Source organism: Pseudomonas sp. ICMP 3272 (assembly GCF_001466905.1).
Taxonomy (GTDB): Bacteria; Pseudomonadota; Gammaproteobacteria; order Pseudomonadales; family Pseudomonadaceae; genus Aquipseudomonas; species Aquipseudomonas amygdali.
Map to the genome: position 1 here is coordinate 57,672 of NZ_LKEK01000036.1, position 57,188 is coordinate 114,859.

Below are 57,188 nucleotides of genomic sequence, written 5' to 3' on the forward strand. Positions count from 1 at the left end.
ATGTGGTGTTGGTGGAGGTGTTGGTGTTGATCGACGTCTGGCTGATCGGGATGTTGTCGCCGACCTGAATCTGCGCCTGCTGGTTATTCATCACCACCAGCGACGGTGCCGACAGGACCTGGGTGCGGCCATTGGTTTCCAGCGCACGTAAGGCGACCTGCAGGTTGTTGCTGACGAAGGAATAGAAGAACGCGTCAGTAGAAGCCAGCGCAGCCCCGCCAGTACCAATCGCACCCTGGCTGCCCGCAGTGTTGGTCACGTTGCCGGTTGTGCCCGAATTCCCCGCGAGGCGTCCCAGATACCACTGCACGCCCATGTCCAGCTCACCCGTTAGCGAGACTTCCAGAATGCGCGTCTCGATTTGTACTTGCAGCGGCGGGTTGTCGAGGCGCTTGATCGCCGACTCGATTTCCTTCCACTGCGCAGGACGGGTGCGCACCAGCAACTGGTTGCTGCTCTTCTGCGCAGTGATACGCGTGCTGGCGTCCAGAGACTTGCTGTTGCCGTTCGCTCCTCCACCCTCCTGGCTGGCCGAATCCGATTCACTGCTGCTCTGATCGTCGCCCTCGGATTCGCTGTCGCCACTGTTCTGGCTGTTGTTCATGCCCTGGCTGTTACCAAAGCCGCCGCCATTACTCATGCCACCGCCGTTGCTGCCCAGCCCGTTGGAACTGCTCATGCCGCCGACACCGCTACCGCCATTGGAGTTGAGCGATGACAAAGTGGTAGTGCGCAGCCCCGGCGCAACCTTGGCTGCCGAATCTTCCTTGATGGCACCCGACCCGTAGATCTGCCGCAGGTATTTGGCCAGATCGGTGGCTTTCATGTTGCGCACGTCGTACACGTACATCTGCGGCTCGTTACCGCCGCCTTCATCGATGGTATGAATCCACTCGCCGACTTCGCGCAGGTATTCCGGCTGTGACGAAATCGCCACCACCGAGTTGGTCCGCTCGATCGGCAGGAAACGCACCATGCCCGCCAGCGGCATGCCGCTCTCCGGGCCGAACATTTTCTGCAACTCGGGCATCAGCTCGCCGACCGAGGCACGTTGCAGGCCGAATACGCCGACCGACATGCCTTTGAGCCAGTCCACATCAAAGGTGTCGATGGTGTCCTGATAGTTGGCCAGTTCTTCGGGCGTACCCGCCAGGCTCAGTACATTGCGCGCCGGATCAACCAGCAGGAATGCGTTTTCCCGAGCGAACGGCTTGAGCAGCTTCTGCATTTCGCTCGCAGAGATGTAGCGCAACGGAAACAGCCGCGCCGACATGCCCGGCGACGGTTGCGCCACCGGCATTTCCGGCACCAGCTTGCCGGCCACGGCCTGGTTCGAGGGCAGGATTACATAGCGATTGCCCTGCTTGATCATCGCGTTGTCGGTCCAGGACAGCAACGTTTCGAGAATCGATAACGCTTGCTGCTTGTTGACCGGCTTGGAGGTCGAGAAGCTGACATCGCCCTTCACACCCTGGGCAATGCTGTAATTCTCGTGCAGCAGATCGCCCATGATGCTGTTGATCACCGCCTGAATCGGCTGATTGGTGAAATTGAAGACGATGTCACCGGTTTCGGCCGGACGCGCCGCCGGAGCAGCAGCGGGCTGGCGGATGAAACGCTGGTTGCCTCTGATGATCTGGCGCTGCGGCGAGCTCGCCGGTTGCTGTGAAGGTGGCTCGACTGGCGGTCGTTCGCTGCGCGGGTCTACCGGCGGGCGTTGTGAACCGGTTCCCTGGAGCGCTTCCTGCAGCATGCCATTGTCGGGATCGAGAGTGTCGGGCTTTGACGCGCAGCCGCCTAGGGCGACGGCGGTAGCCAGGCAAAGCAAAGGTGTGCGCAAGGTAGCGATGGCAGGAACTCCAGAAAAGGTACCCATCACAGGGTGGAATCGTTGGTTAAGGTAATCGGCGGTGTACTCGACGGCGGCGGCAGACGCAACGCGGGCAGGCGCAGCATTTGCGTGCGGCCATCGAGTTGAAAGGTAGCCTGGGTAGGCTCCAGGCGGTCCAGCGTCCAGCCGTTGGGCAGGCGATCGCCCTGACGGATCTTCAACGCCGGACCGCTGGCTTGTTTAATCAGTGCGACACGTAGCGAGCCGTCCATGATCACCCCGGTCAGGGTCAGGCCGGCCAGGCTGGTGGCCTGCGCGTCGGCTTTGCGAACAGCGACATCCGGGCTGCGGTCAGGACTGAACAGCGGGGTTTTCCAGGTATTGGCCAGGCTGTCCAGTGTCGCCGACGGCGCATTTTGGGTCTGCGCCTTCTGATCGATCGGGTTGCGCGGTGCCTGCTCCGGCAGCCAGTCGGGCGAGTGCGCAGCGCCGCTGAAAATCAGGGCGATCAGCCCCGCCAGCAGCGCGGCCAGAGCCAATAGCGACCACTCCAGCGGGCGTAAGGAACCGATCATTGCTCACCCTCCCCGGCGCTGGCCGGTTGCAGGTAGCCACGCACCAGCAGGTGCACCACCAGTTTGCCGGCGGCACCGCTGGCCGGAGCATTGGCATCGCGACGCATACTCATCTCGTCAATGAACAGAAACGGGCGCTGGTACTCCAGCGCATGCAGGATGGCCGTCAGCGGTTCGATGGCGCAGTTCAGGGTCAGGCTGACCTTGACCTGCCGATACGGCTCGGCGCTGTCCTGCTCTGGCGTGATCGGCATGCGCTGGGTCAACTCGCAGCCGCCGCCGGTGCTGGCCTGGCTGCTGATCAGGTCGGCAATGCGCTGCATCAGATCCGCCGCCACAGCACTCGGGTCTTCGCCCGGCAACAGACTGGTGCTGCTGGCCGGGTCACTACGGGCCTGTTCCAATTGCTCACGCAATGAGTCGCCCTGCTGCAAAAGGCCGGCGTAACGCTGCTGTTGTTCGCGCAACTGGTCGGTCTGCTCGCTGATATCGCGCAAGGGTCCGGCGAACCAACTGTCGATCAACAGCCAGTAAGCCAGGCATAGCACCAGGGCAAGAATCATCAGGGCCGCGCCCCGCCGCTCACGGCTTGTCAGTGGACGGCGCATCGGCGTTCTCCTGATGCTGGTTCTGGTGCAAATGCGCACGCAGTGAATACTGATCCTTGCCGGTCTTGGTGTCGGGCTGGATCACGCCCTGAAACTGCGCGTTGTCCAGACTGTGACAATCCTTGACGCGGCCAATCAGGGCACTGGCCTTGGCGCTTTGCCCGGAAAACGCGACTTCGGCGCTGTCACTGATTTCCAGATGCTCGATCCAGGTGTCCGAAGGCAGGCAAGCGGTCAATTCGCTGAGCAGCGCCGACAGCGGCGGTTGCGCAGCCTTGCGACGGATCAGGTAATTGGCTGCGCCCAGCGTGTTGGTCAATTGCTGGCGCAGCTGTTGAATCTCACCCACCTGGGCCTTCTGCGCCTGGACGCTGGCCTGCATGTCATCGAGCAGGCTCTGCCGGTCATTCAGCCACAGCAGCATGGCGCTCAGCAGCAAACCGGCACACAGCCAGAGCAGCCAGCGCTGCAAACGATGACCAGAGTGCGATTGCTGCGGGCGCAGTGGCATCGGCAACAGGTCGATGCCCATGCGCTGCCCGGCAGTACCCATGTCGGCAGTTCCCATGTCAGTGACGACATCTACCGCATCGGGACGCAAACCGCGCTCGGCGCACTCGCTGAGTATCGCGTCCAGCCGCTCGCGCAATATCGCCACCAGTGTGACCTGCACAAAACTCGCGCTGCGACTGTCCTGACGGGCCACAAAATACAACTGGCCAGCGTCGAACGGGGTGAAGCGGTCCAGCTCGTAACCGACGACGGTGGACAGATTACGCGCTGCGGCAGCTGGCAGTTGCAAGGGCTGCACCAGCACCGCCGACGCCGGTAGCAACAACACACGTCGTGCCTGAGGCGAGGCATCGGGCAGCGGCTCGACCAGCGGCCAGACGTGCGCCTGCTCCAGGGTCTCGCGGCCCAGACAGCGACGCACACGCGGCGGCAGGCAGGCGCGAAGCTCCGCGACCCACCATTGCCAACCGTGTTGCGCCGGACTGCCACGCCACTGCCGGGCGACCTGTTCGCGTAACGCGTAGACAGGCGCCAGACGTGCAGAAACTGATGAATTCATTCTTGCCAACGCAACACCCTGTAGGGCTGTGCGCCTCCCTCCGATGGGCTCAATAAAACAGTGGTTTGTAACAGGGCAGTCACACCGCCCGGTCTTTCTGCGCGGCTGTCGATGGCCAGCACTTCACCTGGATCGGCCCCGACCGCGCTTTGGTTCGGCAGGTTCAAGGCCCGTCGCAGCAACGCCGAAGCGAATGCCGGGTCGGGCCGATCCAGGCCGCTCCATAATGTTATTTCCGGCAACAGCCGGGCATACAACGCCTGACTCATGCCCGGCAGCTGGCGTACTTCCTCAACCACCCGCAACGGTGACTGACCGCCGTTGCGCTGCTCTTCCAGCACCTGGGCAATACCGCTGGCCTGATTTTTAGCCGCACCGCAAGCCTGCAATAGCCGCGATATATCCGCCACCGGCGCGCTGTTGAGGTCCAGCTTGCCGCGCTCGCTCCTGATGCTGACGAGCAACTGCGTATCATCCATCCGCAACGACACCAGACGCCCATCGGCAATCCAGCGTTTGCGCTGCGCAGGATCAAGCAAACCCTGCACAGCCATATTCATGCCAGCTTCGGCGGCCATCAGTGCCTGAGTGTTCTGGCGCAACCAGAGTGCCTGCCGGCTTTCCAGTTGCACCCACCCGGCCAGCCCGCCAAGCAGCAGGCTCAACAGCGCGAGCACCCAAAGCACCACCAGCAGCGCAACACCACGCTGCTGTCGACTGACTATATTCATTCGCCGCCCGCCCCACCGGACAGGTCCAGACGCAAAGCGACTACTTCGGGGACCCACTTCACCGCCCCGCTGGTCTTCAGGTCGATCCTTACAGCACCGGGCAAACGATTCGGCCAGGGCCATTCGGCCATCCAGCCTGTCGGCTTGCCCTTGGGGGTCAGCCCCCGATAACTGAACGTCAGTGACTCGACGTTTTGCAACAACACCTGAGGCTCACCCCACGGTTTCAGGGCAATGCCATTTGCACCAGACTGGACCTGAGCAAAAGACACTTGCAAAGACCGATGGCCTTGCGGCCCCCCAAGTTCCAGGCTGTGCACCTGTATGCCACCGCCCAGCTCACCGGGCAACGTGGCCACAAAGCGCAACTGCTGCGCCGAGCCTTCAAAAAAACCGCTGTTGACGTCGTCTTCGGCAGACGTATCCAGCGGCAGGGCCTGACCGATCGAGCTACGCAAAAACGCCTGCGCGGCGCGGACTTCGTCCAGGTTCACGGTATAACGTTCAGCCTTGAGCACCGCACGGTTGGCACCCAGCAGCGCCCCCGCAACCAACACCAGCAACACGCCCAACAGACTGATCACCAACAGTACTTCCAGCAGCGTGAAACCACGCTGGGTGCGGGTCATGATCCAGCCCCGCTGACAGCGCCGCGCAGTTTAAGCGTACTGAACTGCGCCTTGCGCTGGTGCTCGCTGAGCATCAGGTCGAGGCGAAACATCCGCGCCTCACCATTGGCACCCGACAGTTGACGGATATCCAGGGTCCAGTCGATACCTGCTAGCGTTCCCTGACGCGTACCGTTTTCCAGCGGGCCGGCACTTTCCTGATCCATAATCGTGCGTGCTGCATGGCTGATCCGGTCACTGCGCGACACCTGTTGCAGGGAGCGGGCGCTCTGCCCGAACGCAACCAGCAGAACGCCGCTGCACACTGCCATAACGGTCAATGCAGCAAGCATCTCCAGCAGGGTGAACCCCGACTGCGATGTTTTCATTAAAGCGACCGTACCTGAACGCTACCGGTCAGCCAGCCAATATCAATACGCCAGCGCCGGTCGCCGTCGGCGACAACCACGTTGCCGCCACTGGAACCGCCATCCGGGTAGAACTCCACGGACGAGCCGAGATCCGAAGCGGTCTGCATGGTCACATGCAGATTTTCAGGCCAGTGCACCTCACGCTTGCCGGGTGCCTTGAACGTCGCCTTGCGCAGATTGAACTCAGTGCGTGCAGGCTGACCGGTGACAATCGCGCGCACTCTGGTTGCCCTGAGCGCCTCGACCATGTCGCCGACCGCGCGTCGCTCACTGGCGGTACTCAAACCCTGTTGCAGACCGAAACCCACCAGACCGACGGCAATGCTCATCAACACCAGCACTACCAGCATTTCCATGAGGGTAAAACCCCGGCTTGCGACAGGCGTTCTCATGCCGAACGTTACTCCCAGTTACCCAGGTCGGCGCTGTACCCTTCGCCGCCCGGCTGACCGTCCTGGCCGTAGAAAATCAGGTCGAAGCTGCCGTGCTGGCCCGGGAAGCGGTAGCCGAACGCGTGGCCGAACGGGTCTTTAAGGTCCGAAGGCTTGGCGTAAGGGCCGTTCCAGTTCGAGGCGTTACCCGGTCTCTCGGTCAATTGCTGCAAGGTCTTGGGTGGCGAACCGACGTCCAGCGCATAGCTTTCGATCTTCATGCCCAGGCTGGCCAACTGAGCCTTGCCTGCGCCGTATTTGCCCTTGTCGACGTTGCCGCCTACCTGGCGCACGACGATGGTCGCAACAATGCCCAGCAAGACGATAACCGCGAGCATTTCCAGCAAAGTGAAACCGCCCTGTCGGCGTGCGGGTTTGAAGCGTGTGCGGCTAAAAGTCATCGGAGTGGTTTCCTCTTTCATGGATTCAGATATTGCTGGTCAGGCTCATCAGCGGCAGCATGATGGCCAGCATGATCACCGCGACCATGCCCGCCATCACCACGGTCAGCGCGGGGACCAGCGCCGCCAGCATGCGGTCGATACCCCGCTTGGCTTCGACGTCGAACACATCGGCGACCTTCATCAGCATGGTGTCCAGTTCGCCAGCCTGTTCGCCGACCTCGATCATTTGCAGCGCCAGATCCGGCAGCAGCGGTTGCGCGCCGAACGCACTGGCCAGCGTGCCGCCGCCCTTGACCGACTCGGCCGCCTGCTCCACCTGCGCTTGCAAGGCGCGATTGGTGCATACCTGGCGAGCGATCACCAGCGCCTGTAACAACGCCACTCCATTGGTCAACAGCGTGCCAAGCGTTCGAGTCAGACGCGCTGCCTCGATGCGTTGCAGCAAGGGACCGATCACCCGAATGCCAAGTATGCGACGGTCGCGGCGTTCACGGCGCTGTGGGTCGCGCATGCGAATGGCCATGCCCCAGATCAGCGCGATCAGGCCCGCCAGAACAGCCAGGCCGTAGTTGCTCAAAAATTGTCCGAGGTTGAGAATGACCTCGGTGATCAACGGAATCGGCACGCCGAGATCCTTGAAGATCGGTACGAATTGCGGCACTACATAAGCCAGCAAAAGGGCCAGCGAGCCCAGTACGCCGACCACCAGAAAGGCCGGATAGATCAGCGCGTTGACGACCTCGCCACGCAGCAGTTGGCTACGTTCCAGATAATCACTCAGTTGACGCAGCGTGCTTTCCAGCGCGCCCCCCGCTTCGCCGGCGCGAACCATGCTTATATAAAGCGGCGAAAACTGTGTGCCCTCTTCTTCCAGCGCAACGGACAATGGCTTACCGGCCTTGACCTGTTCGCGGATGCGCTCGATCAATGCCTTGGTCTGCGGTTGTCCAGGCTGTTTGAGCAGAATTCCAAGAGATCGTTCCAACGGCTGCCCGGCACCGAGCAACGTTGCGAGCTGCTGCGTGAAACTGACCAGCGCTGCCCCATTGAGCAAGCCGCTGCCCAGCGCGCGGCGCAAACCGCCCATACCGGCCGCGTCAATCTGCAAGACCATCAGACCACGCTTTTGTAGCGCGGCGATTGCAGCATCCTGATCGCGGGCTTCCAGCGTGCCGTTCTGCGGCGCGCCTTGAGCATCCAGTGCACGGTACTTGAACAGGCTCATGTGCCTTCACCTCGGGTGACGCGCAGCACTTCTTCCAGCGAAGTCACCCCGGCCACGGCCTGGCGCAGCCCCTCTTCATGCAGCGTGCGCAACCCGCCGCGTCGGGCAGCTTCTTCCAGCGTCGAAGCATCGGCGTGACGCATCAACAGACTGCGCAGCTCCTCGTTCATAACCAGCAACTCGGTGATTGCACTGCGCCCCCGGTAACCGCCGCCAGGTGCATCGGCACGCGGGCGATACAGGCGAATCGGGCGTTCATCAGTGAAGCGCTCCAGCCCGTGCTCGGCAATCAACTCCGGCGGCGCATCGAAGGCTTCCCGGGTTGCCGGATCAAGACGGCGGACCAGACGCTGGGCCAGAATGCCGTTGACCGTCGAGGCGATCAGGTAGCTTTCGACGCCCATGTCCAGCAGACGGGTAATACTCGCCGCCGCACTGTTGGTGTGCAGCGTCGAGAGCACCAGGTGACCGGTCAACGAGGACTGAATGGCGATACGGCAGGTTTCCAGGTCACGCATCTCACCGATCATGATGACATCCGGGTCCTGACGCACAATGGAGCGCAGCGCCCCGGCGAAGTCCAGGCCAATGGAAGGCTTGACCTGAATCTGATTGATGCCTTCGAGCTGATACTCGACCGGGTCTTCGACGGTGATGATCTTGCGCTCGGCGGTATTGAGCCGTGAGAGCGCAGTATAAAGAGTGGTGGTCTTGCCGGAGCCGGTCGGCCCGGTGACCAGCAGAATGCCGTGTGGACGCTCGAGCACGTCGAGAAATTCATCCAGCCGTTCGCCATCGAAACCCAGGCTGGGGAAATCGAAATTGATGGTCTGCCGGTCCAGCAAACGCATGACCACCGATTCGCCGAAGCTGGTGGGCACCGTAGACACCCGCAGGTCCAGCTCCTTGCCCTGGATGCGCAGCATGATCCGGCCATCCTGCGGCAGACGACGCTCGGCGATGTCCAGCCGCGCCATGATCTTCACCCGGGAAATAACCGCCGCCGAAGAACTGGACGGTGGCGCTTCGGCTTCATGCAGTACGCCGTCGATGCGGTAGCGCACCTTTAACTGGCTCTCGAACGGCTCGATATGAATGTCCGACGCACGCTGTTCGACCGCGCGTTGCAGAATCAGGTTGACCAGACGAATGACCGGCGCTTCGGAGGCCAGATCCTTGAGGTGCTCGATGTCTTCCAGCGAGCCGCCCTCCTCATCGAGGTTCTCGATCAGGGTGCCCATCGCCGAGCGGCCCTGTCCGTAATAGCGCTCAATAAGGGTTTCGACTTCATTGCGCGGCCCGATGGACAGCCGCACCGGCACTTCGCAGGCATAAGCGATGGCCTGGAACGGGTACAGCGTACCGGGGTTGGCGCTGAGCACTTGTAGCCCTTGATCGCTCCAGCCTACAGGCACGACTTGATAGTGGCGCATGAAGCGCTCGGTCAAAGGCGGCAAGGGGTCGAGCAGCGGCGGCACAGCGTCAGCGAGCAACAGCGGCGCCTGCAAAAGTGCAGCCCATGCGCGGGCCAGTTCAAATTCTGAAACCAGACCCAGACGAGTCAACAACCCGAGCAGCTCGGTGCCTTCAGACTCCTGCTGCAAACGTTGCGCCCGTTCCAGATCGGCCATTTTCAGACCCGCGTGCTCGGTCAGCCAGGCGCAAACCTGCGCGGCATCCGGAATGAGGAGACGGGAAACATCGACGGGAACTGGCGGCATGGATGAGGGCATTTTGCTACTTCGGAGGGACATGTTACAGCACTCTCCGACTGGAAAGTGCTGTGCTCAAAGGCTTCAAACGATCAGTTTGACTGCTTTTGAGTGGTTGCGTTCTGCGGGCGACCACCTTTTGTCGTTTCGGCCTTCTGGTTTTGCGCCTTCTGCGCTGCCTTGGCGTCCTGGGTCTGGGTCATGACCGTCGAATCGCTTGCACCGGATGTTGCATCGTCATCGGTCGCTTCAGCGGCAACTACTGCACCACTAAGGGCCAGACCCAGAACAACGCCTGCACTGATTACAGAGAATTTCATCGTAGTTAACTCCACAGAAAAAAGAAGTGAATTCTGCAAAAGGCAGAAATCGGATAAAGACCGGGCAAGAAATAGCGTACAGCACGCATCGCAACTTGCGAGCTGTCTTTCTTCGTCCTGAAAAATCTTAAACCCATCGACCAGTAGGTTTAACAAGAGTTCCTAAATTGTAAAGAAAAAATACGAAATGAAAGAAAAATACGCTTTTATTTGACATTTATGCCTTGTTTTAGGGTTAATTGTAACGGTTTTTAGATTCAAAGTGCCACCATGTGATAGCAATGTGATGGCTCACGAGAAGTAGAAAAGATAATAAATAAAACATCGAAACAGTAAGTAAACAGCCATAAGTCGCTCCCCTGTTAAGAGGGGAAAAAACGCGACAGCGGGCAACTTTTGCCCGGAGAAAAGAGTAAGCCGCAAAGGCAAATGACGACGAGTTAGTCCTTCGCACGTGCGCAGGCAACCAGTTAATTGAAACGTAGTTGGAGAGCAATATGAACAAGCGAAAGATGATAGGCGCGCACTCGGCGCTGGCCTTGCTGGCATTGGCAGTATCCCAGGTGCACGCCGCTGACCCTACCGTGCAACAAGGGCGTGAAGATCGCGCCGAAAAAGCCGCACAGAAAACCCTGGCCAAAATGACCATGGAAGAAAAGCTGGCCTACATCGGCGGCACCGGCGGCTGGGACGTCAAGCCGCTGACCAACTACGGCATTCCGCAGATCCACGGCGCTGACGGCGGTGTCGGCGTGCGCTACACCAGCGAAGGCAACGATCAGGGTGTTGTTTACCCGTCCGGTCCTAACCTGGCCGCCACCTTCAACCCACGTCGTGCCATCGACCTCGGCCGCGCGCTGGGTTATGACACTGCCGTCGGCGGCTACCAGTTCATCACTGGTCCCGGCGTCAATTTGTATCGCATGCCGTACGGCGGCCGTGCGTTCGAATACCTCTCCGGTGAAGACCCGTTCCTCGGCGCCAGCCTGGCACCAGGCGTCATCAACGGTATCCAGTCTCGTGGTGTATGGGCCAACGCCAAGCACTACGCGGCCAACGATCAGGAAAGCAACCGCTTCAATCTGAACCAGACAATGCCAGAGCGCGTTCTGCGCGAAATGTCGCTGCCTGCGTTCGAATCGTCGTCGAAAAACGGCAATGTGGCGATGATGATGTGTGCCTTCCAGAAGGTGAACGGTGATTTCGCCTGCGAAAGCGACCACCTGATCGCCCAGATCCTGAAGAAGGAATGGGGCTTCAAAGGCTTCGTACAGAGCGACTACAACGCTGTCGTTCACGGTTTTAACGCTGCCCGCGCCGGTACCGATCTGGACATGATGGGCTACCAGATGAACAGCTCCGTGCTGAAGCCGCATCTGGACGCCGGCGACCTGAGCGCTGCGACCATCGACGACAAGGTCCGCCGCATCCTCAAGCAGATCTACCTGTACAAGTTCGACAGCAAGACGCCGCTGACCACGCACAACATGAACAGCTCGACCAGCAACAAGGTTGCTCTGAACGCTGCGCGTGAAGGTATCGTCCTGCTGAAAAACCAGGACAATCTGCTGCCGCTGGACAAGCAGAAAGTCAAGAAAATCGCCGTAGTCGGCACCCTGGCCAAGTACTCGCCACCGACCGGTTTCGGCAGCGCCAACGTTATGGCCAGCCATTACGTCAGCGAATTGAGCGGCCTGCAACAAATCGCGCCTAACGCCAAGGTCGACTTCATCGAAGGCCTGTCGCTGGACCCAAGCACCAGTGCCTGGACCACCACCGACGCAACGGGCAATGAAGTTCAGGGCATGAAGGTCGAGTACTTCAGCAACACCAACTGGTCTGGTGATGCAGCGGTCACCCGCACCGAGAAGCATGTTGACCTGGACTGGGCCAACGACAAAAACCTGCCGTTCGAAAGCAACACGTCGACGTCCGATCCGTACACCAGCAAAGGTTCGACTGCTGGCGAACTGAACGGCGATACATCGTCGACATCAATTCGCTACACCGGCAAGGTCACCCCGACCCAGAGCGGCGAGCAGGTGTTCAAGGTGCGTGCCGACGGCGCCGTGCGTCTGTGGGTCAACGGCAAGAAAATCATCGACAACGGTGACGGCAAGCCGCTTCCGGGCAACAGCATTCCGCCAACCATTCCAGAGTTCGCCAAGATCAATCTGGAAGCAGGCAAGTCTTACGACGTGAAGCTCGAGTACTCGCGTCGTGCCGGCTACCTGTCGACCATGGGCGGCCTGGTAGGTGTGCAGTTGAGCTCCGCTTCGCTGAACGCTCCTCAGGACCTGTCCGGTTATGACGCCGTCGTGGTTGCCGTGGGTAACAGCAACGAATACGAAGGTGAAGGTTTCGACCACAGCTTCGATCTGCCTGAGTTCCAGAACGAGCTGATCCAGAACATCGCCAAGGTCAACCCCAATACCGTGGTGACCATGTATGGCGGTACGGGTCTGAAGATGAGCGACTGGATCGAACAGGTTCCAGCAGCGCTGCACGCTTTCTACCCAGGTCAGAACGGTGGTCAGGCCCTGGCCGAGATCCTGTTCGGCAAGGTCAACCCGTCGGGCAAGTTGCCGATCAGTATCGAACGCAACATCGAAGACAACCCGGCTTACGCTTCCTTCCCGAAATTCGACAATCAGAACACTCTGACCGAAATGGATTACAAGGATGACCTGCTGCTGGGTTATCGCGGATACGAGAAGAAAGGCATCAAGCCGCTCTACCCGTTCGGCTACGGTCTGTCGTACACCACGTTCGGCTACAGCAACATCAAGGTCACGCCAGGTGTCGCGGTCGGCAATACGCCGATCAAGGTGTCCTTCGACCTGAGCAACACCGGCAAGGTCGGTGGTTCGGAAGTCGCTCAGCTGTACGTTGGCCAGCAGAACCCGAAAGTCGAGCGTCCGATCAAGGAACTCAAAGGCTACAAGAAGGTGTTCCTCAAGCCGGGTGAAAGCAAGCGTGTGACCATCGAGTTGAATGACCGCTCGCTGGCCTACTTTGACGAGAAGAGCAAGCAGTGGGTGGTCGATGCCGACACCTTCAACATCTCGCTCGGTTCGTCGTCGCAGGACATCCGCCTGAACGCCAAGCTGGTCAACTCGTTCCGTCAGGAACTGTCGACCACCACCAGCAACCCGCTGCCACGCTCCGCTCTGAACTCGGTTCTGGTCGAGAAACCACCGGTCAAGACCGGTGGTGTATTCAAGCAGACCGTCGAGTAAGCGTTAGCTGACTGAAGGGTAAACGGACAAATAAAGGCTCAGGGACGAGCCCTTACCGCTGCATCGACCTGCGCAATGTAGGTATCGAAACACTCGACCAGGTCCACCTGATCGGGAAAGCGTAACCACTGAATCTGCAAGCCATCCATCATCGCCAGAATCTGCCGGATGATCTTGTCCAGATCCACATCCGCACGCACTTCCCCGCGCTCCACCAAACCTGCAAACTGTCCCATCAAGTTCGCGTGAATACGCTCGTAGCGCGTCTGGAACCATTCAAAGGCAGGCTGGTTTTCCAGCAGACTTTCCGCATTGAGAATCGAAAAGGCACGCACCACGCCGGGCGCTGTGGCGTTGGAACGGTTGATAGCGCGCAGGCCGCCGAGCAGGCCGGTCAACGTGTTGTCTGTGCGCACCTCGGCAGCAATGCGGCTATTGACCTCATCGCGGCGGTCCAGCACGCCCATCAATAGCGAGATCTTGCTGGGAAAATGGTGCAGCAGCCCGGCGACGGAAATACCGACGATGGCCGCTACCTTAGCCACCGAAGCGCCGGTATAGCCCTCAAGGGAAAACACTTGCAAGGCCGCATCAAGCAGCTCTTTGCGGCGTTTTTCACCCTTTGGCGCGCGCCTGTGTCGGGTGACTGCCGTGCCCGTTTCCGTGGGGTCATGCAGAGTCATATCAGGCTCCTTCTTGAACAGCCGCGTACCCTAACCATTCAGGCGACTACTGGCAACGCTATTGAAGCGGATTGTTGGACAATTTCATTTTTCGCAGCCATTCAGATTCAACACAATTGCCACTGCAATCAACACCAGGCTGATCGCCAGCGACAACCACAGCAGACCGCTGTCGCCCTGCCCTTCACGCACCCACGCAAAAAACCACGGAGCGCCAGCTGACAGCAGAAAGGCAGGAGCCAGTAATCGGCCCTGCAGGTGTACGTAATGCGAATGTGCAAACAGCTCAAAGGGTAGATTCGCCCTCAGCAATGTGGCCAGCCCGTTCATCGCGCCATAACCGAACAGGAACATGCAGGCCAGCAGGGTATGGCCCTGACTGAGCAGCCCCAAGGTGAAACACAGCACCATTCCGGCAGCGACCCAGACATTCAGGCGCAGTGCAGGCATCGACTGCGCCAGCAAAGCCTGCGCCAGACGCGCGCAGGTCTGACCGATGCCCCACAGCGCTGCCAGCACGACCGGCACACCCAAACCAGCCAGCAACGCGGGTAAATGGGCAGACAGACCGGCTGACAGGAACGCGATCAGGGACATGCTCAGGGCGTAGCCGAACTGAGGTATCCAGGCCGTGGTGTCAGCGGGCGCAGGCACGGCCGGCACGGCGTTCAAGACCGGCAACCGGGAGTCCGGCAGGCCGCTGACCAATAACCCGCTGAGCAATGCCAGGCAGCCATAGAGCGCAACCGCACTACGCCAGCCCAACGCATTCAACAAGCCGTGGCCCAGCGGCCAGAACAACGCCGATGCCAGCCCGCCCAACAAGGTGATCTGCACCATCAGCGCCCGCGAGCGTGCACCGAACAGCGCTGCCAGGGCAGCAAACAGCGCATCGTAAAGTGACAAACGCATGCCGACGCCCAGCCCTGCCCAGCCAAAAAACCACGACTGAGGTGTCTCGCACACAGCCAGCATGCAGCAGCCAAGCGCGTTGAGCCCGGCCCCGTATTGCAATACCTGCCGTGCACCGAGACGCTGGAGCAAACGCGCACTAAAGATCGAAACCAGGCCCATGATCAACAGTGCGACTGACAGCCCGGAAAAGACCTGCTGGCCGCTCCAGCCCAGATCATCGGCAATCGCATTGCCGAAAGCCCCCGGCAGATAAAACGTCACACCCCAACTGATCAGTTGCGCGAGCCCCAGTTTGACTACCGCCAGCCTGGACAGATCAGCGCGGTCCACGTCAGTCAGGCCCGCTCGGAAGGTGCACTGCCCGAGCCGTCGCCGAGCATGCGCTGCATCAGCACGGTGTCCACCCAGCGACCGTGCTTGAAGCCGACTGACTCGAATACCCCGACACGGCGAAAACCCAGGCGCTCGTGCAGACGCAGCGACGCGATATTCTCGCTATTGCCGATCACCGCGACCATCTGCCGCCACCCGCCCTGCTCGCAGCGCTGTACCAGCTCGCCAAGCAATGCCAGACCGATGCCCCGCCCGCCCATACCGTCCCGTATATAAACCGAGTCTTCTACGGTAAAGCGGTAAGCAGGACGCGGACGATAGGGTGTGGCGTAGCCATAGCCGACCACCTCCCCGGCGAGCTCGGCCACCAGATATGGCAGGCCGTTGACGAGCACCTGCGCACGGCGCTGCAACAGCTCGGCGACACTCGGCGGATCGAGTTCGAAACTGGAAATGCCATGCAGCACATGGTCGGCATAAATCGCCTGTACGGCAGGCATGTCTTGATCACACGCATCACGCAGGATAAAGGTCGGGGTCATATGGGGCTCTGGGCAAATGTCGTTGGATGAGCGCAATCATGCCGCTCACCACACCGTTAAAAAAGCTATGATTTATCATTCACAGCATAAGAAATACTTTGCCATGCGCCGACTCAACCTGAATCACTTGCACACCTTCTCGCTGGTCATAGCGCACGGCAGCTTCTCCGCAGCGGCCGAGCGACTGCACCTGACCCAGCCTGCGGTAAGCCTGCAAGTTCGGCAGCTGGAAGACCAGTTGAACCTGAAATTGATCGAGCGCGTAGGCAAGCGGCTCAAGCCCACCTCGGCAGGCACTACGCTGCTGGAGCATATTGCGCGCATTGATGCGGTGGTCGAGGATGCCCTGCTGGAGTTGTCCAGTCACGCCAGCGGCGTTGCCGGGCAGGTTGCGATCGGCACTGGCGCAACCGCCTGCATTCATCTGCTGCCGCCCATGCTGCAGGCCTTGCGCCGCCGCTTTGCACAACTGGATGTGCGGGTCAGCACTGGCAACACGGACGGCATTCTCAAGGCGGTGGAGGAAAACCGTCTGGACCTCGCGCTGGTGACGCTGCCCGCCTCGGGTCGCAGCCTGCATATCACCCCGCTGCTTGAGGATGAGTTCGTGGTGATCTTCGCCAGCAGCCAGCAGTCGATTGCCGCTGAAATGACTCCGGAGCACCTCAGCGAACTACCCCTGGTGGTCTTCGAAGCAGGCAGCAGTACCCGGCTGCTGATCAATGAATGGTTCCTGCAGGCCGGAATCCGGGTAAAGCCGGTCATGGAACTGGGCAGCATCGAGGCCATCAAGGAAATGGTCGCGGCGGGCCTGGGCTACAGTATCGTTCCGCGCATGGCGGTTGCTGCGGCCCATCATCGCCGCGGCTTGCAGGTGCTGCCGCTGGTGCCAGGGTTGAGCCGCACACTGGGAATTGCGTTGCGCCAGGACAAACCGGTCAGCAAGGCATTGCGCCAGGTGCTGGATGCGCTGCACAAACTCAACGCTACACCCCCTTAAAAGTCACAAAGGCGCGCCACGATAGAAGCCTGATTGCGCCCATGCATTATAAAGAGCAGCAACGCTTGACCTGACAAATCAGGGCGACAGTTGCATCAGCAGCGAATCAAGTTGTACGATGACTGCCCACTGGTTTTAGAAAAATGATTGCTGGCCTGCTTTTACACGCCACATCACTGACAATCTGTAAAGCAACTCGGCAACCCATAAGGAGCGCCGGTCCGGATACCTTCCATACCGACCTCCAACCTCAAAACAACAGGAGATACCGATGCCTAACATTCTCGGCCAGAACTTCATCGCTGGCGGCCGCAGCGCTCTGGGCCAAAGCCTGCAAAAAAGTCTGGATGCCACAACAGGCGAAGAACTGCCTTACAGCTTCCATCAGGCTACCGACGGCGAAATCGACGCTGCCGCCCTCGCCGCCAAGGCTGCCTTTCCAGAATTCCGTCAACTGAGCCCGGCCCGCCGCGCCGATTTCCTTGACGCCATTGCCGATGAACTGGATCAGCTGGGTGATGATTTCGTCGCCATCGTCTGCCAGGAAACCGCCCTGCCCCAGGCACGTATTCAGGGTGAGCGCGGTCGTACCAGCGGCCAGATGCGCCTGTTTGCCAAGGTTCTGCGTCGCGGTGATTTCGTCGGTGCACGCATCGACCTGGCCCTGCCGGACCGCAAGCCGCTGCCACGCGTCGACCTGCGCCAGTATCGCATCGGCGTGGGCCCGGTTGCCGTGTTCGGCGCGAGCAACTTCCCGCTGGCGTTTTCCACTGCTGGCGGTGACACCGCTGCGGCACTGGCTGCCGGTTGCCCGGTGGTGTTCAAGGCGCACAGTGGCCACATGGCGACTGCCGATCTGGTGGCCAGCGCTATCATCCGCGCCGCAGAACGCACTCAAATGCCGAAAGGCGTATTCAACATGATCTTCGGCAACGGCGTTGGTGAAGGTCTGGTCAAACACCCGGCTATCCAGGCCGTCGGTTTCACCGGCTCGCTGAACGGCGGCAACGCTCTTTGCAAAATGGCCGCCGAGCGTCCACAGCCGATTCCGGTGTTTGCCGAGATGTCCAGCATCAACCCGGTAGTGTTGCTGCCAGGTGCCCTGCAGGCACGCGGCGAAACCGTGGCCAAAGAGCTTGCCGGTTCGGTGGTGATGGGTGCCGGTCAGTTCTGCACCAACCCCGGTGTGGTCATCGGCCTGCGCTCCCCGGCGTTTTCCAAGTTCGTCGAGCAACTGACCGAACAGATGGGCAGTCAGGCGCCGCAGACAATGCTCAACGCGGGTGGTCTGCGCAGCTACAGCAAAGGCGTCGAGCATTTGCTGTCGCATCCGGGCGTAACGCATCTGGCTGGCAAGCCGCAGGAAGGCAAACAGGCGCAGGCCCAGTTGTTCAAGGCTGACGTCAGTCTGCTGTTGAACGGCGACCAGTTGTTGCAGGAAGAAGTCTTCGGCCCGACCACGCTGATAATCGAGGTCGCTGACGATGCGCAGTTGAAAGACGCGCTGCAAGCCTTGCGTGGCCAGTTGACCGCGACTGTGATCGGCGAACCTGCAGACCTGAGCCAATACAATTGGCTGCAACCGATACTGGAAGAGAAAGTCGGCCGTATTCTGTTCAACGGCTACCCGACTGGTGTTGAGGTCTGTGAAGCCATGGTGCATGGCGGCCCGTACCCGGCAACCTCGGATGCACGTGGCACGTCGGTTGGCACTCTGGCCATCGACCGCTTCCTGCGCCCGGTCTGCTATCAGAACCTGGCCGACAGCCAGTTGCCGCCTGCATTGCAGAATGCCAACCCGCTGGGTCTGCGTCGCTTGGTCAACGGTGAATGGAGCGATCAGCCTCTCGTGTAACGACCATCGCTTGACTCGTAAAAAAAGCAGCGCGACCTGATGAGGGTCGCGCTTTTTTTTGAAAAATATTTCTTTTTTGTGCTTTAAATCGCTTATAGCGGACCTGTTTTCCAGCCTGGTGGCAGCACCATGGAAGTGCAAAACATGAGCTGTTCATAAAATAACCACACAGCTGTAAGCCACGTGTAACAAGGGTTTCAAAAAGTTACCCACAGACATACCCACGATTTCCGTGGACAACTTTTCATCAATTTCGGACCTTAAAAACCCTGAGCAGCGCAAGCGTAAATTTTTACAGGTTCCCCACACCTTCATGTGTGATGGCACTGGTAATGGCCATTGGGGCTCCGTGACATAACCTTATGCACGTTTGGCGGTTGATTCGGCAGGCTGTCCGGCGTGAAATAAGAGATTTATCGAGGCATTCCGATTATGCAGCAGCGTTGTAAAGTGGCCGTGCTCGGTCTGGGTGCCATGGGTGCAGCCACTGTCTATCAACTGGCGAAGGCCGGGGTCGATGTGATTGGCGTCGATCGCTACGCGCCTCCGCACACGCAGGGCTCCAGCCACGGCGATACGCGCATCACACGGCTGTCGGTTGGTGAAGGCCCGCAGTACCTGCCGCTGGTACGCAGTTCGCACAGCATCTGGCGCGAACTCGAGGCGCTGAGCGGCGAGTCACTGTTTGAGCAGTGCGGAGTGCTGGTGATGACCTCCAGCCCTGCGTACGATCCTGAAGACAGTAAAGACTTCACCCACCAGACCATCGCTTTGGCCCGCACCTATGGCGTGAAGCACGAAGTATTGTCGGCGGCGGCCATTCGCGAGCGCTTTCCCCAATTCACCCCTGTTCGGGATACCGCCATTGGCTACTTTGAACCCGAAGGCGGATTTGTCCGCCCGGAGCGCTGCATCGCGGTACAGCTGCGGCTGGCGAGGCAACACGGCGCAAGGTTGCTGACCCATGAGACGGTTACGCACTTACAGGCACAGGGTGATCAGGTGCGCATTACCACCGACAAGGGCTCGATCATCGCTGACAAAGTCGTGGTCAGTGCGGGCATGTGGTCAGCCGAATTGCTCGGCGCACCGTTCAGCGACCTGCTGCGGGTGTGTCGGCAAAAGCTGTTCTGGTTCGAATTGCAGGAGAATGCCGCTTTTGCACCACGTTCGCCGAGCTTCATTCTGACTCACGGGCCCGGGGAGGATGATGTCAACTATGGCTTCCCGCCCCTGCCCGGTGAAAAGAGTATGAAGGTCGCTACCGAGCAATACATTGAAGCATCCGCTGCCGACCAGCTGGATCGCACTGTTACGGCAAGCGAGGAGCAGGAAATGTTCCAGACCCAGGTGCAGGGCAAGATTGCGGGACTGACGCCGAACGTGGTCAAGTCTTCGGTCTGCGCCTACACCGTCACGCCGGACTGCCACTTCATCATCGATGAACACCCCCATCTGAAGAACGTGACAGTGGTTTCGGCCTGCTCCGGTCACGGCTTCAAACACTCAGCCGGGCTCGGGCTGGCCCTTGCGCAACGCTGTATTCACGGCACCAGCGATGTAGACCTTTCAGCCTTCTCGCTGGCGCGTTTCACCGCGCAGAACTGACCAACGACACTCAGCGCGCCACAACGAAGGCCTCGTCAATACGCGCCAGATCGGTGTCGCGCAACGTACCGGCGTAGTAATGCAGTTTTATCCAGGCCATCAAATAGTCATAGCGGGCTTTCGCCAGATCGCGACGGGTGCTGTAAAGCTGCTGTTCGGCGTTGAGTGCGTCCAGGCTGATGCGCTCGCCACCGAGAATGCTCTGACGTGTCGACTCGACCAGTGCCTGCGCCGAGACCAGTGCTTTCTGATAAGCGCGCAACTTGCTCACCCCTGACGCACAGGCGTTGAACTGGCGACGCAGCTCGATCAGGGTTTCGCGGGTCTTGCCCTCCAGCTCGTATTCCGCCTGCTCGCGCTTGCTGTTGGCCTGACGCACCGAGGCGCTGGTGCCGCCTCCGGCGTACAGCGGCAGACTGAGCTCGATACCTATCGTGTTGGTGTCGTAACGCTGATTGTAGGTGTTGCCGCTGTCCGATTCGTTCTGGCGGATACTCGCATAGGCATTCACCGTCGGCAGATGCCCTGCGCGGTTGCGCTCCACCTCGTATCGCGCCACTTCCAGCGACTGACGTTGCGAGGCCAGGATCGGGCTGTTGGCCATGGCCAGCGCATGCCACTCGGTAAAGCTGGAAGGTGCCAGCACCAGCGCCTGAAAGCTGTCCCTCAACGGCTCCAGCTGCGCAACATCGATACTCGGCTCGCCAAGCAACGCGGCCAGCTCGCGCAAGGCCGCATCCTGCTCATCGCTGGCTTCTATCTGCTCGGCAATCGCCAGCTCGTTGCGCGATTCCGCTTCAAGAATGTCGGTGCGGGTACCCTCGCCTTGCTGGAACATTTGCCGGTTCTGTGCAAACTGGCGTTCGAACGCCTGCTGTTTGGCGCGGGCTATATTGATCTGGTCCTGCGCGAACAGTGCCTGGGTATAAAGGGTCAGAACCCGCACCAGCAATTCCTGACTCTTGCTGCGAAAGGTCTCGTCGGCAAACAACGCCTGAGCCAGGCCTTTGCGGTAATTGGCGTAGGCCTCGTAATCGATCAGCGGCTGCTGAATCGTCAGGCTTGAACCAAAGCTGTTGTAGTGGCGATGGTCAGTGGTGTCTTCACGGCCGCCTTTGAGGGTGGCCTTGGAGTCGTTGCGCCCTTTGTTGTAGCTGTATGAAACACGCGGCAACAAGCCTGCACGACCAATCACCCGGTTTTCCAGGCCCGCATCGCGCTCCTTGAGCGCGCCCAGGTAAGTCGGGTCGTTGCGAAGCGCCAGCTCATAGACCTGAAACGGGCCCATCGCATGACTCAATGAAGCAGTGCCCAGCAGGATGGCCGTCAGCAAAGCGGCTTTCAGGGGATGACGAGACATCCTATTCCTCCGTCAACGCGGAGCCGGCACGGTCCAGCAAAGGTTTGAACAGATAATTGAGCAGCGAGCGTTCACCCGTGCGCACAAACATTTCAGCGGGCATGCCCGGCTTGATCACCAGCCCGTTGAGTTTTTCCAGTGCTGCATCGCCCACCGAAGTGCGCAGCACGTAATAGGGCTGGCCGGTTTTCTCATCCTGCATCTGGTCGGCGGAAATCAGGTTTACCTCACCGGAAACCCGCGGCGTGCGACTTTGATTGAACGCAGTGAAGAGGATATCGACCGGCAAATGGCTGGCGACCTTGTCGATCAACTGCACCGGCAGACGCCCTTCGACTTCAAGCCGTGTGCCCTGCGGTACGATTTCCAACAGGGTTTCACCGGCACGCACCACTGCGCCTTCAGTGTGCACGCCCAGGTTGACGGCGATGCCATCAGCAGGGGCAAGAATTGCACTGTGCTGCAGACTGAAACCTGCCGAAGCCAGTTGTTGCTCAAGGGTAAGCGCCTTGACCTGGGCATCGGCCCACTGGCTGCGCACTTCTTTCTGATACTCCTCGCGCTGCTGCTGAAGACGCAACCGCGACTCGACGATCCCCTGCTCTATCCGCCCGGTTTCGCCTGCGTTCTGCGCCAGGCTCTGCTGCACTTGAGAAAGCTGGCGTTGAAACTCCAGCAGACGGTTGCCCGGAATGAAACCGTTCTGCGCCAAGGGTTCCAGGTTACTCAGTTGCTTGCGTAGCGAGTCAGCCTGAGCCAGCAGGTCCGATCGAGCGCGGCGCATACCGGCGAGTTGCAGCCCGGCACCTTCGATACTCGCCTGCAAACCGGATTGCTCTCGAGCCAGCGCCTGTCGCCGACTGCTGAACAGTTGCCGCTGGCCCTCAAGCACCAGCGCCAGACGCGGGTCGGGGTTCTGCCCCTGCCCGGCGGCGATCAGTTCTGCGGGAAAGTGCACCTCATCCAGGTTGTCACGCTCGCTCTGCCAGCGAGCCAGGCTGGCCCAGGCCATTCGATACTGGGCACGCAGCGATTGCACGTCGGCCTCGACCTGAGTCTGATCAAGGCGAAACAGCGGCTCGCCCTCCTTCACGGACTGGCCTTCGCTGACGAGAATCTTGCTGACCACGCCGCCATCCAGCGACTGCACGGCCTTGCGCTTGCCCGACACCACAACGGTACCCTGCACGGCAATGCCCTGATCCAGCGGGGCAAGACTCGCCCATAGAAAGAAACTGCCCGCCCCTACCAGCATGAGAATCCAGCCAGCACGAACGAAGAACTGCACGCCGCGCTCCTTGCCCGGCACGGTGTAATGAGTGTCGATAGGGCTGCTCATACGTCGGACTGCCTGTTCTGCGTGCCGTACTGACGGCTCATGGAAAGCCCGGCAGGTGCAGGGCGAGATTGCGATTGAGGGTGCGCTTGCGGTGCTTGCGCGGACGATGCCTGCCCGGACAAAGCCTGCAACACCTGAGCCGTGGTGCCGAATGCCTGCATGCGACCTTCGCTCAGCACCAGCAGACGATCGGTCTGGTTCAACGACTGCGTACGGTGGGTGACGAGCACGACGGTACAGCCGCGGGTCTTGAGTTCAGCAATCGCCTGGGTCAAGGCCGCTTCGCCTGCGGCGTCCAGATTGGAATTGGGCTCATCAAGCACCACCAGCCGCGGATCGCCATACAGCGCTCGGGCCAACGCGACGCGCTGTTTCTGACCGCCTGACAAGCCAGCGCCATCATCGCCCAGCCGCGTGTCGTAGCCCTGCGGCAGGCGCAGAATCAATTCGTGTACGCCCGCCAGTTGCGCAGCAGCAACCACGGCGCTCGCGTCGCCCTCGCTAAAACGCGCGATGTTTTCTGCCACGGTGCCACCGAAAAGCTCGATGTCCTGCGGCAGATAACCGATATAGGGGCCCAGCGCCTCGCGGTCCCAGCGATGCATGTCGGCCCCGTCCAGACGTACCGTTCCACCCAGCACCGGCCAGACACCGACCAGCACGCGTGCCAGGGTCGATTTGCCGGAACCGGATGCTCCCAGTACACCGAGCACTTCACCAGCTTGCAGTTGAAAGCTCACTTGCTGAATCGTCGGCGATGTTTTGCCCGGAGGCGCAGCGCTGACCTGTTCCGCGCTGATCTGACCGCGCGGTGCTGGCAGTGGCATGCGCGGCGCGGGCTCGGCGTAGGTCTTGAGTAACTGGTCCAGACGCCCGTAAGCCAGGCGTGCAGAACTCCATTGCTTCCAGACTGCGATCAGTTGATCGATGGGGCTGAGGACCCTTCCCATGAGGATCGAACCGGCGATCATCATACCTGCGGTCATTTCTCCGTTTATCACCAGCAGTGCGCCCAGGCCCAGCACCAGCGACTGCAGGCAAAGGCGCAGGGCCTTGCTGATCGAACTGATCACCGCTCCAGTGTCACTGGCACGGTTTTGCAAGGCCAGAAAGCGCCCATGCACATGGAACCAGCGACGCCGCAACACTTCGAGCATGCCCATCGCCTGGATCGCCTCGGCCTGTTGCAGGTGTCGGGTTGCCAATTGCGCAGACTGCTGCGAGTACCCGCTGGCCTCGGCCAACGGTTTGCGGGTCAGCCATTCGTTGAGGCAGGCCAGTCCGACCAGCAACACCGTCCCCACGCTGGCCAGCACGCCAAGCCAAGGGTCGAAAAGGAAGATCACCGCCAGGTAGATGGGAAACCACGGGGCGTCGAAGAACGCGAACAACGCCGGCCCGGTGAGGAACTGGCGGATAAAGGTCAGGTCACCCAGCGCCTGTCCAGCCTGACGCTGTCCAGCGTGCAGGTTGCTCTCGAACGCGGCCTGATAGACGCGCAGATTGAAACGCCTCTCCAGCTCGCTGCCGATGCGGATCACCACAAAGCTGCGGACCATCTCCAGCAGGCCGATAAACGCAAAGAACCCGACCACCATCAGCGTCAGCATGGCCAGGGTAGTCTGGTTCTGCGACGTCAGTACACGGTCATAGACTTGCAACATGTAAATCGATGGGGCGAGCATCAACACGTTGATCAGCGCGGTAAAACAACCGACACCAATCAACGCGCTCTTGTAGTCAGCCAGCGCTTTATAAAGCGGCGGCCGGGCGCTTTGGGGCAACGCACTCATGGTTGTTCCTTGATGGTCTTGCTGGTGACGGAGTGACATCCCTGGGTTTTAACAAACAACTCGCGCAGGTCCATGAAACGCTTAATCGGCGAGCCGTCCAAGTACCAGCACTTCACCGCCGGGCAGACGCGCCTGATAGATCTGCTCACCCATGTTATTGAGGTGAATCAGGCGATTGCCTTCCTTGTCGGTGAATGCCAGGCCATCCGGAGTCGGAAACCAGCCAGTGGGTGCTTCGTGCAACCACTTTACTGCACAGGCGAGATCGCCCGTCAGTTTCGGTACATCCGTGTTGAGGTGCAGCTCACAGGCTTCGTCCGTGTTTCCCTGAAGCGAAAGTCGCCACTTGCCGCTGAGTTCAGCTGGGTCGGGCAGTTTCAAACTCATGGCCATACTTGCTCCAGAAATACCCACCAGCAGCGCAACAGCCACTGGCACGATTCGAACAACGTGATTGATCTTCATGATGGGGTACTTTCCAGATCATGGACGACAGCAGGGTCGTCCATGATTGTTACAGATTAAACCACGATATCAGTAGCCAACGCTTGACCAACAGTGCCCACGAGGAAGTCCCCCACACCCTGACCTGTGAAGTCGATCGCCAGGCTACCCAGATTGCTGCTCTGGTTGTAGCTGAGGATCGCTTCGCCGACATGGCCGCTGAACGCGTTGACGAACTGCAGCGCGCTCAGCGTGGAAATGGCCGATACATCGATTTTGTCCTGACCGCTGACAAAGTCACGAATCGTATCCTGCGCTGCACGGTTCGAATCGGAACTGGCACCAAACACAAAAATGTCTGCACCAGCACCACCGGTCAGACTGTCGGCACCGCCACCGCCGTAGATGATGTCGTTGCCGGCACCACCTTTGAGGTCGTTGGCAGCGGCATTGCCGATCAACAGGTCGTTGCCCGAACCGCCCACCGCGTTTTCAACCACCACGCCTTTGGCAATTGAAACGTTACCCACCATGCCACCCACGTCCGAGAACGAGGCCGCATTGAGGTTGATCTTCTGGTTCTGGGTGAAACCCGAGAAGTCGAGGGTATCCTTGCCCCCGCCGTCCCACACCGAGAACACCACCTTGGAGGAGGCAGAAGTGGCGCTGTAGAAATCACGCCCGGCGGTGGAGTTGAAACCGTAGACCGTATCACCGGCACGGGTGCTCATATTCGCGCCATAGAGCTGTTGAACAGCCGCAATATCGTCCAGCAACGGTGCCGAGGAGTACGCCGCAACGCCGCCCTTGACGAAGTTCTGGTCGGTGTTGGACTCACTCCAGTAACTCATGACGCTGTAGCCACGCGTGTCTTCTGCGTAGCTGGCATCCTTGTAGGTCGGGTTGCCTTCGCCAGCGTTGTAGTCGCCAGGGTGAGACAGGCCCAGGGTGTGGCCAATTTCATGGGTCAGGGTCTGACGACCGTAATTGCCATTGTCCGGGGTGGTGTTGACCTTGTAGCTGTTATCGACAAGGTACCAGGACTGACCGTCGGTACGGCTGTTGCCGCTGGGCAGATAGGCAAAAGCCGCTCCGCCAGCACTGCCGTTACTGTAGTTGCCAAAGGTCATGTGCCCGTCGCCGCCGGAAGCCGCCTGGGTAAAGCTGACTTTGGCAACGTCTGCCCAGGATTGCATCGACAATACGGCCTGTGCTTTCTGCTGTGCGTTGAACGCACTGAAAGTCCCCAGCGAATTGTCGAACCCGGCAGGTTTGGCGGTCAGGAAGGTGTACGTGAGGTTGATGGTGCCGTTGCCATCGCGATCAGTCCACGCAGCGTCGTCGCGAAGGATGTAATCGGCGGCCTGATCGACCGAGTACGAAGGCTTGCCATTGATCGTGAGGTTACCGCCACGGTCGTACTGGTGAGCGAACGTATTGATCTGGTCGAAAGAGGTGCTGGTAGCAGCAGAGAGTTGAATTGCAGCATTTTCTTTGACTTTCGTCATGACACTTCCTTGTTTGCTGATTAACAGGTTAGGTGCGGCTGGACTCCCCCCTGTAGCGAGAGAGTCCAGTCACTCGCCTTGTGTTGCTGTTGCGTAACGCTTTGATGCGTAACAAAGCTGACACATTTAGAAATCTTGTGTCCAGCTCTCTTCAGTGATGTCAATTGGCCCAAACGGGGAAGTGCCTACAGGCCTTGGGGAATCGTCCGATATTATTTTTTGTGATGATCAAAAGCTGATAAGTGCTTGAGCAGACGAGGACAATCTTGATAAAGATGACTGATCGGTCAGGTGTCCTACGATGCGTAATTTGACTGGACCGACAGTCTCTGGCCAATCCGGCTTGCCCTTCCCAGGCTTCCGGAAAGGCATATCGCCATCACCTGAGATCCTGACACTTCTCAAATCCCGGAAATGCAAAAGCCCCGAAAGATCGGGGCTTTTGTTTGAAGTGCAACGGCCTGAGTAGTCAGGCCGAAGTCATCAGTCGTCGCGGCTCATGATGCCGAAAATCTGCAGCAGGCTGATAAACAGGTTGTAGATCGATACATACAGGCTGACCGTCGCCATGATGTAGTTGCGTTCACCACCCTGAATGATCGCGCTGGTCTGGAACAGAATGCAGACCGACGAGAACAGCACGAAGCCTGCGCTGATCGCCAGTTGCAAACCGCTGATCTGGAAGAACATGCTGGCCACTACCGCACCAAGCAGAACGAAGAAGCCTGCGGTGATGAAGCCACCCAGGAAGCTCATGTCCTTGCGGGTGATCAACACGTAAGCCGACAGACCGCCGAAAACCAGTGCGGTCATCGCGAAAGCAGAGCTAACCACTTCAGCGCCACCGGCCATACCCAGATAACGGTTGAGGATCGGGCCAAGCAGGAAACCCATGAAACCTGTCAAGGCGAAGGTCGAAACCAGACCCCAGACCGAATCACGCAATTTGTTGGTCAGGAAAAACAGACCATAGAAGCCGATCAGTACCACGAAAATGTTCGGGTAGCCGACGCGCATCTGCTGAGCGACAAATGCCATGACACCGCTGAAAGCCAGCGTCAGAGCGAGAAGACCGTAAGTGTTGCGCAGGACACGACTAACCTCTAGCTGGTCGGCCTGCATGCCGGTTTTAAGGCTGTAATCCTGTTCGCGCATGGCGAAACTCCTTCCTGTTGAAATGTTGAGTTGCAAAGATCATAACAGAGGCGCTGCAACTGGCTAGTCACAGAGTTTGACAGCTTGTTTCATTCCGGTATTATGGCGCCCGCAACGATAGTGGAGGTATGGCCGAGTGGTTTAAGGCAGCAGTCTTGAAAACTGCCGACTGTAACAGGTCCTAGAGTTCGAATCTCTATGCCTCCGCCATATTTGGTAGCGCAAAGCCCTGATTATTCAGGGCTTTGTCGTTTCTGACCTTTATGAAAATCCCCCCTCTCCTCCCCCCTGCCAGCGGGCCCGCGCAACCTGATATATTCATGCGCACCCCGTATCAATAGACCGATGTTCGAATGCCCATCAATTTCGACCTAAACGACCTCCAGGCATTTCGTGCCGTGGTCGAGAATGGCAGCTTCCGCAAGGCCGCTGAAACCGTGCAGATCACCCAGCCTGCACTCAGCCGCCGCATAGAAAAGCTTGAGTCTGCGCTGAACGTGAAGCTGTTTGAACGCACCACCCGCAGGGTCAGCCTGACCACGGTGGGCCGTGCATTTCTGCCTCAGGTCGAGCGAATACTGGATGACCTCGACATCGCATTGATGACCATCGATGGCGTCGGTTCCACCCGGATGGGTAGCGTCACCATTGCTTTCGTGCCGTCAGCCGCCTACTACTTCATGCCGCAGGTCATCAGCGAGTTTCATAAGCTGTTTCCAAAAATCAGAATCCGGGTCATGGATGCCAGCGCCAACGAGGTCAACAGCGCGGTTGCCCTTGGCGAGGCAGATTTCGGGGTGAGTTTCAGCGGCAATCTGGCACCGGAGGTCGACTTCGAATTGCTTCTGCAGGAACGCTATGTGATGGCCTGCCGCCGGGATCACCCGCTTGCGACCTGCGCCAGCGTGAGCTGGGAGGAAATGTACCGCCACGACTACATCGCTCTGGACATAACGTCAGGTAACCGGCTGGTACTGGATCAGGCGCTGGCGCTCTCGCGCCCGCACAAGGAGAGTATCTGCGAAACGCGGCATGTCACCACCATGATCGGCCTTGTGGAGGCCGGCCTCGGCGTGGCGGCGGTACCCTCGATTGCCATGCCGATGACCGCTCACCCGTTTCTGGTGAGCGTGCCATTGGTTGCACCTGAAGTGGTTCGCAACGTAGGGCTGATCAAACGTCGCGGGAGGACATTGACGCCTGCAGCCCTTGAACTGGAACGACTGGTCAGGAAGATGCCGCTACGCTCAGCGGGGAACTGAATCCAGCCCGGTGGACTGCACCGTGGCCTGCGCTTTTGGGGACGCCAGGTAATCGAGCAATGCCTTTGCCTGCTTCGGGTGCTCGGCATTGACCGGAATGCCAGCCGCGTAGCGGGTAACCGACTGAACGTCTTCCGGGATCTTCGCCACGAACGTCACGCCGGGAACCGGCAACAGCTCGGCCACCTGTTGAAAGCCCACTTCGTAGTCGCCCTTGGCAACCACTGAAGCAACCGGGATGCGCTCGATCATCTTGCCCTTCGGCGCAAGTTCCTTCTCGATACCGAGCTTTTTGAAAAGCTCTTTTTCGATGTAGACACCACTGGCGCTGTCGGAGTAAGCCACCGACTTCGCCTTGAGCAGCGTGTCTTTCAACTCGCTGTCGGTACCGATTGCAGGCTTGGCCGCCCCCTCCTTCACCACCATACCGATCCGCGAATCGGCCAGCTCGACCCGCGATGCCGGGTCTACCTTGCCTTGCTTGATCAGATCATCCAGCGCATAGCCGACCATGATCACCACATCGGCATGCTCGCCACGAGCCAGGCGGTTTGGAATGGCCTCGGGGGCCTTGCCCATCGACGGGCCAAGGATGGTGTCCAGTGTATCCCCGGAAGACGTCGCGTATTGCGGCCCCAGCAGTTTATATGCAGCAGTAAAGCCGCCTGATGTCATGACCTTGAGCTCTTCAGCCTGAGCGGCAACGCTGACTGCCATACAGCCCAGAAAAAGCACCGCCAATTGATGTTTATGCAACAGTTTCATAGTTTTTTCCTTTATTAAACAGCCAGTTGCGGGCGAACCGAAAGGTGCCGGTAGAGCACCAGGGTCGCGCCAAGCGCGCAAGCTGCAGCGAACGTCATCCAGTAAGCAGGTGCAGCCTTGTCACCAGTCAGATGGATCAACCAGGTCGAGATTGCCGGGGTGAAACCGCCGAAAACTGCTGTCGCCAAGCTATAGGCCAGAGAAAAACCGGCCACCCGCACCTCTACCGGCATGATTTCAGTCAGTGCAGGAATCATCGCGCCGTTATACAAACCGTAGAGAAACGAGAACCACAACAGCACTTCCAGCATATGAGCAAAGCTTGGCGCCTGAGCGAGAAAGGACAGCGCCGGATAAGCGCTGATGATGGTCAGCAGGGTCATCGCTACCAGCAGCGGCTTGCGTCCGAAACGGTCGCTCAACATGCCGCCGACCGGCAGCCAGATAAAGTTGGAGACACCGACCAGCAACGTCACCAGCAGCGCATCGGAGGTACTCAGATTGAGTACGGTTTTGCCGAATGTCGGTGCATAAATGGTGATCAGGTAAAACGTGGTGGTAGTCATCGCCACCATCAGCATGCCGGCAATCACCACGCGCCAGTTTTGCAGCAGCGTCGCGAACACCTGTCGCATGGTCGGACGGTGAGCGCGCGTGGCGAACTCTTCGGTTTCCTGCAGGCTGCGGCGTAGCAGGAAAATGAACGGGATGATCAGGCAGCCGATGGCGAACGGAATTCTCCAGCCCCAGTCGGCGACAGCAGCAGGTGTCATCCATTGGTTCAAGCCGTAACCCAGCGCGGCGGCGACAACGATTGCCACCTGCTGGCTGCCTGACTGCCAACTGGTGTAGAAGCCCTTGCGGCCGGGTGTCGCCATCTCTGCCAGATACACCGACACGCCGCCCAATTCCGCGCCTGCGGAAAAGCCTTGCAGCAAGCGACCGACCAGCACCAATGCCGGTGCCCACAAGCCGATGCTCGCGTAACCGGGCACCAGGACAATCAGCAACGTGCCACTGGCCATGATCGACAGGGTCACGATCAAGCCTTTGCGCCGGCCCACGTCATCGATGTAAGCGCCCAGAATCACGGCACCCAGCGGGCGCATCAGGAAGCCCGCACCGAAGACCGCGAAGGTCATCATCAGCGAAGCAAACTCACTGCTGGCCGGGAAAAAGGCGGAGGCGATCTGGGTGGCATAAAAGCCGAACAGGAAGAAGTCGAATTGCTCGAGGAAGTTGCCTGAAGTGACGCGAAATACTGCTCCGGCCTTCGACCGGGTGTTGCCTGTTCCTGATGGGGATGAGCTGTGCATCAGTGTTCTCCAGCGATCTTATTAGAGTGTTGTAAGCGCTTATGGGAAAGGAGTCTGCCGGACACACTTCGAAACGATAAGTGCTATGTTTTCATCTATTGATGCCCTATGAACATCAATAGACACTCAGACGGTTGCGCCCTGACCCAGCGCTTGCAGGTCGAACCGCGCCAAACTCACACGTCGGCCCTTGAATTCTTTATCATTGCGGATGTTTTGTTGGCAGAGCCGATCATGAAATTCGCCATCTCACTTTTTTCCGCCGCCCATGCGCCCTCCTCGCGAAGAGCCTTGCTGTTCGCCAAAGCCGTACTCGCAGGCGGACATGAGATCGTCCGGTTGTTTTTTTATCAGGACGGCGTACACAGCGCCTCGGCCAATGTCGTGACGCCTCAGGATGAGCAGGATATGGCCCTGCAATGGCGTGACTTCATCGCCGAACACCACCTGGATGGCGTGGTGTGCATCGCCGCCGGGCTGCGTCGTGGCGTGCTTGATGCCCAAGAGGCCGAGCGTTATCAGCGGCCAGCGGCGAATCTGCGCGAGCCTTGGGAATTGTCCGGGCTGGGGCAGTTGCACGATGCCGTGCAATCGGCTGATCGTTTGATCTGCTTTGGAGGGCCGTGACATGCCCAGATCATTATTGGTAGTCAGCCGTCAGTCGCCGTGGTCCGGCCCCGGTGCCCGTGAAGCACTGGACATCGTGCTGGCGGGTGGTGCATTCGATCTGTCGGTCGGCCTGCTGTTTCTGGATGACGGGGTTTTCCAGTTGTCGCCGCAGCAACTGCCCGGTGCCCTGCAACAGAAAGACCTGACCGCAAACCTCAAGGCCCTGTCGATGTTCGGCGTTGAAGACCTTTATGCCTGCGGACAAAGCCTGACCGAGCGCGGCATCCCTGCCAGCGCATTGAGCGAAGAAATCAGTCAGTTGTACACACGCTCCGAATTGTCGGCACTCTTTGACCGCTACGACGAGGTGATTACGATCTGATGGCTACTTTGCACGTTCTCTCCCATTCGCCTTTTGCCGACACCCGACTGGACAGCTGCCTGCGCCTGCTGGGCCGTGACGACGGTGTATTGCTCTGTGGCGACGCTACTTATGCACTGACGCCGTCATGCGCACCATTGAAATCCCTACAGCCCCTGGTCGATTCATTGCAGTTGTTTGTACTTGATGAAGACATCAAGGCACGCAATCTGCCACTGCCCGTCGGAGTAAACAGCATCGACTACCCTGCCTTCGTGGAACTGTCCTTACGCTTCGACAAGGTCAATACCTGGCTATGAAACAGTTGACGATTGACGGGCACAGCATCGAACTGGACAAGGATGGTTTTCTGCAGGACCTCAACAACTGGTCGCTTGACGTCGCCCACGCCCTGTCCGCTGAGGAAGGTATCGCCCTGAGTGCCGAGCACATTGAAATCCTCCAGTTGCTGCGGGATTTCTACGCCGAGTTTCAGCTTTCGCCGGCTACTCGGCCGCTGATCAAATACACCGCACTGAAGCTGGGTACGGAAAAAGGCAACAGCATGCACCTCAACCGCCTGTTCAACGGCACTCCCGCCAAACTCGCCGCCAAGCTGGCGGGCCTGCCTAAACCGACCAATTGCATATGAACGATTACGCCGCGCTTGTTACCGAAACACCTGAAGAACATCCCTTTGCGACATTTGTGCGCATTCTGGGCAAAGGCAAACGCGGTGCGCGCAACCTGACGCGCGAAGAAGCGCGAGAGGCCATGGGCATGTTGCTCGATGAAAAAGTCGAGGACACCCAGCTCGGGGCTTTTCTGATGCTGCTGCGCCATAAGGAAGAAAGCCCTGAGGAACTGGCGGGGTTTACCGAAGCGGTGCGCGAACGCCTGAATGCGCCGGCGATTCAGGTCGATATCGACTGGCCGACCTACGCAGGGAAAAAGCGTCATCTGCCGTGGTACTTGCTGACGGCCAAGTGTCTGGCGCAAAACGGCGTGAAGATCCTTCTGCACGGCGGCGGTGCCCATACTGCGGGACGTCTGTACACCGAACAATTGCTCGACCTGCTGAATATTCCCCTGTGCCGCAACTGGTCAGCAGTCGAAACCTCGCTTGAGCAAGGCAATATAGCGTTCATTCCGCTAGGGGACTGGGCACCACAGCTACAACGCATGATTGATCTGCGCAACACGCTGGGCCTGCGCTCCCCCATTCATTCTCTGGCACGCATTCTCAACCCGCTTCAGGCCCGTTGCGGCCTGCAAAGCATCTTTCATCCGGGCTATCAGAGCGTGCATCGCGACGCCAGCAGCCTGCTGGGCGACAACGCCATTGTGGTCAAGGGAGATGGCGGCGAAATCGAGATCAACCCGGACACCGTCAGCCATTTGTACGGCACCACTGGCGGTCAGCCTTGGGACGAGGAGTGGCCAGCGCTCTCGCCGCGCCGTCACGTAAAACCGGCGACACTCGACCCGCAGCAACTGTTGGCCTTGTGGCGCGGGGAAATCGAAGACAGCTACCCGCAACTGGCGTTGATATCGACCATCGCGCTTGCCCTGCGCGGCCTGGGTGTCGCTCGCGACGAAGCGTTCGAGCAAGCCCGAGTGTTCTGGGATCGCCGCGACAAGAGCCTTTGACCTATCGGCTGTGACGATCACCAGCCCCTATAATCTTGCGCGTTTTAGGTCGAACCGATGCGCCCTGGCTGACCTCCAAGCTCTATAACCTGGAAATGGGAGTCAGACATGGGCCTTCTGGTCGAAGGACACTGGCAAGACCAGTGGTACGAAAGCAGCAAAGATGGCGCCTTTCAGCGTGAAAATGCGCAACGACGCAACTGGGTCACAGCCGACGGACAAGCGGGGCCATCTGGTGAGGGCGGTTTTGCTGCACAGGCCGGCCGCTACCACTTGTATGTCTCACTGGCATGCCCGTGGGCACACCGCACACTGATCGTACGCAAGCTCAAGGGACTGGAAAACCTGATCGGCGTTTCAGTGGTCAGTTGGCTGATGCTGGAAAATGGCTGGACTTTCGATAAGCAGAAAGGCTCCAGCGGCGATGCGCTGGATGACTTCCAGTTCTTTCACCAACGCTATACCGCCGATGACCCTCGTTATACCGGCCGCGTGACGGTTCCGGTGCTGTGGGACAAACAGCAGCAATGCATCGTCAGCAACGAGTCTGCGGAAATCATCCGCATGTTCAATGGCGCATTCGACGAACTGACCGGCAACACGCTGGACTTTTATCCGCAAGCCTTGCGGGCGAGCATCGACGAGCTCAACGAGCAGATTTATCCGAACGTCAACAACGGTGTCTACAGGGCCGGGTTCGCCACCTCACAGGGGGCTTACGAAGATGCGTTCAATGATGTGTTTGCCGAACTGGACGTGCTGGAAAACCTGCTCGGAGAAAAGCGTTACCTGACAGGGACGCACCTCACCGAAGCCGACATACGCCTGTTCACCACCATCGTGCGCTTCGATGCGGTGTATTACAGCCACTTCAAGTGCAACCTGCGGCGCATCGCGGATTACCCGAACCTTAGCAATTGGCTACGTGAGTTGTACCAATGGCCAGGTATCGCGGAGACCGTGAACTTCGAGCACATCAAGGGCCACTACTACGCGAGCCATCGCACCATCAACCCGACCGGCATCATACCCAAGGGTCCAGCGCTTGATCTGCAGGCAGGTCACGACCGGGAGCGGCTGTCCGGTGAGGGTGTCTGGAGCAATTGACAAATTGGCGAAAAAGGATGGATAGCCCGAACGGGCTATCCAATATCGGCTTCAGACCGTCGCCTGTGCCCCTTCGAACCATGCCAGCTTTTCACGCAACTTGACCACTTCGCCGATGATCACCAGCGTCGGCGCATGCACCTCATGCTCGGCGACCAGTTGCGGCAGATTGGCCAGAGTCCCGGTGAACACACGCTGATTGACCGTCGTGCCCTGCTGAACCAGCGCAGCAGGCGTGTCTGCAGAGCGACCATGCCTGATCAGTTCTTCACAGATGACCGGCAAACCGATCAGCCCCATGTAAAACACCAGCGTCTGAGCAGGCGCAACCAGGTCGGACCAAGGCAGGTCTGTGGTGCCGTTTTTCAAGTGACCGGTAATGAAACGCACAGACTGTGCGTGATCACGGTGCGTCAGCGGTATACCGGCATACGCCGCGCAACCACTGGCGGCGGTAATACCCGGAACCACCTGAAACGGAATGCCATGCGCAGCCAGCTCTTCGATTTCCTCGCCGCCACGGCCAAAGATAAACGGATCGCCGCCCTTGAGGCGCACCACTCGCTTGCCTTGCTTGGCCAGTGCAACCAGTTGCTGGTTGATCTGTTCCTGCGGAACAGCATGCTCCGCACGACGCTTGCCGACATAGACACGCTCGGCATCGCGACGGCACAGGTCCAGAATCGTAGGCGCGACAAGGCGGTCATACAGCACCACATCCGCTTGCTGCATCAGGCGCAAGGCCCGGAAAGTCAGCAAGTCAGGATCACCGGGGCCAGCACCGACCAGATACACCTCGCCGGTCTCCGGCGGTGGCTCGCCAGCGATCTTGGCGATCAGCAGACGCTCGGCCTCGGCCCCCTGCCCGGCCAGTTGGCGATCAGCAATGGCACCCTGAAAAACATCTTCCCAGAACGCTCGGCGTTGCTGCACATTCGGAAACAGACCTTTGACCTGATTGCGAAAGCGCGCAGCCAGCCCGGCGAGTTGCCCGTAGGTGGAGGGAATCCAGGTTTCCAGCTTGGCACGGATCAAACGTGCCAGCACCGGCGCGTCGCCGCCACTGGACACAGCGATCACCAATGGCGAGCGGTCGACAATGGCCGGAAAGATAACCGTACACAACGCCGGGGCGTCCACCACATTGACCGGAACGCAGCGCAGCCGGGCGTCATGGGAAACCTGGGCGTTGAGCGGCTCGTCATCCGTCGCGGCAATAATCAGCACACAACCATCAAGATCGCTTTCGCTGTAGCCGCGCAGGATCATCTCACCGCCGCTCTGGACGACCAGCTCACTCAGTTGGGCCTCGATTTCTGGCGCAACCACGCGCAGCACTGCGCCAGCGTCGGCAATCAGGCGTGATTTGCGCAAGGCAATTTCACCACCGCCGACCACCAGCACCCGGCTGCCACGCAGGTTATGGAACAGCGGCAGAAATTCCATTTAACCGATGACCTCAAGGCCGCCCATGTAAGGCTTGAGCACCTCAGGCACGCGAATCGACCCGTCCGCCTGCTGGTAGTTTTCCAGCACCGCCACCAATGTACGACCCACCGCCAGCCCCGACCCGTTGAGGGTGTGGACCAGTTCCGGCTTGCCGGTTTCCGGATTGCGCCAGCGGGCCTGCATGCGGCGCGCCTGGAAATCACCGCAGTTGGAGCACGAAGAGATTTCGCGATACTTGTCCTGGCTCGGAATCCACACTTCCAGATCGTAGGTCTTCACGGCACTGAAACCCATGTCGCCGGTGCACAGCGCCAGCGTACGGTACGGCAGTTCCAGCAATTGCAGAACGCGCTCGGCGTTGCCGGTCAGCGATTCAAGCGCAGCCATGGAGTCTTCAGGCGCAACGATCTGAACCATCTCGACCTTGTCGAACTGGTGCTGGCGGATCATGCCACGCGTGTCACGACCCGACGCACCCGCTTCGCTACGGAAGCAAGGGGTATGGGCAACAAACTTGAGAGGCAGCTGTTTGGCATCGAGAATTTCACCCGACACGATATTGGTCAGCGACACTTCCGCGGTCGGAATCAGGTACAGATCGGCTTCGCCTTCGCGGGTGATCTTGAACAGGTCTTCCTCGAACTTGGGCAACTGGCCTGTACCCTGCAACGCAGGTGCCTGCACCAGATAAGGCGTGTAGGTCTCTTCGTAGCCGTGTTCGTTGATATGCAGATTGATCATGAACTGCGCCAGCGCACGGTGCAGGCGCGCGATTGGGCCACGCAGCAACGCAAAACGCGCACCGGACAGCTTGGCAGCGGTCTCGAAGTCCAGCCAGCCGAACTTCTCGCCCAGAGCAACGTGATCCTTGACCTCGAAATCGAAGGCAGTCGGCGTACCCCAGCGACGCACTTCGACGTTGCCTTCTTCGTCAGCACCGACCGGCACCGATTCGTGAGGCAGGTTCGGAATGCTCAGCACCAGCGCATCCAGCTCGGCCTGAATGCCATCCAGCTCGACCTTGCCTTCGCTCAGCTCGTTGCCCATGCGCTCGACATCAGCCATCAACGGCGCGATGTCTTCGCCACGCTGTTTGGCCTGACCGATGGATTTGGAACGTGCATTGCGCTCGGCCTGCAGCTGTTCGGTGCGGGTCTGCACCACCTTGCGCTGGGCTTCCAGCGATTCAATGCGCGCCACATCCAGTGTGAAGCCACGGGAAGCCAGGCGATCCGCTACGTCCTGAAGTTGAGTACGTAACAGTTTGGAATCGAGCATATCGTTCTCTCGTCTATCAAAGTCTGGTCAGGGACAGGCCAACCCAGGTTGCGAGCAGCCCGCCGAATACGCTGATACCGGCATAACCAAGGGCCAGCGGTACTTGCCCGCTTTCCAGCAGGCGCAGCGTATCCAGTGAAAAGGATGAAAAGGTCGTCAGACCGCCTACAAAGCCGACAATCAAGCCGGCACGAATTTCGATGGGCACTTCCGGGCGCAGCAGAAACAAGCCATACAGTACGCCGATTATCAGGCACCCTACGATGTTGACCGCAAGCGTCGCCGCGTAAAAATAACGTGGCCAGTTGGCGCTTACCCAGGTACCAGTCGCAAAGCGCAATAATGTACCAGCGATCCCGGCAATCGACACCGCAAGAATGGTCTGAATCATCACTTTCTCCGTTGGCGGGGACTGGCATCGTCCAATGCGCTCAGATGCCTGAGCTTTTCACCGATCTTGAGTTCCAGACCGCGAGGTACAGGCTGGTAATACTGCCGTGGCTCCAGCTCGTCCGGAAAGTAGTCTTCGCCAGCCGCATAGGCTTCAGGCTCGTCATGGGCATAACGGTATTCTTCGCCATAACCGAGCTGCTTCATCAGCTTGGTCGGCGCATTGCGCAAGTGCAGCGGCACCTCCAGCGAGCCATGCTCGCCAGCTTCGCGCATTGCTGCCTTGAAGGCCATGTAGACCGCGTTGCTTTTTGGCGCACAGGCCAGATAGACGATGGCCTGTGCCACCGCCAGTTCGCCCTCGGGGCTGCCCAGACGCTCCTGAACGTCCCAGGCCGACATGCACAGCGGCAAGGCGCGCGGATCTGCATTGCCGATATCTTCACTGGCCATGCGCACCACGCGACGCGCCAGATACAGCGGATCGCAGCCGCCGTCGATCATCCGGGCAAACCAGTACAGGGCTGCGTCGGGGTCGGACCCACGTATTGACTTGTGCAAGGCCGATATCTGGTCATAGAACGCCTCACCGCCCTTGTCGAAGCGGCGTCGGCTGTCACCGAGCAGGCTCTGCAGCAGTTCGACATCGATCTCGCTGCCGTCTTCGGCAAGATCGGAGGCGTTTTCGAGCAGATTGAGCATGCGCCGACCATCGCCATCAGCGGCGGCCATGAGAATCGTGAAACCTTCATCGCTTAGGGTCAGTTGGCGCTTGCCCAGCCCGCGCTCTTCGGTCAGGGCACGATTGACCAGTTTGCGCAGCGCTGCCTCGTCCAGGCTTTTGAGCACATAGACACGGGCCCGGGACAACAAGGCATTATTGAGTTCGAACGAAGGATTTTCGGTAGTGGCGCCGATAAAAATCAGCGTGCCATCTTCGACATAAGGCAGGAACGCATCCTGTTGCGACTTGTTGAAGCGGTGCACTTCGTCGACGAACAGAATCGTGCGTTTGCCATATTGCCCGGCCTGCTGCCTGGCGACTTCCACTGCCTGACGGATTTCCTTGACCCCCGCCAGAACGGCGGAAACAGTCTCGAAATGCGCGTCCGAAACCTTGGCCAGCAGCCTCGCCAGGGTGGTCTTGCCCACACCGGGCGGGCCCCAGAAAATCATTGAATGCAGCGCGCCCTGCTCCAGCGCCTCACGCAGAGGCTTGCCGTGGGCAAGCACGTGTTCCTGACCGACGTATTCATCCAGATTGGTAGCACGCAAACGTGCAGCCAGGGGCTGAGCTATCGGTTCGCGGCTGAACAGATCCATGATCAGGAATTAACCCTTTTACTCTTGAATGACATCAGCACCCTTGGGAATCTGGAACTGAAACTTGCTGGCCGCAACAGGCTCGTTGGCCTTGACGCCGGTGAACAGGATATTGGTGCGCTGACCCACGCTATCGATCAACTGCATGTCGTTGATGATACCGTTGCGAAACGACAGGCGCAGGCTGTCGAACAGGGTGTCCTTGGTCTTGGGCTTGAGCACGAAATCGATCACGCCACCCGCCTCTTTCGCCGTGATATCGAAGCTTTCGCTGATCTTCGACACGTCACCGGACAGCAGCAAGGCTGGGGTCTGGGTCAGGCGCTGATCGAGTTTCTTGATGGTGACCTGCTCCAGATCAGGGTCCCACAACGACACTTTCTTGCCGTCGGAAACCATCAACTGCTCCTGTGGCGCATCGGTGTGCCAGTTGAACAGGCCTGGACGCTGCAACGTCATTTCGCCCGTAGTCTCTTGCAATTGCGTGCCGCCACCGTCCAGCGTCAATTGCGAGAAGCGTGCGGTCAGGGTCTGGGATTTCTCCAGCAACTGGGTCAGGCGAGCCACGTCCTTGCTGTCGGCATGGGCGGACATCACGGAGAAGGTCAGTGCGGTGGCCAACAGCATGCGGATAAGACGCATGGGATTCCTCTTTGAAGTCGATGATGATGCGGCAGCGTGCCTGGCACGCTGCCGCCGCAGTTCGGGGTGATAAAAATCAGTCGCGCACCGGTCCTGGAGCCAGAACTTCACGCGAGCCGTTGGTATTCATGGAGGTCACGACGCCAGCCATTTCCATTGCTTCGATCATGCGCGCTGCGCGGTTGTAGCCGATCTTCAGCTTGCGCTGCACGGCGGAAATCGATGCACGACGGCTTTCGAGTACAAACTTGACCGCCTCATCGTAAAGCGCGTCGCTTTCGCTGTCTTCACTGCCTTCGCCGCCACCGCCATCAAAGCCGCTGCCGGGCTCTTCCACACCGGCGAGAATATCGTCGTTGTAGTCAGGCGAACCACGCAGTTTCCAGGCCTCTACCACGCGATGCACTTCCTCGTCGGAAACAAACGCGCCGTGTACGCGAATCGGCAGGCTGGTGCCCGGCGGCATGTACAGCATGTCGCCGTGGCCCAACAGTTGTTCGGCACCGCCCTGATCGATGATGGTCCGGGAATCGATCTTGCTCGACACCTGAAACGCCATGCGCGTCGGGATGTTGGCCTTGATCAGACCGGTAATCACATCCACCGAAGGACGCTGTGTCGCGAGGATCAGGTGGATACCTGCCGCACGAGCCTTCTGGGCGATACGGGCGATCAGCTCTTCGACCTTCTTGCCGACGATCATCATCATGTCGGCGAATTCATCCACCACCACGACGATGGTCGGCAGCTTGCTCAGCAACGGCGCTTCGTCATGAATGCTTTCCCGCTTGTACAGCGGATCGGCAAGTGGCTCCCCGGCGTCCTGCGCATCCTTGACCTTCTGGTTGAAGCCCGAAAGGTTACGCACACCCATTTTCGCCATCAGCTTGTAACGGCGCTCCATCTCGGCAACGCTCCAGCGCAAGGCGTTGGCAGCGTCCTTCATGTCGGTGACGACCGGACACAACAGGTGCGGAATGCCTTCGTAGATGGACAGCTCAAGCATCTTCGGGTCGATCATGATCAGCTTGGCGTCTTCCGGGCCGGACTTGAACAGGATCGACAGGATCATGGCGTTCACACCAACCGACTTACCGGAACCGGTCGTACCGGCCACCAGCAAGTGGGGCATCTTGGCCAGGTCGGTAATCACCGGCTTGCCGCCGATGTCGTGGCCCAGCGCCAAGGTAACAGGCGACTTGGCATTATCGTATTCAGGGGTCGACAGCACCTCGGAGAAGCGCACGATCTGGCGGTCTTCGTTGGGGATCTCGATACCGACAGTGGTCTTGCCCGGGATCACCTCAACCACACGCACGCTGGTAACCGCCAGTGAGCGGGCGAGGTCCTTGGCGAGGTTGGCAATGCGACTGACCTTGACGCCAGCGGCCGGCTGAATCTCGTAACGGGTAATGACCGGACCGGGATGGATGGAGTCAACCGAGACCTCGACACCAAATTCCTTGAGTTTGATTTCCAGCAAATGACCGACCGCCGCCAAGGACTCTGGCGAATAGTTGAGCTGCTTCTTTTCTGCCGGATCAAGGATGGAGATGGGCGGCAAGGTGCCTTCGACTGCGCTGTCAACGAACAGCGGGGCCTGTTTTTCCTTCATGACCCGCTTGCTCGGTTCTGCAGGCTTTGAAGGGGCTGGCGCAATAACCGCAGGCACGTGTTTTTCGCGCTCGGTCATGTGTTTGCTCAGCGATACTTCGCGCTCCATCAGGCGCTCTTTGGCCTTGGCCTGCTCGCGACGGTCAGGTGCAACGGGCGCGACCACATCGTTGACGCGCATGTCGACCTCACGCAACTGCGCAACCATCTGCTTGCGCTCGGCACGGGCGGTCCACCAGCGGTTCGCCGCCCCCTGGAACAATTCGAACAGGTCAAGTGTGATCTTGCCGGTGACGTCCATGACCTTGAACCACGACAGGTCGGTAAACACTGTCAGACCGAATAGAAACAGGGCGATGAACAGCAAGGTGCTGCCCTGGATGTTCAGGGCTTTCTTGGCCAGATCGCCGAGCACTTCGCCCAACACACCGCCCGCCGAGCCTGGGAAGCCGGCCGAGAAGTGGAAATGAATGTGCGCCAGCGCCGCGCCCGCCAGTATCAGGAATACCAGCCCGATCAGACGCCAGGAGAAGAGCCAGCCGCTCCACTGCCAGGGTTCGTGACGATGACGAAACACCTGCCAGGCCTTGATTGCCAGCAGCAGCGGGAAGATATAGGCGAAATAGCCCAGGATCATGAACAGGATGTCGGCACAGAAGGCACCGGCACGCCCCGCAGCGTTCTGCACCTGCGCGGCGTTACTGCTGGTGTGGCTCCAGCCGGGATCACTCTGATCGTAGGTCAACAATGCCATTATCAGGTACAGGCACAGGGCGCCAAAGGCGATCAGGGCCCCTTCCTTGAGCCGGTAGTGCAATTGCTGCCGCCAAAGCGGAACAGCGCTGGGTGCTGGGGTGGATTTCTTCAAAACGCTTTAATTCCTGCGCTGTAGCGCGAACATCTCGTTGATTGACCAGAAACGGCTGTCGGACGGCGCTGAATGCTCCCGCATGAACAGGGATAGCAGACACCGGGAAGCCCGTTCGACAGACGTTTGAATGATAACGCCCAAAGCAGGCATTGTACGGCTTTACAGGCGCTTGGGTCTGTACGAAAACACGTCAGACCGACTTCAGACAGTTCCGCAATGCGGGACATGCTTTCATGTTCGCTGATGATGTTCAATTTGAGCATGCATTCCGTTTTGTGACAAAGGCTTATGACGTGTTTCTATCAACCGCCCACAACTTCAAGGGCTGCACCATCATCGCCGCGCCCTTGCCCTACCGTATGTGCCAGGTACGCGCCATAATGACAACCGCTTGTGACCACGCCTGCCGCACAGAGTTGCACTTACTGGCCGGTGCGCCCTCCCCTTCCGCAAAGTTGTGATGCCATGCTGACCTGGTTGAACCGCAACAGCCTAGATTTCCCGCCACTGGAAAAAGCCCTCCGCGAGCCTAACGGCTTGCTCGCCGCCGGTGGAGACCTGTCGGCCGATCGTCTGATCAATGCCTACCGGCACGGCTGCTTTCCATGGTTTCAGGACGGCCAGCCGATTCTCTGGTGGTCTCCCGATCCGCGTACCGTGCTGTTTCCCGAAGAGCTGCATGTTTCGCGCAGCCTCGGCAAAATGTTGCGCCAGTCTCGCTATCGAGTGACCTTCGACCGGGATTTCGCGAGCGTGATCAAGGCCTGCGCCGCGCCCCGCAGTTACGCCAATGAAACCTGGATTACCGGCTCGATGCAGGATGCCTATCTCGAGCTGCACCGACGTGGTCATGCGCACAGCGTCGAGGTCTGGGATCAAGATGAGCTGGTCGGCGGGCTGTATGGCCTGGCAATGGGCCAGTTGTTCTTCGGAGAGTCAATGTTCAGTCGTGCAGACAACGCTTCCAAAGTCGGATTCGCCACACTAGTGCAGCACCTGACTGACTGGGGTTTTGTATTGATCGATTGCCAGATGCCGACCCAACACCTTCACAGCTTCGGCGCACGCTCGATTCCCCGGCAGACTTTTGCCGACTATCTGTCTCGCCACCTTGATCAACCGACCGGTGCCGACTGGTCATCTAGGCGAGTTTGACAGGCTGGCATACACTCATGGGTAGGGATTTACCATTAGGCGACGACCATGACAGAGCTGGCGAGGCTGAAGTTTTATGCCACTCAACCGCACACCTGCAGTTACCTGCCTGAAGAACAGGCGACTACCCTGTTTCTGGACCCCAGCCAGCCAATGGATGTGCAGGTCTACGCCGACCTCTCGGACATGGGCTTTCGCCGTAGCGGCGATCATCTTTACCGCCCCCACTGCCAGAACTGCAGCGCTTGCGTGCCCGCGCGCATTCCTGTGAACCTTTTCGCACCCGACAGGCAGCAAAAACGCATATTGAAACGTAATGCCGATATTCAGGTACAAAGCGCCAGACCGGCCTTCACCGAGGAATATTTCGATCTTTATCAGCGCTACATAGAACAACGGCACGCTGATGGCGACATGTTTCCACCCAGCCGCGAACAGTTTTCGACATTTCTGGTTCGCGACCTGCCCTTTTCGCGTTTTTACGAATTCCGCGTCGATCAACGCCTGCTGGCAGTTGCGGTCACCGACCTTTTGCCCAACGGCCTTTCTGCGGTCTACACGTTCTACGAACCTGATGAAGAGCGCCGCAGTCTGGGCCGTTACGCGATTTTATGGCAGATCGCCGAAGCCGCCAGACTTCAACTGCAGGCGGTGTACCTGGGTTACTGGATCAAAAACTGCAAAAAGATGAATTACAAGACCCAATATCGGCCCATTGAGCTACTTACCAATCAAAGATGGGTCACTCTGTATTGAACCCCTTGGCTTAAACTGGTTTTTTCGGGCACAATGCACGCCGCTTTTGCCTGGCGCCACTTGCACCGGGCCACTCATTTGTATACCGAGGGCTTTACTGCATGTCGAAAGAAGACAGCTTCGAAATGGAAGGCACTGTCGTCGACACCCTGCCCAACACCATGTTCCGCGTGGAGTTGGAAAACGGGCACGTCGTAACCGCGCATATCTCCGGCAAGATGCGCAAGAATTACATCCGTATTCTGACCGGTGACAAAGTGCGTGTAGAACTGACGCCCTATGACCTGAGCAAAGGGCGCATCACCTACCGCGCTCGTTAAACAGGCATTGACGAAAACGCCCGGCATAAGCCGGGCGTTTTTGTTTGCCTGTTTCGTACAACCAGGTACCTCGGCCTGCCCCGCATCCATTCACGATGCGGAGCGAGGCTTCGGCGTCAGGCCATTTCTGCTGTGGTTTCGAAGTCGAAGGTAATCTCGCCATCCTTGATATCGATGTGAACCACACCACCGTGCTCTGACAATTCGCCGAACAGGATCTCTTCGGCCAGTGGCCGCTTGATCTTGTCCTGAATCAGGCGAGCCATCGGTCTGGCACCCATCGCCGCATCGTAACCACCCTGCGCCAGCCAGCTTCTCGCCGCCTCGGACACTTCGAGCAGTACGCGCTTGTCTTCCAGCTGGGCCTGAAGCTCGGTAAGGAACTTGTCGACCACGCTCTTGATGACTTCGTGGCTGAGACGGCCAAACTGAATGATGGTGTCCAGACGGTTGCGGAACTCCGGCGTGAAGCTCTTCTTGATCACTTCCATCGCATCAGACGAGTGGTCCTGATGCGTGAAACCGATCGAAGCACGCGCGGCGGACTCAGCCCCGGCATTGGTGGTCATGATCACGATCACATTGCGGAAATCTGCCTTGCGCCCATTGTTATCGGTCAGCGTACCGTGGTCCATCACCTGCAAAAGCAGGTTGAAGACTTCCGGGTGAGCCTTTTCGATTTCATCGAGCAGCAGCACGCAATGCGGTTGACGAGTGATGGCTTCGGTCAAAAGACCGCCCTGATCGAAACCGACGTAGCCCGGAGGCGCGCCGATCAGACGGGAAACGGTATGCCGCTCCATGTACTCGGACATGTCGAAACGAATCAGCTCGACACCCAACGCCTTGGCCAACTGGCGAGCGGCTTCGGTCTTGCCGACACCGGTAGGGCCTGCGAACAGGAACGAACCGACCGGCTTGTCAGGCGACTTGAGGCCTGCACGCGAAAGCTTGATCGCCGTAGACAACGAGTCAATGGCTGCATCCTGACCAAACACGGTGAGCTTCAGATCGCGCTCCAGGTTACGCAGCAGCTCCTTGTCCGAACTGTTGACGTGTTTTGGCGGAATACGCGCGATCTTGGCGACGATGTCTTCGACCTGAGGCACATCGATGCGCTTGACGCGCTGCTCGACAGGCTGCAGACGCTGGTAGGCACCGGCTTCATCAATAACATCGATCGCCTTGTCGGGCATATGACGGTCATTGATGTAACGCGACGCAAGCTCAGCTGCGGCGCGCAGCGCTTCGTCACTGTACTCGATGCTGTGATGCTGCTCGAAACGGCTTTTCAGGCCACGAAGGATGCCGATGGTGTCTTCGACCGAAGGCTCGGACACATCGACTTTCTGAAAGCGACGCGCCAAGGCGCGGTCTTTTTCGAAAATCCCGCGAAACTCCTGAAAGGTCGTGGAGCCGATGCAACGGATCTCGCCAGACGACAGCAACGGTTTTAGCAGGTTGGAGGCATCCATCACCCCGCCTGATGCCGCACCAGCACCAATGATGGTGTGGATCTCGTCAATGAACAGGATCGCCTGAGGACGCTTGCGCAGCTCATTGAGCAACGCTTTGAAACGCTTCTCGAAATCGCCGCGGTATTTGGTCCCGGCCAGCAGGGCACCCAGATCAAGCGAGTAGACAACGCTGCTGGCGAGCAAATCAGGAACCTGATTGTCCACGATACGCTTGGCCAGGCCTTCGGCAATAGCCGTTTTACCCACCCCAGCCTCACCGACCAGCAACGGGTTGTTCTTACGACGACGAGCCAGAATCTGAGCTACGCGCTCGACTTCGCTTTCGCGACCGACCAGCGGATCGATGCGCCCCTGGCGCGCCAATTCGTTCAGATTGCTGGCATAGGCATCCAGAGGATTGCCTGAGGAAGATGCTTCACCGCCCTCGTCGTCCTGCATATCCTGTTCACCTTCAGAAGAGTGTTCGCCATGCCCCGGAACCTTGGAGATACCGTGGGCGATATAGTTGACGACATCAATCCGGGCCACGCTCTGCTGCTTGAGCAGAAACACGGCCTGGCTTTCCTGCTCACTGAAAATTGCAACCAGCACGTTGGCGCCGGTTACTTCGCGCTTGCCGGAGCTCTGCACGTGGAAAACTGCCCGTTGCAGCACGCGCTGAAACCCGAGAGTCGGTTGTGTCTCGCGATCCTCGTCGTGGACGGGGATCAGCGGAGTGGTGGAGTCGATGAACTCCTGCAGATCATGCTTGAGTTTATCGAGGTTTGCGCCGCAGGCACGCAGAACAGTGGCTGCAGCCTCATTATCCAATAGAGCCAGCAGGAGGTGCTCGACCGTCATGAACTCATGACGCTTCGAACGTGCCTCCTTGAAGGCAAGATTGAGGGTGACTTCGAGCTCACGGTTTAACATAGCTTCACCTCATACCCAAGTGGTCGGCGTTTAACCGTCCTTCTCGATCTCACAGAGTAGCGGATGCTGGCTCTCCCTGGCGTATTGATTGACCTGCATTGCCTTGGTCTCGGCGATGTCGCGGGTAAACAATCCGCAGACTGCCCGTCCCTCTGTATGGACGGCCAGCATGACTTTGGTGGCCAGCTCACGATTCAGGTTAAAAAACACCTCGAGTACTTCTACGACGAAATCCATCGGGGTGTAGTCATCGTTGAATAAAACCACCTTGTACATCGGTGGCGCCTGCAGGGTCGGCTTGGCGTCCTGCACCGCGATGCCTGCCGCGTCGTCCTCGTGCGACTGCGGACTGTCCTGATTGAATGTTAGTCGAATCTTGCTAAATGCATGCATGGAAAGAAATGTTCGTTTGAGGGCGGATTGAGCTGTCAGTCGCAGTCTGGACGCTTTTCAAACAGACCGCCACATGACCTTGACTATCAGCTAAACGGTGTTACAAACAATAGAGCCCACATTGGGTAAAAAGGGTCCGCGCAGTCAACCAAAATTTTTGGGTAGGCGGATTGAAGTGGATGATACTCCTGACGGAGTCCTTTGCAGAGGGATATGGCGATGCTTAGCGGAAAAGTCAAGTGGTTCAACAATGCAAAAGGTTATGGATTCATAATCGAAGACGGCAAGCCGGATGACGACTTGTTCGCCCATTTTTCGACCATCCAGATGGAAGGTTACAAGACCCTCAAAGCCGGCCAGCCGGTCAGTTTTGAAATCATTCAGGGGCCAAAAGGGCTGCATGCCGTGAATATCGCGTCATTGCTGGCTAAACCAGGTGAGCCTGTTAAGGAAACCCATGCTGCGTCTGAGCATGAACCTGAACATGCACACGCTTGAAATGCTCCATGGAAACAGCCTGACAGCTGACCAATGGCCTTTCGAGCCAGCTAACTGAATAATCAGAAACACGCAATGAGCCTGTGCCGGACCTTGAGAAACCGCAGCTTTGGTAACTTGAACCGATGCGACTCCAAAGGGTATCGAATTAGCGGTTATTGCACCGCGGATGCCCCTACTGCAATGCCGGGCGAGCTGCAAACGTCAATCCATGACAGAGCCACCAGCGCCCCACTCCTCCGCCAGATCCCGCCTCTTGACGCCTGATTGACACCTCGTAGACATCCCGGTCGTTCGACCAACGGCGGATGTTCATTATTCGATAGCACGCATAGCATTAATGCCTCGCGCCAATGGTTTGATATACTCGCGCCGTGACCGAAGAGTCATAAAGGCTGACCCGTCTGAAATCAGACCCTCAACCTTCCTATGCGTCGGGTCGCTACCTGGCCTGACAGCTTGACGCTCGACTGATGCACCCAACATCACCGCGAATGAACCTCGACCTGGGCCCATGGCCGAACCGTGGGCAAGAGTGCATACCCTGCGCGTATCGAGATTTTGTGCATGCTCAGCAAAACAGAGAGTTAATACGAATGTCCAACCGCTCGAAGATCATCTACACCTTCACCGACGAAGCTCCGGCCCTCGCCACCTATTCGCTGCTGCCTATTATCGAAGCTTTCACAGCCTCCTCCGATATCGACGTGGAAACGCGCGACATCTCCCTGGCGGGCCGTGTTCTTTCAAGCTTCCCGGAGTCGCTTGGCGCCGATCAACAAGTGCCGGATCATCTCGCCGAGCTGGGCAAACTGGCCACTACGCCAGAAGCCAACATCATCAAGCTGCCTAACATCAGCGCCTCGGTCCCTCAATTGAAGGCGACCATCAAGGAGCTTCAGGATCAGGGCTACAAGATTCCCGACTACCCTGAAAACCCTGCCACTGACGCGGAAAAAGAAACCCGCGCACGTTACGACAAGACCAAGGGCAGCGCCGTGAACCCGGTGTTGCGCGAAGGCAACTCCGATCGTCGCGCACCACTGTCGGTCAAGAACTACGCTCGCAAGCACCCGCACAAGATGGGCGCCTGGTCTACCGACTCCAAGGCCCACGTTGCGCACATGAGCAACGGCGACTTCTACGGCAGCGAAAAAGCTGCCCAGATCGCAGCCGACAACACCGTTAAAATCGAACTGATCGCTCAGGACGGCACCACCACCGTTCTGAAGGAAAAAACCGCCGTCAAGGCTGGCGAAGTCGTTGACTGCTCGGTGATGAGCGCCAAAGCCCTGCGCAGCTTCATTGCCGCCGAGATCGAAGACGCCCGCAAGCAAGGCGTTCTGTTCTCGGTGCATCTGAAAGCCACCATGATGAAGATCTCCGACCCGATCATGTTCGGCCAGATCGTCGATGAGTTCTACAAGGATGCATTGACCAAGCACGCTGACACGCTGAAGCAGATCGGCTTCAGCCTGAACAACGGCATCGGCGACCTGTACGAGCGCATCACCAGCCTACCTGCTGAAAAACAGGCAGAAATCAAGGCTGACATCGAAGCGGTCTACGCCACTCGCCCACAACTGGCGATGGTAAACTCCGACAAGGGCATCACCAACCTGCACGTGCCGAGCGACGTCATCGTCGACGCCTCAATGCCGGCAATGATTCGTGACTCCGGCAAGATGTGGGGTACCGACGGTCAACTGCACGATGCCAAGGCAGTGATCCCGGATCGCTGCTACGCCACCATCTATCAAGCGGTCATCGAAGACTGCAAGAAAAATGGCGCATTCGACCCGACCACTATGGGCAGCGTACCGAACGTTGGCCTGATGGCTCAAAAAGCCGAAGAATATGGCTCCCACGACAAGACCTTCCACATCCAGACCAATGGCGTGGTTCGTGTAACCGACAGCCAGGGCAACCTGCTGATGGAACAGAACGTCGAAGCGGGCGATATCTGGCGCATGTGCCAGGCCAAGGACGCGCCGATCCAGGATTGGGTAAAACTGGCCGTCAACCGCGCTCGCGCCAGCAACACCCCGGCTATCTTCTGGCTGGATTCGTCTCGCGCCCATGACAGCGTGATGATCGAGAAAGTGCGCAAGTACCTGGGCGACCACGACACGTCGGGCCTGGATATCCAGATCCTGTCACCTGTCGACGCGATGAAGCTGACCCTGGAACGCACTCGCGCAGGCAAGGACACCATTTCGGTCACCGGTAACGTTCTGCGCGACTACCTGACCGACCTGTTCCCGATCATGGAACTGGGCACCAGCGCGAAGATGCTGTCGATCGTTCCGCTGATGAACGGCGGTGGCCTGTTCGAAACCGGCGCTGGTGGTTCGGCTCCGAAGCACGTGCAGCAGTTCGTCGAGGAAAACTTCCTGCGCTGGGATTCGCTGGGCGAGTTTCTGGCTCTGGCGGCGTCCCTGGAACATCTGGGCAATGCCTACAACAACCCGAAAGCGCTGGTTCTGTCCAAGACCCTCGACCAGGCCACTGGCGAGTTCCTGGACCGCAACAAGTCGCCTTCGCGCAAGGTCGGCGGCATCGACAACCGCGGCAGCCATTTCTACCTGACCCTGTTCTGGGCTCAGGCACTGGCTGCTCAAAACGACGACGCAGACCTCAAGGCACAGTTCACGCCTTTGGCCAAAACCCTGACCGATAACGAAGAAAAAATCGTTGCCGAGCTGAACGCTGTTCAGGGCAAGCCGGTGGAAATTGGCGGCTACTACTTCCCTAACCCGGAAGTCACCAGCAAGGCCATGCGCCCAAGCGCCACGCTCAACGCGGCTATCGCCGCGCTGTAAGAGGCAATCCGAGGCGGTGCATAAAAATGCACCGCCTCGCAAAAAAATCCCCGGCCTGTTGCCGGGGATTTTTTTTACCCATGAAAAATTTCAGTTACAGGTGTGATTTCGCAAGCCTGGGAGATCCCTGCTCAAGAACATGATTGCCCCCTTCAGCTTTTCAGCGCGCGCGAAAGAAAGTCGCGAATGTATTCAGCGACCTCCGGCGCGTGCGTTTCCAATGCAAAGTGGCCTGCATCCAGCAGATGCACTTCAGCAGCCGGAACGTCCTTGCGAAAAGCATGCGCGCCCGGAGGTATGAACGCAGGATCGTGCTTGCCCCAGACCGCCAGCAAGGGTGGCTGATATTTGCGCAGGTACTCCTGAAACGAGGGGTAAGCCGCTACGTTACTGCGGTAGTCGAGAATCAGATCAAGCTGGATCTCTTCTGCGCCCGGCCGCGCCATATACAGAATGTCGAGGTTGCAGCCATCGGGAGAAAGCTTTTCAGGATCGGCTCCCGTACCGTATTGCCAGTCCCGGATGACTTGCGGTGACAGCGAGGCGCGACAGGCTTCGCGATTGGCTGCCGAAGGCTCGCGCCAATAGGCTTGCCACGGGCCCCATTGATCGCTGAATCCTTCCAGGTAGGCATTGCCGTTCTGACTGATAATTGCGGTGACCTTCTCCGGGTTCGCCGCTGCGAGCCGCAAACCTGTCGGTGCGCCATAGTCGAATATGTATAACGCATACTTCTTCAGGCCCAGCGCCTCGGTGAATCCCTCGATTACCTTGTAAAGGTTTTCGAATGTGTAATCGAACTGCCCGCGCGGTGGTGCTTTGGTATTACCGAATCCGGGCAGATCGGGAGCGATCAGGCGGTACTGACTCGCCAACAATGGCATCAGGTCACGAAACATGTGACTGGCACTCGGGAAACCATGAAGCAACAGCAGCACCGGGGCGTCCTTGGCTCCGACTTCGCGATAGAACACATTGACGTCCCCTACCTGCTGAGTGTGAAACGTCACGCGGAAGGCATCATCAATGCTCATTGCACTTTCCCTTGATAGAGGTTTATTGCTTGCAGAAGCGGCGCTCACCAACGACGCCCCGAGAGCAGAAGCAGCGCCTAACGCTGACGCTTGTAAAACTTTGCGCCGACTGACACCGGATGCGGCATTTTCAGCGTCGACTGAGCCGGAATTTTTCATAGCAGAGTCTGACCGGGCTGGATGAATGAGTCGCCATCCTAGTCATTGCGACTGGATTGCAGAATTACCGCAAAAATCAATTCACCCTTTCAATTTCTGAAATGCTGATACGATTTCGCATCTTTCGTGGCAAGCAGGCTGCCTATGGACCGTATTCAGGAAATGACGCTTTTTGCCGGACTTGCCGAGCAAACCAGTTTTGCCGGGGTAGCCCGCCACTTTGGCCTGTCGACCGCCACGGTAACCCGGGCTGTCGCGAGTCTGGAGAGCCGCCTGGGCATCCTGTTGGTGGTGCGCACCACTCGCAACATGCGGCTCACCGAGGCGGGCCAGCGCTTCGCCACTGATTGCCGCCGACTGCTTGCCGACCTTGATGAGGCTGAAAGCGCGGCAGGCGGCTTGCATGCAGTGCCAGGCGGCCTGCTGACGATCACCGCACCCCAGATGTTCGGCGCGCTGCATGTCGTGCCCGTAATGACGAGCTTTCTCAAGCGGTTTCCGGCTGTGGACATCCGTGCCATTCTGGTCGACCGGGTAGTGTCCATGCTCGATGAGGGCGTCGACGTGGCCGTCAGGATCGGTGCCCTGCCCGATTCGTCTCTGACCGCAATCCCGACAGGTAGCGTGCGGCGCATGGTTTGCGCATCCCCGGCCTATCTCGAAAAGCATGGAGTTCCGCAGCATCCCGACGATTTGCGACAGCATTCGACGGTTTCAACCACCACCGCCGAACGCCCGCCTCAATGGCTTTTCCGGATCGATGACAATAATTATTCGGTCGATGTCGCCTCGAGACTCAGCCTGACGTCTTATCAGGCGGCGATCAGCGCAGCATTACAAGGCTGGGGGCTGACCCAGGTGCCGTACTATCAGATACGCGATCACCTGCAGGAAGGCAGGCTCAAGTGTGTTCTGGAGACGTTCGAAATAACGCCGGAACCGGTTCACGTTGTTTACTTGGAGGGCCGTCGTCGCTCATCCAAAGTGCGAGCCTTTGTGGACTTCTGCGTCAGTGCCCTGAGGCATGACCTGCAGTTCGAGCACCAATAAGCTGTTACGGCTGACCCAATCCCCTGCAAAGAGACCATTACCATGACCTGGCAAGCCCACGTTACCGTCGCCACCATCGTCGAAGATCAGGGACGCTTCCTGTTCGTCGAAGAAATGAAAGGCGGACGCGCCGTACTCAACCAACCCGCCGGGCACCTCGACCCGAACGAGAGCCTGCAACGTGCGGCAGTGCGGGAGACTCTTGAAGAAACCGGCTGGGATGTCGAACTGACCAGCGTGGTGGGCATTTACCTGTACACCGCGCCGAGCAACGGCGTGACCTACCAGCGGATATGTTTCGCCGCCAAGGCCATACGTCATAACCCTGAATATCAGCTGGACGAAGGCATCGTTGGCGCCGTCTGGCTGACTCGCGACGAACTGCTGGCCCAACAGGAGCGCTGGCGCAGTGAGCTGGTACTGCGCTGCCTGGACGATTACCTCAATGCCGAACATTTCAGTCTCGACCTGCTGCGCGACAAGGCGTGAGACTCGACGCCCTCAGCCTGATAGAATCGCGTCCTTTTACAGGTCAGCCGTTGAACCCCCATGCGTGATCCAGCCCCCTCGAACTCAGAAATGAAGCGCGTCATAGTCGGCATGTCCGGCGGCGTGGACTCTTCCGTTTCCGCCGTACTGCTCATGGAGCAGGGTTATCAGGTGGAAGGCTTGTTCATGAAGAACTGGGAAGAAGACGACGGAACGGAATATTGCACCGCCCGCGAAGACCTGGCAGATGCCCAGGCCGTGTGTGACAAGATCGGCATCAAGCTGCACACGGCCAACTTCGCCGCCGAGTACTGGGACAATGTCTTCGAACATTTCCTTGAAGAGTACAAGGCCGGGCGCACCCCCAACCCGGACATCCTCTGCAACCGGGAAATCAAGTTCAAGGCGTTTCTCGACTATGCGCTGATGCTGGGTGCCGACCTGATCGCCACTGGTCACTACGTGCGCCGTCGCGATATCGATGGCCGCACCGAACTGCTCAAGGGCCTGGACCCGAACAAGGATCAAAGCTACTTCCTGCATGCCGTCGGTGGCGAACAGATCGCCCGGACGCTGTTTCCGGTGGGCGAGCTGGAAAAACCGGAAGTACGTGCCATTGCTGAGAAACACGGCCTGGCGACGGCCAAAAAGAAGGACTCCACCGGAATCTGCTTCATTGGCGAGCGCCGTTTCACCGACTTCCTGCGTCAGTACCTGCCCGCCCAGCCTGGAGAGATCAAGACCACCGAAGGTGAAGTCATCGGTCGTCACAGCGGCCTGATGTATCACACCATAGGCCAGCGCCAGGGCCTTGGGATTGGCGGCCTCAAGGACGCCAGCGATGATCCGTGGTACGTGCTGGTCAAGGATCTGGACAACAACGAACTGATCGTTGGCCAGGGCAACGACCACCCGTGGCTGTTTTCCCGCGCACTGGTGTCTTCGGAAATCTACTGGGTCAACCCGATTGATCTGAGCAGCCCGCGCAAACTCACGGCCAAAGTCCGTTATCGTCAGGGCGACCAGCCATGCACACTGGAAAAGACCGCCGACGGCTACCGAGCCACATTCGATGATCCGCAGCGGGCCGTCACACCCGGACAGTCCGTGGTGTTCTACGATGGCGAAATATGTCTGGGCGGCGGTGTGATCGAAATTGCCGAACCCTGGACCAGCAAGGACAAGCGTTGATGACCCCGATTCAGGAACAACTGATCGCTCTGGGTGGCGTATTTCAGGCCGCGGTACTGGTCGACCGGATCGCCAAGACCGGACAGGTCAGCGAAGCGGCGCTGAGCTGCATGCTCGGCAGCCTGCTGGTGGTTGACCCGAAGGATACGCTGGACGTCTACGGCGGCGATGACCTCAACCTGCACGAAGGCTATCGCGCCATGGCCAGCGCTCTGGAACGCGACCCTGCGACACTACAGCGCGAACCGCTGCGCTACGCCCTGTCGATGCTCGGCCTGGAGCGACAGCTGGCCAAGCGCGACGACCTGCTCGAAATCATCGGCAGGCGCATCCCGGTGATTCAATCGCAGGTCGAACACTTCGGCATCGCTCACGAAAACGTGATCGCTGCGACCGGTGCCCTTTACGAAGATACCCTGAGCACCTTGCGCCAACGCATTCAGGTCCAGGGTGACATGCGCAACCTGCAGCAACCGAACAACGCGTCGAAGATTCGCGCCATCCTGCTGGCAGGCATTCGCTCCGCGCGCCTGTGGCGACAAGTTGGCGGTCATCGCTGGCAACTTGTGTTCAGCCGTCGCAAGCTATTGAAAGAACTCTACCCATTGCTGCACGGCTGATCCGCCATGCACCAATGACCTTCACCACCACAGGCACGGCGCTGTCTACGCTGGTCGGCGGGCTCCGGTCCGAGTGACTTTTCATGTATGATATGCGCCCTTTTCGTTGCCCGACTGTCCGAGAGCATCCCATGCAGCTTTCTTCGCTCACTGCGGTTTCCCCTGTTGATGGCCGCTACGCCGGCAAAACCCAGGCCTTGCGCCCTATTTTCAGCGAATACGGCCTGATCCGTTTCCGTGTGATGGTTGAAGTTCGCTGGCTCCAGCGCCTCGCGGCTCACCCGCAAATTACCGAAGTCCCGGCTTTCTCCGCGCAAGCCAATGCCATTCTCAACACATTGGCTGAAGACTTTTCGGTGGAGCACGCCGAGCGCGTCAAGGAAATCGAGCGCACCACCAACCACGACGTCAAGGCTGTGGAATACCTGCTCAAGGAACAGGCTGCAAAACTGCCTGAGCTGGACAAGGTCAGCGAGTTCATCCACTTTGCCTGCACCAGCGAAGACATCAACAACCTGTCTCACGCACTGATGCTGCGTGAAGGCCGTGACACTGTAATGCTGCCGTTGATGCGCCAGATTGCCGATGCTATCCGTGAACTGGCGATCCGCTTCGCTGACGTGCCAATGCTCTCGCGCACCCACGGCCAGCCAGCTTCCCCGACTACGCTGGGCAAGGAATTGGCCAACGTGGTTTACCGCCTTGAACGCCAGATCAATCAGATCGCCGCAGTGCCCTTGCTGGGCAAGATCAACGGTGCGGTCGGCAACTACAACGCCCACCTCTCCGCCTATGCCGATATCGACTGGGAAGCCAACGCGCGCGCGTTCATCGAAGACGAGCTGGGTCTGGGCTTCAACCCCTACACCACGCAAATCGAACCGCATGACTACATCGCCGAACTGTTTGATGCAATTGCGCGCTTCAACACTATCCTGATCGACTTCGACCGCGATATCTGGGGCTATATATCCCTGGGCTACTTCAAGCAGCGCACCATTGCTGGCGAAATCGGCTCGTCGACCATGCCACACAAGGTCAACCCGATCGACTTCGAAAACTCCGAAGGCAATCTGGGCATCGCCAACGCGCTGTTCCAGCATCTGGCGAGCAAACTGCCTGTCTCTCGCTGGCAGCGCGACCTGACTGACTCCACCGTACTGCGCAACCTGGGCGTCGGTTTTGCCCACAGCGTTATTGCTTATGAAGCCAGCCTCAAGGGCATCAGCAAGCTGGAACTGAACGAGCAACGCATCGCTGCCGACCTGCACGCGTGCTGGGAAGTTCTGGCAGAGCCGATTCAGACCGTCATGCGTCGTTACAACATCGAAAACCCGTACGAAAAACTGAAAGAACTGACACGCGGCAAGGGCATCGGCCCGGAAGCGCTGCAGACTTTCATCGACGGTCTGGACATGCCTGCCGAAGCAAAGGCCGAGCTGAAGAAGCTCACGCCAGCCAACTACATCGGTAACGCAGCGGCTCAGGCCAAGCGCATCTGACACGCAAAAAAATTGCACACGCCCGGCTGTGCCGGGCGTTTTCATTTCAAGGGCTTACACATGAATCCTGATATTCCTCTGCAACTTCTGGGCGGCATCAGTGCACGCGTTTTTCTGCGTGACTACTGGCAGAAAAAACCGCTGCTGATCCGCCAGGCTCTGCCGGACTTTCAAAGCCCAATCGATGCGGACGAGCTGGCTGGCCTTGCTCTAGAGGAAGAAGTCGAGTCCCGTCTGGTCCTCGAACACGGCGAGCGTCCCTGGGAGCTGCGTCGCGGCCCCTTTGCGGAGGATGAATTCAGCAAGCTGCCCGAACGCGACTGGACCCTGCTGGTGCAGGCTGTGGACCAGTTCGTTCCGGAAGTCAGTGAACTGCTGGAAAACTTCCGCTTCCTGCCAAGCTGGCGCATTGACGATGTAATGATCAGCTACGCCGCCCCAGGTGGCAGC

At 58.8% G+C, this 57,188-nt stretch carries 55 protein-coding genes and 1 tRNA gene (2 of these 56 cut by a window edge); 24 read left to right on the top strand and 32 right to left on the bottom strand.

The genetic code is table 11. The features are described 5' to 3' along the window. The 12 genes from gspD to AO068_RS28735 all read right to left on the bottom strand — a co-directional run. Positions 1-1,876 carry the 5' portion of a type II secretion system secretin GspD gene (gspD, locus tag AO068_RS04740; RefSeq protein ID WP_058407789.1) on the bottom strand. It extends 452 nt beyond the left edge of the window, so the window shows 1,876 of its 2,328 coding nt (coding positions 1-1,876); it begins with the start codon at positions 1,874-1,876; its stop codon lies beyond the left edge, outside the window. Then, entirely contained in the window at positions 1,876-2,406 is a 531-nt protein-coding gene (locus tag AO068_RS04745; RefSeq protein WP_057402616.1) for a type II secretion system protein N, read from the bottom strand. Before AO068_RS04745 ends, gspD begins: the two co-directional genes overlap by 1 nt. Continuing rightward, positions 2,403-3,014, bottom strand: a complete 612-nt coding sequence (gspM, locus tag AO068_RS04750) for a type II secretion system protein GspM (RefSeq protein ID WP_002553957.1) — start codon at positions 3,012-3,014, stop codon at positions 2,403-2,405. Before gspM ends, AO068_RS04745 begins: the two co-directional genes overlap by 4 nt. Then, entirely contained in the window at positions 2,989-4,086 is a 1,098-nt protein-coding gene (locus AO068_RS04755; protein ID WP_058407790.1) for a type II secretion system protein GspL, read from the bottom strand. Before AO068_RS04755 ends, gspM begins: the two co-directional genes overlap by 26 nt. Further along, positions 4,083-4,817, bottom strand: a complete 735-nt coding sequence (locus AO068_RS04760) for a general secretion pathway protein GspK (protein WP_058400418.1) — start codon at positions 4,815-4,817, stop codon at positions 4,083-4,085. The genes AO068_RS04755 and AO068_RS04760 overlap by 4 nt, the downstream gene beginning before the upstream one ends. Beyond that, the gene (locus AO068_RS04765; RefSeq protein ID WP_002553960.1) at positions 4,814-5,446 is read right to left on the bottom strand and encodes a prepilin-type N-terminal cleavage/methylation domain-containing protein; all 633 of its coding nucleotides are present in this window, start codon (positions 5,444-5,446) and stop codon (positions 4,814-4,816) included. The genes AO068_RS04760 and AO068_RS04765 overlap by 4 nt, the downstream gene beginning before the upstream one ends. Then, entirely contained in the window at positions 5,443-5,814 is a 372-nt protein-coding gene (locus AO068_RS04770; protein WP_002553961.1) for a type II secretion system protein, read from the bottom strand. Before AO068_RS04770 ends, AO068_RS04765 begins: the two co-directional genes overlap by 4 nt. Then, positions 5,814-6,248 carry a prepilin-type N-terminal cleavage/methylation domain-containing protein gene (locus AO068_RS04775; RefSeq protein WP_002553962.1) on the bottom strand — a complete coding sequence of 145 codons (435 nt, stop codon included), beginning with the start codon at positions 6,246-6,248 and terminating at the stop codon, positions 5,814-5,816. The genes AO068_RS04770 and AO068_RS04775 overlap by 1 nt, the downstream gene beginning before the upstream one ends. An 8-nt stretch (positions 6,249-6,256) precedes the next feature. Then, positions 6,257-6,688, bottom strand: a complete 432-nt coding sequence (gene gspG / locus AO068_RS04780) for a type II secretion system major pseudopilin GspG (protein ID WP_002553963.1) — start codon at positions 6,686-6,688, stop codon at positions 6,257-6,259. A 25-nt stretch (positions 6,689-6,713) separates the two neighbouring features. Then, positions 6,714-7,916: a type II secretion system inner membrane protein GspF gene (gspF, locus tag AO068_RS04785; protein WP_058400417.1), complete on the bottom strand. Its 1,203-nt coding sequence runs from the start codon at positions 7,914-7,916 to the stop codon at positions 6,714-6,716. After that, entirely contained in the window at positions 7,913-9,637 is a 1,725-nt protein-coding gene (gene gspE / locus AO068_RS04790) for a type II secretion system ATPase GspE (RefSeq protein ID WP_004665672.1), read from the bottom strand. Before gspE ends, gspF begins: the two co-directional genes overlap by 4 nt. 83 nt (positions 9,638-9,720) lie before the next feature. Then, positions 9,721-9,948, bottom strand: coding sequence for a hypothetical protein (locus AO068_RS28735; RefSeq protein WP_058407791.1), 228 nt, complete (start codon positions 9,946-9,948; stop codon positions 9,721-9,723). Between the two features lie 497 nt (positions 9,949-10,445). On the opposite strand from AO068_RS28735, the gene AO068_RS04800 reads away from it, so the two are divergent. Then, positions 10,446-13,187, top strand: coding sequence for a beta-glucosidase (locus AO068_RS04800; RefSeq protein ID WP_042931063.1), 2,742 nt, complete (start codon positions 10,446-10,448; stop codon positions 13,185-13,187). A 38-nt stretch (positions 13,188-13,225) separates the two neighbouring features. On the opposite strand, the gene AO068_RS04805 is transcribed toward AO068_RS04800, so the two are convergent. From AO068_RS04805 to AO068_RS04815, 3 genes are all read right to left on the bottom strand, one after another. Next, entirely contained in the window at positions 13,226-13,870 is a 645-nt protein-coding gene (locus AO068_RS04805; RefSeq protein ID WP_058407792.1) for a TetR/AcrR family transcriptional regulator, read from the bottom strand. An 84-nt stretch (positions 13,871-13,954) separates the two neighbouring features. Beyond that, positions 13,955-15,115: an MFS transporter gene (locus AO068_RS04810; protein ID WP_058407793.1), complete on the bottom strand. Its 1,161-nt coding sequence runs from the start codon at positions 15,113-15,115 to the stop codon at positions 13,955-13,957. A gap of 5 nt (positions 15,116-15,120) precedes the next feature. Continuing rightward, positions 15,121-15,660, bottom strand: a complete 540-nt coding sequence (locus AO068_RS04815; RefSeq protein WP_005780062.1) for a GNAT family N-acetyltransferase — start codon at positions 15,658-15,660, stop codon at positions 15,121-15,123. A gap of 103 nt (positions 15,661-15,763) precedes the next feature. Here AO068_RS04815 and AO068_RS04820 point away from each other — a divergent pair, with 103 nt between their 5' ends. The 3 genes from AO068_RS04820 (at position 15,764) to solA (ending at position 20,123) form a co-directional block, all read left to right on the top strand. Next, the gene (locus AO068_RS04820) at positions 15,764-16,660 is read left to right on the top strand and encodes a LysR family transcriptional regulator (protein ID WP_058407819.1); all 897 of its coding nucleotides are present in this window, start codon (positions 15,764-15,766) and stop codon (positions 16,658-16,660) included. Between the two features lie 271 nt (positions 16,661-16,931). Further along, positions 16,932-18,515, top strand: coding sequence for an aldehyde dehydrogenase (NADP(+)) (locus AO068_RS04825; RefSeq protein ID WP_058400412.1), 1,584 nt, complete (start codon positions 16,932-16,934; stop codon positions 18,513-18,515). A gap of 432 nt (positions 18,516-18,947) precedes the next feature. After that, the gene (gene solA / locus AO068_RS04830) at positions 18,948-20,123 is read left to right on the top strand and encodes an N-methyl-L-tryptophan oxidase (RefSeq protein ID WP_058407794.1); all 1,176 of its coding nucleotides are present in this window, start codon (positions 18,948-18,950) and stop codon (positions 20,121-20,123) included. 10 nt (positions 20,124-20,133) lie between these two features. Here the strand turns inward: solA and AO068_RS04835 are convergent, their stop codons facing one another. From AO068_RS04835 to AO068_RS04860, 6 genes are all read right to left on the bottom strand, one after another. Next, positions 20,134-21,483 carry a TolC family outer membrane protein gene (locus AO068_RS04835; protein ID WP_058407795.1) on the bottom strand — a complete coding sequence of 450 codons (1,350 nt, stop codon included), beginning with the start codon at positions 21,481-21,483 and terminating at the stop codon, positions 20,134-20,136. Position 21,484: 1 nt separating this feature from the next. Beyond that, positions 21,485-22,822: an HlyD family type I secretion periplasmic adaptor subunit gene (locus AO068_RS04840; RefSeq protein WP_058407796.1), complete on the bottom strand. Its 1,338-nt coding sequence runs from the start codon at positions 22,820-22,822 to the stop codon at positions 21,485-21,487. After that, on the bottom strand, positions 22,819-24,615 hold the full coding sequence (locus AO068_RS04845) for a type I secretion system permease/ATPase (RefSeq protein WP_058407797.1): 1,797 nt from the start codon (positions 24,613-24,615) through the stop codon (positions 22,819-22,821). Before AO068_RS04845 ends, AO068_RS04840 begins: the two co-directional genes overlap by 4 nt. An 81-nt stretch (positions 24,616-24,696) precedes the next feature. After that, the gene (locus tag AO068_RS04850) at positions 24,697-25,080 is read right to left on the bottom strand and encodes a protease inhibitor Inh/omp19 family protein (protein WP_058407798.1); all 384 of its coding nucleotides are present in this window, start codon (positions 25,078-25,080) and stop codon (positions 24,697-24,699) included. 56 nt (positions 25,081-25,136) lie between these two features. Further along, the gene (locus AO068_RS04855; protein WP_058400408.1) at positions 25,137-26,567 is read right to left on the bottom strand and encodes a serralysin family metalloprotease; all 1,431 of its coding nucleotides are present in this window, start codon (positions 26,565-26,567) and stop codon (positions 25,137-25,139) included. Between the two features lie 483 nt (positions 26,568-27,050). Next, on the bottom strand, positions 27,051-27,722 hold the full coding sequence (locus AO068_RS04860; RefSeq protein ID WP_002553978.1) for a Bax inhibitor-1/YccA family protein: 672 nt from the start codon (positions 27,720-27,722) through the stop codon (positions 27,051-27,053). Positions 27,723-27,844: 122 nt separating this feature from the next. Between AO068_RS04860 and AO068_RS04865 the strand changes: the two genes are divergently transcribed. Together AO068_RS04865 and AO068_RS04870 are read left to right on the top strand one after the other, a co-directional pair. Beyond that, positions 27,845-27,932: transfer RNA gene (locus tag AO068_RS04865), tRNA-Ser, on the top strand. Positions 27,933-28,075: 143 nt separating this feature from the next. After that, complete coding sequence (locus AO068_RS04870; protein WP_058407799.1) at positions 28,076-28,984, top strand: LysR family transcriptional regulator; 909 nt, start codon at positions 28,076-28,078, stop codon at positions 28,982-28,984. On the opposite strand, the gene AO068_RS04875 is transcribed toward AO068_RS04870, so the two are convergent. Further along, complete coding sequence (locus AO068_RS04875) at positions 28,970-29,749, bottom strand: substrate-binding domain-containing protein (protein ID WP_004665682.1); 780 nt, start codon at positions 29,747-29,749, stop codon at positions 28,970-28,972. The two genes, AO068_RS04870 and AO068_RS04875, sit on opposite strands and share 15 nt — an antisense overlap. Before the next feature lie 14 nt (positions 29,750-29,763). Beyond that, positions 29,764-31,065, bottom strand: a complete 1,302-nt coding sequence (locus tag AO068_RS04880; protein ID WP_044345597.1) for an MFS transporter — start codon at positions 31,063-31,065, stop codon at positions 29,764-29,766. A gap of 234 nt (positions 31,066-31,299) precedes the next feature. Here AO068_RS04880 and tusD point away from each other — a divergent pair, with 234 nt between their 5' ends. From tusD to AO068_RS04910, 6 genes are all read left to right on the top strand, one after another. Continuing rightward, positions 31,300-31,692 (top strand): sulfurtransferase complex subunit TusD, encoded by a 393-nt coding sequence (tusD, locus tag AO068_RS04885; protein ID WP_058407820.1) that lies wholly within the window; start codon positions 31,300-31,302, stop codon positions 31,690-31,692. Position 31,693: 1 nt separating this feature from the next. Beyond that, the gene (gene tusC / locus AO068_RS04890) at positions 31,694-32,056 is read left to right on the top strand and encodes a sulfurtransferase complex subunit TusC (RefSeq protein ID WP_058400405.1); all 363 of its coding nucleotides are present in this window, start codon (positions 31,694-31,696) and stop codon (positions 32,054-32,056) included. After that, positions 32,056-32,355, top strand: a complete 300-nt coding sequence (tusB, locus tag AO068_RS04895; RefSeq protein ID WP_058407800.1) for a sulfurtransferase complex subunit TusB — start codon at positions 32,056-32,058, stop codon at positions 32,353-32,355. The genes tusC and tusB overlap by 1 nt, the downstream gene beginning before the upstream one ends. Beyond that, complete coding sequence (locus AO068_RS04900; protein WP_058407801.1) at positions 32,352-32,687, top strand: TusE/DsrC/DsvC family sulfur relay protein; 336 nt, start codon at positions 32,352-32,354, stop codon at positions 32,685-32,687. Before tusB ends, AO068_RS04900 begins: the two co-directional genes overlap by 4 nt. Further along, positions 32,684-33,685: a glycosyl transferase family protein gene (locus AO068_RS04905; protein ID WP_058407802.1), complete on the top strand. Its 1,002-nt coding sequence runs from the start codon at positions 32,684-32,686 to the stop codon at positions 33,683-33,685. The genes AO068_RS04900 and AO068_RS04905 overlap by 4 nt, the downstream gene beginning before the upstream one ends. Positions 33,686-33,793: 108 nt before the next feature. Continuing rightward, positions 33,794-34,792 (top strand): glutathione S-transferase family protein, encoded by a 999-nt coding sequence (locus AO068_RS04910; protein WP_058407803.1) that lies wholly within the window; start codon positions 33,794-33,796, stop codon positions 34,790-34,792. Between the two features lie 51 nt (positions 34,793-34,843). On the opposite strand, the gene cysG is transcribed toward AO068_RS04910, so the two are convergent. The 6 genes from cysG to ftsK form a co-directional block, all read right to left on the bottom strand. Next, positions 34,844-36,238, bottom strand: a complete 1,395-nt coding sequence (gene cysG / locus AO068_RS04915) for a siroheme synthase CysG (protein ID WP_058400400.1) — start codon at positions 36,236-36,238, stop codon at positions 34,844-34,846. Continuing rightward, positions 36,239-37,519, bottom strand: a complete 1,281-nt coding sequence (gene serS / locus AO068_RS04920) for a serine--tRNA ligase (protein WP_002553992.1) — start codon at positions 37,517-37,519, stop codon at positions 36,239-36,241. It lies immediately after the preceding gene. Positions 37,520-37,535: 16 nt separating this feature from the next. After that, positions 37,536-37,910, bottom strand: a complete 375-nt coding sequence (crcB, locus tag AO068_RS04925) for a fluoride efflux transporter CrcB (protein WP_003405077.1) — start codon at positions 37,908-37,910, stop codon at positions 37,536-37,538. Then, positions 37,910-39,232 (bottom strand): replication-associated recombination protein A, encoded by a 1,323-nt coding sequence (locus AO068_RS04930; protein ID WP_058400399.1) that lies wholly within the window; start codon positions 39,230-39,232, stop codon positions 37,910-37,912. The genes crcB and AO068_RS04930 overlap by 1 nt, the downstream gene beginning before the upstream one ends. A gap of 18 nt (positions 39,233-39,250) precedes the next feature. Then, the gene (gene lolA, locus AO068_RS04935) at positions 39,251-39,874 is read right to left on the bottom strand and encodes an outer membrane lipoprotein chaperone LolA (RefSeq protein WP_002553995.1); all 624 of its coding nucleotides are present in this window, start codon (positions 39,872-39,874) and stop codon (positions 39,251-39,253) included. Between the two features lie 76 nt (positions 39,875-39,950). After that, positions 39,951-42,356: a DNA translocase FtsK gene (gene ftsK, locus AO068_RS04940; protein ID WP_002553996.1), complete on the bottom strand. Its 2,406-nt coding sequence runs from the start codon at positions 42,354-42,356 to the stop codon at positions 39,951-39,953. A gap of 236 nt (positions 42,357-42,592) precedes the next feature. Between ftsK and AO068_RS04945 the strand changes: the two genes are divergently transcribed. The 4 genes from AO068_RS04945 to infA all read left to right on the top strand — a co-directional run bounded on the left by AO068_RS04945 (position 42,593) and on the right by infA (position 44,590). Further along, the gene (locus AO068_RS04945; protein WP_058400398.1) at positions 42,593-42,820 is read left to right on the top strand and encodes a hypothetical protein; all 228 of its coding nucleotides are present in this window, start codon (positions 42,593-42,595) and stop codon (positions 42,818-42,820) included. Between the two features lie 4 nt (positions 42,821-42,824). Further along, a complete protein-coding gene (gene aat / locus AO068_RS04950; RefSeq protein WP_058407804.1) occupies positions 42,825-43,514 on the top strand; it encodes a leucyl/phenylalanyl-tRNA--protein transferase in 690 nt (229 codons plus the stop codon). 48 nt (positions 43,515-43,562) lie between these two features. Further along, positions 43,563-44,270, top strand: coding sequence for an arginyltransferase (locus AO068_RS04955; protein ID WP_058400396.1), 708 nt, complete (start codon positions 43,563-43,565; stop codon positions 44,268-44,270). 101 nt (positions 44,271-44,371) lie between these two features. Next, positions 44,372-44,590, top strand: coding sequence for a translation initiation factor IF-1 (gene infA, locus AO068_RS04960; RefSeq protein WP_002553999.1), 219 nt, complete (start codon positions 44,372-44,374; stop codon positions 44,588-44,590). 116 nt (positions 44,591-44,706) lie between these two features. Here the strand turns inward: infA and clpA are convergent, their stop codons facing one another. After that, the gene (gene clpA, locus AO068_RS04965) at positions 44,707-46,980 is read right to left on the bottom strand and encodes an ATP-dependent Clp protease ATP-binding subunit ClpA (protein WP_004665689.1); all 2,274 of its coding nucleotides are present in this window, start codon (positions 46,978-46,980) and stop codon (positions 44,707-44,709) included. A gap of 30 nt (positions 46,981-47,010) precedes the next feature. Further along, positions 47,011-47,373 (bottom strand): ATP-dependent Clp protease adapter ClpS, encoded by a 363-nt coding sequence (gene clpS, locus AO068_RS04970; RefSeq protein WP_002554001.1) that lies wholly within the window; start codon positions 47,371-47,373, stop codon positions 47,011-47,013. Positions 47,374-47,592: 219 nt separating this feature from the next. Here clpS and cspD point away from each other — a divergent pair, with 219 nt between their 5' ends. Then, positions 47,593-47,871, top strand: coding sequence for a cold shock domain-containing protein CspD (cspD, locus tag AO068_RS04975; RefSeq protein WP_080394759.1), 279 nt, complete (start codon positions 47,593-47,595; stop codon positions 47,869-47,871). A gap of 596 nt (positions 47,872-48,467) precedes the next feature. Continuing rightward, on the top strand, positions 48,468-50,693 hold the full coding sequence (locus tag AO068_RS04980; protein WP_058407805.1) for an NADP-dependent isocitrate dehydrogenase: 2,226 nt from the start codon (positions 48,468-48,470) through the stop codon (positions 50,691-50,693). Between the two features lie 152 nt (positions 50,694-50,845). Here AO068_RS04980 and AO068_RS04985 read toward each other — a convergent pair whose 3' ends face one another. Further along, on the bottom strand, positions 50,846-51,727 hold the full coding sequence (locus AO068_RS04985) for an alpha/beta fold hydrolase (RefSeq protein WP_058407806.1): 882 nt from the start codon (positions 51,725-51,727) through the stop codon (positions 50,846-50,848). Between the two features lie 303 nt (positions 51,728-52,030). Here AO068_RS04985 and AO068_RS04990 point away from each other — a divergent pair, with 303 nt between their 5' ends. The 6 genes from AO068_RS04990 to AO068_RS05015 all read left to right on the top strand — a co-directional run. Next, positions 52,031-52,936: a LysR family transcriptional regulator gene (locus AO068_RS04990; protein ID WP_058407807.1), complete on the top strand. Its 906-nt coding sequence runs from the start codon at positions 52,031-52,033 to the stop codon at positions 52,934-52,936. Positions 52,937-52,978: 42 nt separating this feature from the next. Beyond that, positions 52,979-53,425: an NUDIX hydrolase gene (locus AO068_RS04995; RefSeq protein WP_002554004.1), complete on the top strand. Its 447-nt coding sequence runs from the start codon at positions 52,979-52,981 to the stop codon at positions 53,423-53,425. Between the two features lie 60 nt (positions 53,426-53,485). Further along, positions 53,486-54,616, top strand: a complete 1,131-nt coding sequence (gene mnmA, locus AO068_RS05000) for a tRNA 2-thiouridine(34) synthase MnmA (RefSeq protein ID WP_011168961.1) — start codon at positions 53,486-53,488, stop codon at positions 54,614-54,616. Further along, positions 54,616-55,236: a high frequency lysogenization protein HflD gene (gene hflD, locus AO068_RS05005; protein ID WP_002554006.1), complete on the top strand. Its 621-nt coding sequence runs from the start codon at positions 54,616-54,618 to the stop codon at positions 55,234-55,236. The genes mnmA and hflD overlap by 1 nt, the downstream gene beginning before the upstream one ends. A 131-nt stretch (positions 55,237-55,367) precedes the next feature. Beyond that, entirely contained in the window at positions 55,368-56,738 is a 1,371-nt protein-coding gene (gene purB / locus AO068_RS05010) for an adenylosuccinate lyase (RefSeq protein ID WP_058407808.1), read from the top strand. A 60-nt stretch (positions 56,739-56,798) separates the two neighbouring features. Beyond that, positions 56,799-57,188, top strand: partial view of a ribosomal protein uL16 3-hydroxylase gene (locus AO068_RS05015; protein ID WP_002554007.1) — the 5' portion only. Its footprint extends 777 nt past the window's final position; only the first 390 of its 1,167 coding nucleotides appear in the window; it begins with the start codon at positions 56,799-56,801; its stop codon lies off the right edge, out of view.

Bases quoted from the DNA above. Each gene is read 5' to 3' on its own strand.
- AO068_RS04745 (WP_057402616.1), bottom strand. From the start codon at position 2,406: ATGATCGGTTCCTTACGCCCGCTGGAGTGGTCGCTATTGGCTCTGGCC.
- gspM (WP_002553957.1), bottom strand. From the start codon at position 3,014: ATGCGCCGTCCACTGACAAGCCGTGAGCGGCGGGGCGCGGCCCTGATG.
- AO068_RS04755 (WP_058407790.1), bottom strand. From the start codon at position 4,086: ATGAATTCATCAGTTTCTGCACGTCTGGCGCCTGTCTACGCGTTACGC.
- AO068_RS04760 (WP_058400418.1), bottom strand. From the start codon at position 4,817: ATGAATATAGTCAGTCGACAGCAGCGTGGTGTTGCGCTGCTGGTGGTG.
- AO068_RS04765 (WP_002553960.1), bottom strand. From the start codon at position 5,446: ATGACCCGCACCCAGCGTGGTTTCACGCTGCTGGAAGTACTGTTGGTG.
- AO068_RS04770 (WP_002553961.1), bottom strand. From the start codon at position 5,814: ATGAAAACATCGCAGTCGGGGTTCACCCTGCTGGAGATGCTTGCTGCA.
- AO068_RS04775 (WP_002553962.1), bottom strand. From the start codon at position 6,248: ATGAGAACGCCTGTCGCAAGCCGGGGTTTTACCCTCATGGAAATGCTG.
- gspG (WP_002553963.1), bottom strand. From the start codon at position 6,688: ATGACTTTTAGCCGCACACGCTTCAAACCCGCACGCCGACAGGGCGGT.
- gspF (WP_058400417.1), bottom strand. From the start codon at position 7,916: ATGAGCCTGTTCAAGTACCGTGCACTGGATGCTCAAGGCGCGCCGCAG.
- gspE (WP_004665672.1), bottom strand. From the start codon at position 9,637: ATGCCGCCAGTTCCCGTCGATGTTTCCCGTCTCCTCATTCCGGATGCC.
- AO068_RS28735 (WP_058407791.1), bottom strand. From the start codon at position 9,948: ATGAAATTCTCTGTAATCAGTGCAGGCGTTGTTCTGGGTCTGGCCCTT.
- AO068_RS04800 (WP_042931063.1), top strand. From the start codon at position 10,446: ATGAACAAGCGAAAGATGATAGGCGCGCACTCGGCGCTGGCCTTGCTG.
- AO068_RS04805 (WP_058407792.1), bottom strand. From the start codon at position 13,870: ATGACTCTGCATGACCCCACGGAAACGGGCACGGCAGTCACCCGACAC.
- AO068_RS04815 (WP_005780062.1), bottom strand. From the start codon at position 15,660: ATGACCCCGACCTTTATCCTGCGTGATGCGTGTGATCAAGACATGCCT.
- AO068_RS04820 (WP_058407819.1), top strand. From the start codon at position 15,764: ATGCGCCGACTCAACCTGAATCACTTGCACACCTTCTCGCTGGTCATA.
- AO068_RS04825 (WP_058400412.1), top strand. From the start codon at position 16,932: ATGCCTAACATTCTCGGCCAGAACTTCATCGCTGGCGGCCGCAGCGCT.
- solA (WP_058407794.1), top strand. From the start codon at position 18,948: ATGCAGCAGCGTTGTAAAGTGGCCGTGCTCGGTCTGGGTGCCATGGGT.
- AO068_RS04835 (WP_058407795.1), bottom strand. From the start codon at position 21,483: ATGTCTCGTCATCCCCTGAAAGCCGCTTTGCTGACGGCCATCCTGCTG.
- AO068_RS04840 (WP_058407796.1), bottom strand. From the start codon at position 22,822: ATGAGCAGCCCTATCGACACTCATTACACCGTGCCGGGCAAGGAGCGC.
- AO068_RS04845 (WP_058407797.1), bottom strand. From the start codon at position 24,615: ATGAGTGCGTTGCCCCAAAGCGCCCGGCCGCCGCTTTATAAAGCGCTG.
- AO068_RS04850 (WP_058407798.1), bottom strand. From the start codon at position 25,080: ATGAAGATCAATCACGTTGTTCGAATCGTGCCAGTGGCTGTTGCGCTG.
- AO068_RS04855 (WP_058400408.1), bottom strand. From the start codon at position 26,567: ATGACGAAAGTCAAAGAAAATGCTGCAATTCAACTCTCTGCTGCTACC.
- AO068_RS04860 (WP_002553978.1), bottom strand. From the start codon at position 27,722: ATGCGCGAACAGGATTACAGCCTTAAAACCGGCATGCAGGCCGACCAG.
- AO068_RS04870 (WP_058407799.1), top strand. From the start codon at position 28,076: ATGCCCATCAATTTCGACCTAAACGACCTCCAGGCATTTCGTGCCGTG.
- AO068_RS04875 (WP_004665682.1), bottom strand. From the start codon at position 29,749: ATGAAACTGTTGCATAAACATCAATTGGCGGTGCTTTTTCTGGGCTGT.
- AO068_RS04880 (WP_044345597.1), bottom strand. From the start codon at position 31,065: ATGCACAGCTCATCCCCATCAGGAACAGGCAACACCCGGTCGAAGGCC.
- tusD (WP_058407820.1), top strand. From the start codon at position 31,300: ATGAAATTCGCCATCTCACTTTTTTCCGCCGCCCATGCGCCCTCCTCG.
- tusC (WP_058400405.1), top strand. From the start codon at position 31,694: ATGCCCAGATCATTATTGGTAGTCAGCCGTCAGTCGCCGTGGTCCGGC.
- tusB (WP_058407800.1), top strand. From the start codon at position 32,056: ATGGCTACTTTGCACGTTCTCTCCCATTCGCCTTTTGCCGACACCCGA.
- AO068_RS04900 (WP_058407801.1), top strand. From the start codon at position 32,352: ATGAAACAGTTGACGATTGACGGGCACAGCATCGAACTGGACAAGGAT.
- AO068_RS04905 (WP_058407802.1), top strand. From the start codon at position 32,684: ATGAACGATTACGCCGCGCTTGTTACCGAAACACCTGAAGAACATCCC.
- AO068_RS04910 (WP_058407803.1), top strand. From the start codon at position 33,794: ATGGGCCTTCTGGTCGAAGGACACTGGCAAGACCAGTGGTACGAAAGC.
- cysG (WP_058400400.1), bottom strand. From the start codon at position 36,238: ATGGAATTTCTGCCGCTGTTCCATAACCTGCGTGGCAGCCGGGTGCTG.
- serS (WP_002553992.1), bottom strand. From the start codon at position 37,519: ATGCTCGATTCCAAACTGTTACGTACTCAACTTCAGGACGTAGCGGAT.
- crcB (WP_003405077.1), bottom strand. From the start codon at position 37,910: ATGATTCAGACCATTCTTGCGGTGTCGATTGCCGGGATCGCTGGTACA.
- AO068_RS04930 (WP_058400399.1), bottom strand. From the start codon at position 39,232: ATGGATCTGTTCAGCCGCGAACCGATAGCTCAGCCCCTGGCTGCACGT.
- lolA (WP_002553995.1), bottom strand. From the start codon at position 39,874: ATGCGTCTTATCCGCATGCTGTTGGCCACCGCACTGACCTTCTCCGTG.
- AO068_RS04945 (WP_058400398.1), top strand. From the start codon at position 42,593: ATGTTCGCTGATGATGTTCAATTTGAGCATGCATTCCGTTTTGTGACA.
- aat (WP_058407804.1), top strand. From the start codon at position 42,825: ATGCTGACCTGGTTGAACCGCAACAGCCTAGATTTCCCGCCACTGGAA.
- AO068_RS04955 (WP_058400396.1), top strand. From the start codon at position 43,563: ATGACAGAGCTGGCGAGGCTGAAGTTTTATGCCACTCAACCGCACACC.
- infA (WP_002553999.1), top strand. From the start codon at position 44,372: ATGTCGAAAGAAGACAGCTTCGAAATGGAAGGCACTGTCGTCGACACC.
- clpA (WP_004665689.1), bottom strand. From the start codon at position 46,980: ATGTTAAACCGTGAGCTCGAAGTCACCCTCAATCTTGCCTTCAAGGAG.
- clpS (WP_002554001.1), bottom strand. From the start codon at position 47,373: ATGCATGCATTTAGCAAGATTCGACTAACATTCAATCAGGACAGTCCG.
- cspD (WP_080394759.1), top strand. From the start codon at position 47,593: ATGCTTAGCGGAAAAGTCAAGTGGTTCAACAATGCAAAAGGTTATGGA.
- AO068_RS04980 (WP_058407805.1), top strand. From the start codon at position 48,468: ATGTCCAACCGCTCGAAGATCATCTACACCTTCACCGACGAAGCTCCG.
- AO068_RS04985 (WP_058407806.1), bottom strand. From the start codon at position 51,727: ATGAGCATTGATGATGCCTTCCGCGTGACGTTTCACACTCAGCAGGTA.
- AO068_RS04990 (WP_058407807.1), top strand. From the start codon at position 52,031: ATGGACCGTATTCAGGAAATGACGCTTTTTGCCGGACTTGCCGAGCAA.
- AO068_RS04995 (WP_002554004.1), top strand. From the start codon at position 52,979: ATGACCTGGCAAGCCCACGTTACCGTCGCCACCATCGTCGAAGATCAG.
- mnmA (WP_011168961.1), top strand. From the start codon at position 53,486: ATGCGTGATCCAGCCCCCTCGAACTCAGAAATGAAGCGCGTCATAGTC.
- hflD (WP_002554006.1), top strand. From the start codon at position 54,616: ATGACCCCGATTCAGGAACAACTGATCGCTCTGGGTGGCGTATTTCAG.
- purB (WP_058407808.1), top strand. From the start codon at position 55,368: ATGCAGCTTTCTTCGCTCACTGCGGTTTCCCCTGTTGATGGCCGCTAC.